Source organism: Arthrobacter agilis (assembly GCF_006494655.1).
GTDB classification, from domain to species: Bacteria; Actinomycetota; Actinomycetes; order Actinomycetales; family Micrococcaceae; genus Arthrobacter_D; species Arthrobacter_D agilis.
In genome coordinates this window covers 229,204-285,310 of sequence record NZ_VHIM01000005.1, presented here as the reverse complement: position 1 = coordinate 285,310, position 56,107 = coordinate 229,204, and the positions used below count along the sequence as shown (strand labels likewise).

At 70.4% G+C, this 56,107-nt stretch carries 55 protein-coding genes, 2 tRNA genes and 1 pseudogene (2 of these 58 running past the window's edge); 15 read left to right on the top strand and 43 right to left on the bottom strand.

Features of this window, described 5'->3' with window-relative positions; translation table 11 throughout:
• On the bottom strand, positions 1-1,148 hold the 5' portion of the coding sequence (locus FJV46_RS10120) for a sensor histidine kinase (protein ID WP_197715707.1). It extends 88 nt beyond the left edge of the window; the window shows 1,148 of its 1,236 coding nt (coding positions 1-1,148); its start codon is at positions 1,146-1,148; its stop codon lies off the left edge, out of view.
• A 170-nt stretch (positions 1,149-1,318) separates the two neighbouring features.
• On the opposite strand from FJV46_RS10120, the gene phoU reads away from it, so the two are divergent.
• Positions 1,319-1,978, top strand: a complete 660-nt coding sequence (gene phoU / locus FJV46_RS10115; RefSeq protein WP_087027995.1) for a phosphate signaling complex protein PhoU — start codon at positions 1,319-1,321, stop codon at positions 1,976-1,978.
• 73 nt (positions 1,979-2,051) lie between these two features.
• Here the strand turns inward: phoU and FJV46_RS10110 are convergent, their stop codons facing one another.
• A complete protein-coding gene (locus FJV46_RS10110; RefSeq protein WP_087027993.1) occupies positions 2,052-2,798 on the bottom strand; it encodes a phosphoglyceromutase in 747 nt (248 codons plus the stop codon).
• Positions 2,799-2,886: 88 nt separating this feature from the next.
• Here FJV46_RS10110 and FJV46_RS10105 point away from each other — a divergent pair, with 88 nt between their 5' ends.
• Positions 2,887-3,687, top strand: coding sequence for a class I SAM-dependent methyltransferase (locus FJV46_RS10105; RefSeq protein WP_087027991.1), 801 nt, complete (start codon positions 2,887-2,889; stop codon positions 3,685-3,687).
• Positions 3,688-3,717: 30 nt separating this feature from the next.
• Here the strand turns inward: FJV46_RS10105 and FJV46_RS10100 are convergent, their stop codons facing one another.
• Positions 3,718-4,047, bottom strand: coding sequence for a DUF2516 family protein (locus FJV46_RS10100; protein WP_087027989.1), 330 nt, complete (start codon positions 4,045-4,047; stop codon positions 3,718-3,720).
• 9 nt (positions 4,048-4,056) lie between these two features.
• Entirely contained in the window at positions 4,057-5,226 is a 1,170-nt protein-coding gene (locus tag FJV46_RS10095) for a trans-sulfuration enzyme family protein (RefSeq protein ID WP_087027987.1), read from the bottom strand.
• Positions 5,227-5,306: 80 nt separating this feature from the next.
• On the opposite strand from FJV46_RS10095, the gene tmk reads away from it, so the two are divergent.
• Genes tmk through FJV46_RS10080 form a run of 3 tightly spaced genes read left to right on the top strand, consistent with a single transcriptional unit; the run spans position 5,307 to position 8,736 of the window.
• Positions 5,307-5,954 (top strand): dTMP kinase, encoded by a 648-nt coding sequence (gene tmk, locus FJV46_RS10090; protein WP_087027985.1) that lies wholly within the window; start codon positions 5,307-5,309, stop codon positions 5,952-5,954.
• Entirely contained in the window at positions 5,951-7,144 is a 1,194-nt protein-coding gene (locus FJV46_RS10085) for a DNA polymerase III subunit delta' (RefSeq protein WP_087027984.1), read from the top strand. Before tmk ends, FJV46_RS10085 begins: the two co-directional genes overlap by 4 nt.
• On the top strand, positions 7,141-8,736 hold the full coding sequence (locus FJV46_RS10080; RefSeq protein WP_087027982.1) for an alpha/beta hydrolase: 1,596 nt from the start codon (positions 7,141-7,143) through the stop codon (positions 8,734-8,736). Before FJV46_RS10085 ends, FJV46_RS10080 begins: the two co-directional genes overlap by 4 nt.
• Before the next feature lie 124 nt (positions 8,737-8,860).
• On the opposite strand, the gene FJV46_RS10075 is transcribed toward FJV46_RS10080, so the two are convergent.
• The gene (locus FJV46_RS10075) at positions 8,861-9,595 is read right to left on the bottom strand and encodes an HAD family hydrolase (RefSeq protein WP_087027980.1); all 735 of its coding nucleotides are present in this window, start codon (positions 9,593-9,595) and stop codon (positions 8,861-8,863) included.
• Between the two features lie 216 nt (positions 9,596-9,811).
• On the opposite strand from FJV46_RS10075, the gene FJV46_RS10070 reads away from it, so the two are divergent.
• A tRNA-Thr gene (locus tag FJV46_RS10070) sits at positions 9,812-9,887 on the top strand.
• Between the two features lie 160 nt (positions 9,888-10,047).
• Here the strand turns inward: FJV46_RS10070 and FJV46_RS10065 are convergent.
• From FJV46_RS10065 to FJV46_RS09915, 30 genes and pseudogenes are all read right to left on the bottom strand, one after another.
• Entirely contained in the window at positions 10,048-10,290 is a 243-nt protein-coding gene (locus FJV46_RS10065) for an acyl carrier protein (protein WP_087027978.1), read from the bottom strand.
• A 113-nt stretch (positions 10,291-10,403) separates the two neighbouring features.
• The gene (csrA, locus tag FJV46_RS10060; protein WP_087027976.1) at positions 10,404-10,688 is read right to left on the bottom strand and encodes a carbon storage regulator CsrA; all 285 of its coding nucleotides are present in this window, start codon (positions 10,686-10,688) and stop codon (positions 10,404-10,406) included.
• Between the two features lie 4 nt (positions 10,689-10,692).
• Positions 10,693-12,117, bottom strand: a complete 1,425-nt coding sequence (locus tag FJV46_RS10055) for a hypothetical protein (RefSeq protein WP_087027974.1) — start codon at positions 12,115-12,117, stop codon at positions 10,693-10,695.
• A pseudogene (locus tag FJV46_RS10050) lies at positions 12,092-14,142 on the bottom strand (flagellar biosynthesis protein FlhA). The gene FJV46_RS10055 and the pseudogene FJV46_RS10050 overlap by 26 nt, the downstream one beginning before the upstream one ends.
• Before the next feature lie 3 nt (positions 14,143-14,145).
• Complete coding sequence (locus FJV46_RS10045) at positions 14,146-15,246, bottom strand: EscU/YscU/HrcU family type III secretion system export apparatus switch protein (protein ID WP_087027972.1); 1,101 nt, start codon at positions 15,244-15,246, stop codon at positions 14,146-14,148.
• A 1-nt stretch (position 15,247) separates the two neighbouring features.
• Positions 15,248-16,006, bottom strand: coding sequence for a flagellar biosynthetic protein FliR (locus tag FJV46_RS10040; RefSeq protein WP_087027970.1), 759 nt, complete (start codon positions 16,004-16,006; stop codon positions 15,248-15,250).
• A gap of 1 nt (position 16,007) precedes the next feature.
• Positions 16,008-16,283, bottom strand: coding sequence for a flagellar biosynthesis protein FliQ (gene fliQ, locus FJV46_RS10035; protein WP_087027968.1), 276 nt, complete (start codon positions 16,281-16,283; stop codon positions 16,008-16,010).
• 1 nt (position 16,284) lies between these two features.
• Complete coding sequence (gene fliP / locus FJV46_RS10030) at positions 16,285-17,163, bottom strand: flagellar type III secretion system pore protein FliP (protein ID WP_370684669.1); 879 nt, start codon at positions 17,161-17,163, stop codon at positions 16,285-16,287.
• A gap of 41 nt (positions 17,164-17,204) precedes the next feature.
• A complete protein-coding gene (locus tag FJV46_RS10025; protein WP_087027966.1) occupies positions 17,205-17,825 on the bottom strand; it encodes a FliO/MopB family protein in 621 nt (206 codons plus the stop codon).
• Positions 17,825-18,529, bottom strand: a complete 705-nt coding sequence (gene fliN, locus FJV46_RS10020) for a flagellar motor switch protein FliN (protein ID WP_087027964.1) — start codon at positions 18,527-18,529, stop codon at positions 17,825-17,827. The genes FJV46_RS10025 and fliN overlap by 1 nt, the downstream gene beginning before the upstream one ends.
• Complete coding sequence (locus FJV46_RS10015) at positions 18,526-19,368, bottom strand: flagellar motor switch protein FliM (protein WP_240046477.1); 843 nt, start codon at positions 19,366-19,368, stop codon at positions 18,526-18,528. Before FJV46_RS10015 ends, fliN begins: the two co-directional genes overlap by 4 nt.
• A gap of 109 nt (positions 19,369-19,477) precedes the next feature.
• Positions 19,478-20,455 carry an OmpA/MotB family protein gene (locus tag FJV46_RS15230; protein WP_087027960.1) on the bottom strand — a complete coding sequence of 326 codons (978 nt, stop codon included), beginning with the start codon at positions 20,453-20,455 and terminating at the stop codon, positions 19,478-19,480.
• Entirely contained in the window at positions 20,452-21,291 is an 840-nt protein-coding gene (locus tag FJV46_RS10005) for a motility protein A (protein WP_087027958.1), read from the bottom strand. Before FJV46_RS10005 ends, FJV46_RS15230 begins: the two co-directional genes overlap by 4 nt.
• The gene (locus tag FJV46_RS10000) at positions 21,291-21,629 is read right to left on the bottom strand and encodes a flagellar FlbD family protein (RefSeq protein WP_087027956.1); all 339 of its coding nucleotides are present in this window, start codon (positions 21,627-21,629) and stop codon (positions 21,291-21,293) included. Before FJV46_RS10000 ends, FJV46_RS10005 begins: the two co-directional genes overlap by 1 nt.
• A 124-nt stretch (positions 21,630-21,753) precedes the next feature.
• Positions 21,754-22,599: a flagellar hook-basal body complex protein gene (locus FJV46_RS09995; RefSeq protein ID WP_087027954.1), complete on the bottom strand. Its 846-nt coding sequence runs from the start codon at positions 22,597-22,599 to the stop codon at positions 21,754-21,756.
• 73 nt (positions 22,600-22,672) lie between these two features.
• Positions 22,673-23,104 (bottom strand): flagellar hook assembly protein FlgD, encoded by a 432-nt coding sequence (locus FJV46_RS09990; protein WP_087027952.1) that lies wholly within the window; start codon positions 23,102-23,104, stop codon positions 22,673-22,675.
• Between the two features lie 15 nt (positions 23,105-23,119).
• The gene (locus tag FJV46_RS09985) at positions 23,120-23,548 is read right to left on the bottom strand and encodes a flagellar hook-length control protein FliK (RefSeq protein ID WP_087027950.1); all 429 of its coding nucleotides are present in this window, start codon (positions 23,546-23,548) and stop codon (positions 23,120-23,122) included.
• A 1,183-nt stretch (positions 23,549-24,731) separates the two neighbouring features.
• Positions 24,732-25,502 carry a C40 family peptidase gene (locus FJV46_RS09975; protein ID WP_087027948.1) on the bottom strand — a complete coding sequence of 257 codons (771 nt, stop codon included), beginning with the start codon at positions 25,500-25,502 and terminating at the stop codon, positions 24,732-24,734.
• On the bottom strand, positions 25,499-25,933 hold the full coding sequence (locus tag FJV46_RS09970; protein ID WP_087027946.1) for a flagellar FliJ family protein: 435 nt from the start codon (positions 25,931-25,933) through the stop codon (positions 25,499-25,501). The genes FJV46_RS09975 and FJV46_RS09970 overlap by 4 nt, the downstream gene beginning before the upstream one ends.
• Positions 25,933-27,249 carry a FliI/YscN family ATPase gene (locus FJV46_RS09965; RefSeq protein WP_087027944.1) on the bottom strand — a complete coding sequence of 439 codons (1,317 nt, stop codon included), beginning with the start codon at positions 27,247-27,249 and terminating at the stop codon, positions 25,933-25,935. Before FJV46_RS09965 ends, FJV46_RS09970 begins: the two co-directional genes overlap by 1 nt.
• Positions 27,246-27,851 carry a FliH/SctL family protein gene (locus FJV46_RS09960; RefSeq protein ID WP_087027942.1) on the bottom strand — a complete coding sequence of 202 codons (606 nt, stop codon included), beginning with the start codon at positions 27,849-27,851 and terminating at the stop codon, positions 27,246-27,248. The genes FJV46_RS09965 and FJV46_RS09960 overlap by 4 nt, the downstream gene beginning before the upstream one ends.
• Entirely contained in the window at positions 27,841-28,854 is a 1,014-nt protein-coding gene (gene fliG, locus FJV46_RS09955) for a flagellar motor switch protein FliG (protein WP_370684668.1), read from the bottom strand. The genes FJV46_RS09960 and fliG overlap by 11 nt, the downstream gene beginning before the upstream one ends.
• A complete protein-coding gene (gene fliF / locus FJV46_RS09950; RefSeq protein ID WP_087027940.1) occupies positions 28,851-30,491 on the bottom strand; it encodes a flagellar basal-body MS-ring/collar protein FliF in 1,641 nt (546 codons plus the stop codon). The genes fliG and fliF overlap by 4 nt, the downstream gene beginning before the upstream one ends.
• Positions 30,491-30,802: a flagellar hook-basal body complex protein FliE gene (gene fliE / locus FJV46_RS09945; protein ID WP_232008570.1), complete on the bottom strand. Its 312-nt coding sequence runs from the start codon at positions 30,800-30,802 to the stop codon at positions 30,491-30,493. The genes fliF and fliE overlap by 1 nt, the downstream gene beginning before the upstream one ends.
• Entirely contained in the window at positions 30,802-31,194 is a 393-nt protein-coding gene (locus tag FJV46_RS09940) for a flagellar basal body rod protein FlgC (RefSeq protein WP_087027938.1), read from the bottom strand. The genes fliE and FJV46_RS09940 overlap by 1 nt, the downstream gene beginning before the upstream one ends.
• Complete coding sequence (locus FJV46_RS09935) at positions 31,194-31,535, bottom strand: flagellar basal body rod protein FlgB (RefSeq protein ID WP_087027937.1); 342 nt, start codon at positions 31,533-31,535, stop codon at positions 31,194-31,196. Before FJV46_RS09935 ends, FJV46_RS09940 begins: the two co-directional genes overlap by 1 nt.
• Positions 31,536-31,659: 124 nt before the next feature.
• The gene (locus FJV46_RS09930; RefSeq protein ID WP_104150508.1) at positions 31,660-31,983 is read right to left on the bottom strand and encodes a hypothetical protein; all 324 of its coding nucleotides are present in this window, start codon (positions 31,981-31,983) and stop codon (positions 31,660-31,662) included.
• Between the two features lie 22 nt (positions 31,984-32,005).
• A complete protein-coding gene (gene fliS, locus FJV46_RS09925; RefSeq protein WP_087027933.1) occupies positions 32,006-32,464 on the bottom strand; it encodes a flagellar export chaperone FliS in 459 nt (152 codons plus the stop codon).
• Positions 32,464-33,837 carry a flagellar filament capping protein FliD gene (gene fliD / locus FJV46_RS09920; RefSeq protein ID WP_087027931.1) on the bottom strand — a complete coding sequence of 458 codons (1,374 nt, stop codon included), beginning with the start codon at positions 33,835-33,837 and terminating at the stop codon, positions 32,464-32,466. Before fliD ends, fliS begins: the two co-directional genes overlap by 1 nt.
• A gap of 128 nt (positions 33,838-33,965) precedes the next feature.
• Positions 33,966-34,820 carry a flagellin N-terminal helical domain-containing protein gene (locus FJV46_RS09915; RefSeq protein ID WP_087027930.1) on the bottom strand — a complete coding sequence of 285 codons (855 nt, stop codon included), beginning with the start codon at positions 34,818-34,820 and terminating at the stop codon, positions 33,966-33,968.
• A gap of 263 nt (positions 34,821-35,083) precedes the next feature.
• Between FJV46_RS09915 and FJV46_RS09910 the strand changes: the two genes are divergently transcribed.
• The 5 genes from FJV46_RS09910 (at position 35,084) to FJV46_RS09890 (ending at position 40,584) form a co-directional block, all read left to right on the top strand.
• Complete coding sequence (locus tag FJV46_RS09910) at positions 35,084-37,336, top strand: putative bifunctional diguanylate cyclase/phosphodiesterase (RefSeq protein WP_126130551.1); 2,253 nt, start codon at positions 35,084-35,086, stop codon at positions 37,334-37,336.
• A 115-nt stretch (positions 37,337-37,451) separates the two neighbouring features.
• Complete coding sequence (locus FJV46_RS09905) at positions 37,452-37,937, top strand: flagellar protein FlgN (RefSeq protein ID WP_087027927.1); 486 nt, start codon at positions 37,452-37,454, stop codon at positions 37,935-37,937.
• 7 nt (positions 37,938-37,944) lie between these two features.
• Positions 37,945-39,330 carry a flagellar hook-associated protein FlgK gene (gene flgK / locus FJV46_RS09900; protein WP_087027925.1) on the top strand — a complete coding sequence of 462 codons (1,386 nt, stop codon included), beginning with the start codon at positions 37,945-37,947 and terminating at the stop codon, positions 39,328-39,330.
• A gap of 10 nt (positions 39,331-39,340) precedes the next feature.
• Positions 39,341-40,216, top strand: coding sequence for a flagellar hook-associated protein FlgL (flgL, locus tag FJV46_RS09895; RefSeq protein WP_087027923.1), 876 nt, complete (start codon positions 39,341-39,343; stop codon positions 40,214-40,216).
• An 11-nt stretch (positions 40,217-40,227) separates the two neighbouring features.
• Entirely contained in the window at positions 40,228-40,584 is a 357-nt protein-coding gene (locus FJV46_RS09890; RefSeq protein WP_158250119.1) for a flagellar assembly protein FliW, read from the top strand.
• A gap of 131 nt (positions 40,585-40,715) precedes the next feature.
• Here FJV46_RS09890 and FJV46_RS09885 read toward each other — a convergent pair whose 3' ends face one another.
• Complete coding sequence (locus FJV46_RS09885) at positions 40,716-41,555, bottom strand: aldo/keto reductase (protein ID WP_087027919.1); 840 nt, start codon at positions 41,553-41,555, stop codon at positions 40,716-40,718.
• Between the two features lie 109 nt (positions 41,556-41,664).
• Here FJV46_RS09885 and FJV46_RS09880 point away from each other — a divergent pair, with 109 nt between their 5' ends.
• Positions 41,665-43,371 carry a hypothetical protein gene (locus FJV46_RS09880; RefSeq protein ID WP_087027917.1) on the top strand — a complete coding sequence of 569 codons (1,707 nt, stop codon included), beginning with the start codon at positions 41,665-41,667 and terminating at the stop codon, positions 43,369-43,371.
• Positions 43,372-43,401: 30 nt separating this feature from the next.
• Here the strand turns inward: FJV46_RS09880 and FJV46_RS09875 are convergent, their stop codons facing one another.
• The 5 genes from FJV46_RS09875 to FJV46_RS09855 form a co-directional block, all read right to left on the bottom strand.
• Positions 43,402-43,857, bottom strand: coding sequence for a hypothetical protein (locus tag FJV46_RS09875; protein WP_087027915.1), 456 nt, complete (start codon positions 43,855-43,857; stop codon positions 43,402-43,404).
• Between the two features lie 5 nt (positions 43,858-43,862).
• Positions 43,863-44,474, bottom strand: a complete 612-nt coding sequence (locus FJV46_RS09870) for a bacterial proteasome activator family protein (RefSeq protein WP_087027913.1) — start codon at positions 44,472-44,474, stop codon at positions 43,863-43,865.
• A 103-nt stretch (positions 44,475-44,577) separates the two neighbouring features.
• A complete protein-coding gene (locus tag FJV46_RS09865; RefSeq protein WP_087028069.1) occupies positions 44,578-44,787 on the bottom strand; it encodes a YbdD/YjiX family protein in 210 nt (69 codons plus the stop codon).
• Positions 44,787-47,063, bottom strand: coding sequence for a carbon starvation CstA family protein (locus FJV46_RS09860; RefSeq protein ID WP_087027911.1), 2,277 nt, complete (start codon positions 47,061-47,063; stop codon positions 44,787-44,789). The genes FJV46_RS09865 and FJV46_RS09860 overlap by 1 nt, the downstream gene beginning before the upstream one ends.
• Positions 47,064-47,288: 225 nt before the next feature.
• Positions 47,289-47,519 (bottom strand): hypothetical protein, encoded by a 231-nt coding sequence (locus FJV46_RS09855; protein WP_087027910.1) that lies wholly within the window; start codon positions 47,517-47,519, stop codon positions 47,289-47,291.
• Between the two features lie 124 nt (positions 47,520-47,643).
• Here FJV46_RS09855 and FJV46_RS09850 point away from each other — a divergent pair, with 124 nt between their 5' ends.
• Positions 47,644-48,732: an FUSC family protein gene (locus tag FJV46_RS09850; RefSeq protein ID WP_232008569.1), complete on the top strand. Its 1,089-nt coding sequence runs from the start codon at positions 47,644-47,646 to the stop codon at positions 48,730-48,732.
• On the opposite strand, the gene FJV46_RS09845 is transcribed toward FJV46_RS09850, so the two are convergent.
• Positions 48,729-49,703: an NAD(P)H-quinone oxidoreductase gene (locus FJV46_RS09845; protein WP_087028067.1), complete on the bottom strand. Its 975-nt coding sequence runs from the start codon at positions 49,701-49,703 to the stop codon at positions 48,729-48,731. The genes FJV46_RS09850 and FJV46_RS09845 overlap by 4 nt on opposite strands.
• A 63-nt stretch (positions 49,704-49,766) precedes the next feature.
• Here FJV46_RS09845 and FJV46_RS09840 point away from each other — a divergent pair.
• Together FJV46_RS09840 and FJV46_RS09835 are read left to right on the top strand one after the other, a co-directional pair.
• Positions 49,767-49,854 (top strand) — tRNA-Ser (locus tag FJV46_RS09840).
• 328 nt (positions 49,855-50,182) lie between these two features.
• Positions 50,183-54,691 (top strand): ExeM/NucH family extracellular endonuclease, encoded by a 4,509-nt coding sequence (locus FJV46_RS09835; RefSeq protein WP_087027906.1) that lies wholly within the window; start codon positions 50,183-50,185, stop codon positions 54,689-54,691.
• Between the two features lie 179 nt (positions 54,692-54,870).
• Here the strand turns inward: FJV46_RS09835 and FJV46_RS09830 are convergent, their stop codons facing one another.
• Positions 54,871-56,107 carry the 3' portion of an FAD/NAD(P)-binding protein gene (locus FJV46_RS09830; RefSeq protein ID WP_087027904.1) on the bottom strand. It continues 731 nt past the right edge of the window, so the window shows 1,237 of its 1,968 coding nt (coding positions 732-1,968); its start codon lies beyond the right edge, outside the window — the gene reads right to left on this strand; the stop codon is at positions 54,871-54,873.

Genomic DNA, 56,107 nt, shown 5'->3' with positions numbered 1-56,107 from the left:
CCGACGGAATCGCCGTCGTCCTCGGTCAGCTCCATCTCCGGGAGGCGGACCGTGAACGTGCTGCCCTGGCCGGCCTGCGACCACACCGTCACCTCGCCGCCGTGGTTCGCCACCACGTGCTTGACGATGCTGAGGCCGAGTCCGGTCCCGCCGGTCTGCCGCGAGCGCGCCGCATCGATACGGTAGAAACGCTCGAAGATGCGCTCCTGCTCCTCGGGCGTGATCCCGGCGCCCTGGTCGGTGACGGACACCTGCACGAGGCCGTCGCGCGAGCGCACGCCCACGCCGACGCGCGTGCCCTCCGGCGAGTAGCGGATGGCGTTGTCGATGAGGTTGCGGAGCGCGGTCATCAGCAGGTCGCGGTCCCCGTACACGGGCCGCGGGGCCGACCCGCCGACCACGATCTCGATCTGCTTGCTCTCGGCCGGGAGCTTGTTGCGGTCCACGGCCTCGGCCACCACGGAATCGACGTCCACGGCCTTGCCGCGCCGCACCACGTCGGCGCCCTGGAGCCGCGACAGTTCGATGATGTCCTGGACCAGCGCGGAGAGCCGACCGGACTCCTTGTGCATGCGCTGGGCGAAGCGGCGCACGGCCACCTCGTCCTCCGCGGCGTCGTCGATCGCCTCGGCGAGGAGGGAGATTGCCCCGACCGGCGTCTTGAGCTCGTGGGACACGTTGGCGACGAAGTCGGTGCGGATCTCCTCGCTCCGGGTGATCTCGGTGCGGTCGTCGGCGAGGATCAGGATGTACTCGGCCCCCAGGGCGGCGACGCGCACCTGGACCACGATGGTGCCCTGGCCCAGCGGGCCCCGCGGGAGCTCGAGCTGCTCCTGTTCGATTACGCCGTCGCGCCGCACGCGCGCCGTGAGATCGAGCAGCTCGGAGTGCACCATCGTGTGTCCGCGGACGAGTCCGAAGGCGTAGGCCGCCGGACTGGCGCGGACGACGCCGTCGATCGCATCCACGATCACGTACGCCCGGCCGATGATGGACAGCACTTCCGCAGCGCCGTCGGGCAGCGAGGGCTCGTCCTCGTAGAGGAGCCGGAGGCGCTGGGCCTCGCTCGCACGGAAGGCCGCCATACCGCTCACACCGAGCGCCAGGCCGACCAGCCCGGCCACGAGCGTCAGGGAAAGGGGGTCCACGGGAACAGCTTATGCGGTGCCCCTCCCCGGGCCGTGCGATCCGGTGGCAATAGATAAGGGGTTCAACTAACGTTCACACAATGCGGAGAAACAGTTCACCGCTGGCTGGAATGCTCGTCGGCAGAACTGTGGACACGGTTGCATCGAAACTTCCAGGGAAGGACGCCTACGTGCGTAAGGTTTTTCAGGCCGAGCTACACCAGATTGGCGAGGAGCTGATCGAGATCTCGCAGCTGGTGTCCGAGGCCATCCAGAAGGCCAACAGCGCCTTCCAGGGAGCGGACACCGAGCTGGCACAGGAGGTCATCGCTGCCGACGCCCGGATCGATTTCCTGCAGAACGCCCTCGATGAGCGGGCCATCGACATCCTGGCGCTCCAGGGACCCGTGGCCTCAGACCTCCGCATGATCGTCGGGGCCCTGCGGATGAGCGCCTCCCTCGAACGCATGGGCGATCTCGCGCGCCACGTGGCCCAGCTGGCACGCCTGCGCTTCCCCGCGAATGTCATCCCCGAGAGCATCCGCGCCACCTTCGACGAACTCGCCGAGCTCGACGTGCAGATCGCGGCCAAGGTGACCGAGCTCCTGGAGACCCGCAACCTCGAGCTGAGCAACGAGATCAACGCGGCGAACTCCCGCGTCAACGAGCTGCACGCCGGGGTCTTCAGGGCCGTTGCCGCGGCGGACTGGAACGAGAGCGCGCCGACGACGGTCGACGTGACCCTCGCGAGCCGCTACTACGAGCGCTTCGCGGACCACGGCGTCTCGGTGGCACGCAAGGTGACCTACCTGGTCACGGGCGAGTGGCAGCCCAGCGCACCGCTGACCTGATCCGGACACACCCGGGAACGAACGACGGCGGCCCCGGAAGGGGCCGCCGTTCTCTTGTCCGTGACCGGTCGCGTCAGTGCTTGCCCTGGTTGGCGACGGCCTCGATGGCAGCTGCCGCCGCGTCCGCATCGAGGTAGGTGCCACCAGCCTTGACGGGCACGAGGTCCTCGTCGAGCTCGTAGACGAGCGGAATCCCCGTGGGGATGTTGAGTGCGGCGATGTCCTTGTCGCTGATGCCGTCGAGGTGCTTCACGAGGGCGCGGAGCGAATTGCCGTGCGCCGCGATGAGGACGGTCTTCCCCGCCCTGATGTCCACCGTGATGTCCGATTCCCAGTAGGGCAGGAAGCGGTCGAGGACGTCCTTGAGGCACTCGGTGCGGGGCACGTCGTCGCCGAGGTCGGCGTAGCGGGGATCGCCCACCTGCGAGTACTCGCTGGAGTCCTCGAGCGCGGGCGGCGGGGTGTCGTAGGACCGGCGCCATTCCATGAACTGCTCCTCGCCGAACTCCGCGAGGGTCTGGGCCTTGTCCTTGCCCTGCAGCGCACCGTAGTGGCGTTCGTTGAGGCGCCAGTTGCGCTTGACGTCGATCCAGCTGCGGTCGGCCGCCTCAAGCGCCAGGTTCGCGGTGATGATGGCCCGCTTCTGCCGCGACGTGTACACGATGTCGGGGAGGATGCCCGCCTCGGTGAGGAGATGGCCACCGCGCGTGGCTTCCTCGCGGCCCTTCTCGGTGAGGGCGACGTCCACCCACCCGGTGAAGAGGTTCTTCTCGTTCCATTCGCTCTGCCCGTGACGCAGCAGGATCAGTGTGTAGGTCATGGTCCCAGTCTGCCGCATCGGGCTCCGGCGGTCATGCCCGCGACCCCGACGTCCCGCCAGTGTGAAGCGCGTGGCCTAGCCTTGACGGGTGCCCCAGCGACAGCGCCCCCAGAAGCCGATCGGGACCATCACGCGCGGCACCACGAATCCGAACCGGTTGCGCCGCGTGGACCGCTGGCTCGCGGGACCGCAGGCCGCCCGGGTGCGTCGCGCCGTCGATCCGCTCGTCGTCGACCTCGGCTACGGGGCCGCACCCGTCACGGCGGTGGAACTCTTCGAGCGGCTGAGCGGCGTGCGCGACGACGTCGAGGTGATCGGGATCGAGATCGACCCGGCGCGCGTGGCGGCGGCGGAACCCCTGGCCCGGCCGGGCCTGAGCTTCCGGCAGGGCGGCTTCGAACTTCCCCTCGACGGCCGGCGCCCTGCCGTGGTGCGGGCCTTCAACGTGTTGCGGCAGTACGGCGAGGACGAGTACGCCGCGCACTGGGACCAGGTACGCGGACGGCTCGCGCCGGGCGGCATCTTCGTGGACGGCACGTGCGACGAGATAGGCCGACGCTCCACGTGGGCGACCCTCGACGCCGACGGACCCGTGTCCCTCAGCATCGCGCTGCGGTTCGGTGCCTTCGCCATACCCTCGGATGTCGCCGAGCGCCTGCCGAAGGCGCTCATCCACCGCAACGTCGACGGCGAGCGGGTGCACGCCTACCTGCGCGCCCTGGACAAGGCCTGGGTCGATGCCGCGGCCGTCGCATCCTTCGGCCGGGCCCAGCGGTGGCGGGCGATGTGCGGTGCGGTGAAGGCCGACGGCTGGCCGCTCCTGGATGGTCCGGCCCGTTGGCGACTCGGTGAGGTCACCGTGGCGTGGGACGCCGTCGCGCCGGGCTGATGCCCGGACGGGATCGGTGCGGGTGGAGGCCTACCAGGGGCCGTAGGGACCGTAGTTGCCGCCCCGGCCGGTGGTCTGGCTGACCGCGGGCTTCACATCGGCCAGGTAGACGCAGGCCGCGATGATTGCGACCAGCTGGAAGAGGTTGAAGCCGCCGTTGCTGCCCAGGGCGGACAGGAGCCCTACCACCACGGCACCGCCGGTCAGGGCGAGCCAGAAGCCCTTGGTGCGCTTGAAGGCGGCCTCGAACGCGGTCTTGGGCCGGCGCAGGCAATCGGACAGGGCCCAGACCTCGATGCCGAGGGCCACGAGGCCGAGCGCGAGGTACAGGTACAACTGGACTGCGAGTACGAGATCCACGGTTCCAGCTTAGCCGCCCGCAGCCACCCGCAGGGCCTGGTCGAGGTCCGCCCACAGATCCTCGGGGTTCTCGATGCCCACGGAGAGGCGCACGAGCGATGCGGGGACGGTCGCGGGCTCGGCGGGCTGGCGCCGCCGCCGCTCCACGAGGGATTCCACCCCACCGAGGGAGGTAGCGGGGATCCAGAGGCGTACGGCGGCCACCACGGCATCCGCGGTCGCGACGTCGTCGAGCTCGATGCTCACGATTCCGCCGAAGCCGTTGAACTGCGCGGCGGCGCGCTCGTGGCCCGGGTCGGAGGCGAGGCCCGGGTAGCGGACGCGGCGGACGGCGGGGTGGTCGACGAGTCGATGGGCGAGGAACGCGGCCGTCGCCTGGCTGCGCTCCATGCGCAGGGCGAGCGTCCGGAGTCCGCGGAGCGCGAGCCAGACCTCGAAGGGCCCCGCGATCGCGCCGTGCAGGGTGCGGTGGGTGAGGAGGGTGCCGCGCAGTGCCGGATCGGCGGTGACGAGCGCCCCGAGGACGACATCGGAGTGCCCCGCGAGCCACTTGGTGACGGAGTGCAGGACGACGTCCACGCCGGCCTCCAGTGGCCGGTGGACCATGGGGGTGTTGAAGGTGTTGTCGGCGACGACGACCGCGCCGAGGGCGTGCGCCGCAGCGGTCAGCACGGACAGCTCCGCGACCTCGAGCATCGGGTTGGTGGGGCTCTCGAGCCACAGCATCACCTGTCCGGCGTCGAACCGGGCAGCGAGACCGTGGAGTTCGGCGAGCACGGCCGCGGTGTCCGCGACGTCGACCGTCCGCAGCTCGAAGCGGCCCTGTGCCGCGAGATCGGCGGCGAGGGTGAGGGACCCGGCGTAGGCGTGCCGCGGCATGACGACGGCGCCGCCCGTGGGGACCAGCGAGAGCGCTGCGGCCGCTGCCCCGAGACCCGAGCCGAACACCAGCGCGGGAAGGGGGGCGCCCTCGAGGGCGCCGAGCGCCTCCTCGAACGGATCCCACGTGGGATTGGACCCGCGCGCGTAGATCCGGTCCCCGACCTCCGGGATGCGCGTCTCGTGATACGTGCTCGTGAGGACGATCGGTGCGTTGACGGGGGCATCATGCGCGCGGGGCGGACGTCCTGCCGCGACGGTGAGGGTGTCCGGTGCGAGATCGGCGTGCTCGAGGTCCATACCCTGAGCCTAGCGTCGGACCCACCGCCGCCCACGCCGTCGAGGGCGGGAACGTCCCCACCACTCGGTAGGCTTGACGCGTGACCACTCCCCTCCCGCACGGGTTTCCCGGCCTCTTCATCGCGCTCGAGGGTGGCGACGGCGCGGGCAAGTCCACGCAGGCCGCTCTCCTCGGCCAGGCCCTCGTCGCGGCAGGCCGCACCGTGGTCAGGACCCGCGAGCCGGGCGGCACGCCCATCGGGGAGAAGCTCCGCGCACTCGTGCTGGAGCACGGCCACGGGGACATCGATGCGAGGACCGAAGCGCTCATGTTCGCCGCCTCCCGCGCCGCCCACGTCCATCAGGTGATCGTGCCCGCCCTGCAGCGCGGCGACGTCGTGATCTGCGACCGGTACATGGACTCCTCGGTGGCCTACCAGGGCGAGGGCCGCGGGCTGGGGGCGCGCGCCGTCCTCGCCCTGAACCTCTGGGCCGCGGACGGCCTCCGCCCCGACCTGACGGTCCTGCTCGACGTCGAGCCGGCGGAGGGGCGCACCCGCCGCACGGCGGGAGCCGCCGCCGAGGACCGCCTCGAATCCGAACCCGACCGCTTCCACGCGGACATCCGCGCCGCGTTCCTCGCGCTGGCCGGCGCGGAACCCGAGCGCTACCTGGTCCTGTCGGCGTCGCGGTCCCCCGAGGACCTGCACACCGCCATCCGGGCCGCCCTCCCCCGGGTGTCGGCATGAGCACCGCTCTGCACGGTCTGCAGGCCACCGGTGTCTGGGCCGACCTGCGGGGGCAGGAGCAGGTGGTCGAGCAGCTCCGCCGATCGGCGGAGTCCGGTGCGCCGACCCACGCGTGGCTTTTCACCGGCCCTCCCGGCTCCGGGCGGTCCAATGCCGCCCGAGCCTTCGCGGCGGCGCTGCTCTGCGAGCGCGACGCCCTTCCTGAGCGCGGCTGCGGGACGTGCAAGGCGTGCCGCACCGTGTTGTCCGGGACCCATGCGGATCTCACCAATGTCACCACGGAGAAGGTGACCATCAGCATCGACGAGGCACGGGACCTCGTGCGCAAGGCACAGGACAAGCCCTCGACCGGCCGATGGCGCATCATCATCGTGGAGGACGCCGACCGCATGCAGGAGCGCAGCACCAATGTGCTGCTCAAGGCCATCGAGGAGCCGCCTCCGCGCACCATCTGGCTGCTGTGCGCACCCAGTCCGGGGGACGTCCTCGTGACCATCCGCTCGCGCTGCCGGTCCGTGGGCCTCCGGCTCCCGCCGGTCCAGGACGTCGCGAACCTGCTGGTGGACCGCGACGGGATCGACCCTGCGACGGCGGAGGCGGCGGCACGGGCGGCCCAGAGCCATGTGGGCGTCGCGAAGCGCCTCGCCACCGATGAGGGCGCGCGGGAACGGCGCAACCAGATCGTCCGCCTGCCCCTGACCCTGCGCTCGGTCTCCGGGGCCATGCGGGCCGCCGCCGATCTCGTGAAGCTGGCGGAGGCCGAAGCGCAGAGTTCCTTCGAGCAGCGCGATGCCGAGGAGAGGGCGTCCCTGCTCGCGACGCTCGGCGCACCGGAGACGGGCACCCTGCCGCCCTCCATGCGGGCACAGATCAAGCGCCTCGAGGAGGATCAGACCCGGCGGGCCAAGCGGTCGAAGAACGACTATTTCGACCGGGCCCTGACGGACCTCATCTCCTTCTACCGTGACGTGCTGATGCTTCAGGTCTCCGGCGGCCAGGCACTGGTCAACGAGCCGCTCCGCCCCGAGCTCGAGGAGTTCGCGCGGCGTGAGAACGCCGAGGACACGCTACTCCGCCTCGAGGCCATCAACGAGGTCCGTACGCGCCTCGTCAGCACCAACGTCTCCCCCCTCCTCGCCATCGAAGCCATGACGGTGAGTCTCCTGTCCCGGAAGGACCTCGACCGATGACCCTCGGGCTTCCCCTCGGCACCCGCCCGTCGCGCACCACCGCGCCCCGGCCGTGGAGACTCCCGCTGGTCGCCGGGACCGCGGCGATCGTCGTCGGGCTGACCGGCTGCACCCTCCTGGGCCCCGACGACGGCTCCGGCCAGGGCGGAACCGTCGTCGAGACCGCCGCCCCGGGCGCCATCGGCGAGGTGGACGCGGATCTCCGCAGCTTCTACGAGCAGGAGGTCAGCTGGAGCGACTGCGAGGAAGGGTTCAGCTGCGCGACCATCTCCGTGCCGCTGGACTACGGCGATCCGGGCCGGGCGGACATCGAGATCGCGGCCATCCGTGCGGAGGCGACCGGGGAAGCGCAGGGCACCGTCCTCGTCAACCCCGGAGGACCGGGTGGTTCGGGGTACAGCATCGTCAGGGACTCGCTCTCCTATGTGACGAGCGAGCGCCTGCGCGAACACTACGACGTCCTGGGGTTCGATCCCCGTGGAGTCAGCCGCTCCACCCCGGTGACGTGCTACACCGCCGAGGAACAGGACGAGGCACGCCAGGAGACGCTGCCCACAGGCATCCCCGAGGAGGAGCTGCTCGCCCTGCTGAGCTCCGACGCCAGGGAGTACGCGGACCTCTGCGCGGAGCGCACGGGCGAGCTCCTCGGCTTCGTGGACACCGAATCCGCGGCGCGCGACATGGATATCCTGCGGGCTGTCGTGAGCGACACGGAGCTCAACTACCTCGGCTTCTCCTACGGGACGCAGCTGGGTGCCACCTATGCGGACCTCTTCCCCGAGCGGGTGGGACGACTGGTGCTGGACGGCGCGATCGACCCGTCGCTGACCAACGAGGAGGTGACCCTCGGCCAGGCGAGCGGGTTCGAGAACGCGGTGCGCGCCTATGTCGAGGACTGCCTCCGGGGGCAGGAGTGCCCCTACACGGGGACCGTGGACGACGGCGTCCGGCAGATCCAGGAGCTGTTCGCCTCGGTGGAACGTGAGCCCCTGAGGGCGGCGGACGGCCGGCTGGTCCCCGTCTCCACGTTCGTGCAGGGCTTCATCCTGCCGCTGTACGACAACGGGAACTGGCCCACCCTGACGCAGGCCGTCTCCGACGCCCTGGGCGGCGACCCGTCGAGCATGCTGTACCTCGCGGACCTGTCCGCCGAGCGGCGACCGGACGGTACCTACGCCGGCAATTCGACGGCGGCGTTCCTCGCCGTCAACTGCCTCGACTACCCGATGACGAGCGATCCGGCCACGATGCTCGCCGACGAGCAGCAGCTGGTCGCGGCGTCACCCACCTTCGGGCGGTTCCTCGCCTTCGGCGGTATCACCTGCGCACCCTGGCCGTACCCGTCGGTCCTGGAACCGGCTGCACGGACGGCGGCCGGCGCGGCCCCGATCGTCGTCATCGGTACCACCGGGGACCCCGCCACGCCGTACGCGTGGTCGACGGCACTCGCCGAGCAGCTCGAATCCGGCGTGCACGTCACCTGGGAGGGCGAGGGCCACACCGCCTACGGCCGCTCCAACGACTGCGTCCTGGACCTCGTAAACGACTTCTTCGTCGATGGCACCGTCCCCGAGGACGGCGCACGCTGCTGAACTGGCGGTGTCAGCTGTCGCGTCCGGATTGTCGGGAGCACGCCTGGATCGCCCGGAGCGCGCCTGAATCATGTTTGATCCGCCCGGCGGACGACGTCGGGCCGTCGAGGTCCGTGCGTCGAGGTCAGTGGCGCGCTGCCGCTTCCGCGCCGATCTCCCCGCTCCCCGCGGGAGACCCGGAGTCCAGCCACTGCGGGAGGTGGCACATCGACGGCAGGACGACGTCCGCGCCGGCGAGCTGCAACTCGGCCTCGGAGTGCGCACCCGTCAGCACCCCGACGACGGCTCCGGCGCCCGCCCGCCGTCCCGCGAGCACGTCCGACGTCGTGTCCCCCGCGACGACGACCGACCGGACGTCCTCGATGTCGAGGGCCAGGACCGCCGTGAGGATGATGTCGGGGTAGGGACGTCCCCGTCCCGCATCGGAGGGACAGAGACTGAGATCCGCCAGCCCCATCCAGCCGAGCGATTCGAGGATCATGTTCTGGGTGTGGCGTCCGAAGCCGGTGGCGAGGCAGATCTTCAGGCCCCGCTCACGCAGGTCGAGGATGGCGGCCTCGGCCCCCGGGATGGGTTCTACCCCATGGCGTTCCAGCAGGCTGTCGTACGCCGCCTCGAACGTGCGGTTCGCGTCCGCCGCGGTCAGGGCATCACCGAACAGGTGCCGGAACACGAGTTCCTTGGAGGTCCCCATGGTCCGGCGTGCCTGCGCGGTCATCGCGGCGAAGGCATCCGTGCCCGCCAGGACACCATGGGCTGCCAGTGCGCGGGCGAAAGCCTGTTCCTGGAGGGCGCCCTCATTGACGGTGGTTCCCGCCATGTCGATGACGGCGAGCGAGAATGAGCGGTCCTGCGACATGCGGCGTCCCCTTTGCCGGCCGGGCCGGTCCGGTTCCTGCGGACGGGCTCACCTCACGCTTCCCCACGGCACCGACCCCGAGACTAACGGGACACGGCGGCGGAGTGAACTGCCGAAGAATTCGGTGCCGGATGCACCATTTTGACCCCGGGCGGAACCCTCCTATAAAGTTGTGGATTGTGGATCGGCCCGGGTGCGCCCCAGCCGGGAAGCATTGCCTCCTTAGCTCAGTCGGTAGAGCGTCTCACTCGTAATGAGAAGGTCGCCAGTTCGACTCTGGCAGGAGGCTCCACCCAGAACGTGAAGAAGCCCCGGACGGTTCGCCGCCGGGGCTTTCTTCTGCCCGGCGACCGGGCCGGGAAACAGCGACGGCGGGCGCCGGGGCACCCGCCATCGCTGCCGACCAGGTTCCGCCGGACCCGACCAGGTCCGGTCGGGCGTGTCGGGGACGATCAGCTCATGGCCGGCCCCGACTCGGAGGACGCGGTGAGGTCACCGAGGAACGCGTGGCATTTCTCGGCGCGCTCCGAGTCCTGCGCCATGACCTGCTCGAAGAACTCCGCGATGTCGTCCCGACCCGCGTTGCGGGCGTCCCGGACGTATTGGCCGTAGTCGTGACCGGCCTTGAGCGAGTGGTACTGCAGTGAGATGAGATCGAACGAGACGTCGTCGAATCCGGTTTCGCCAGTAGCCATGAGGCACCTCCATGCTTGGGATGAACAGGTGGTGTCAGGCTAGGTCGGCGTGCTCGCGGGCCACAACGCCCAGATGGGCGGCCCGGAGTGCTCGCCTCGGCGTCCGGAGTCTGTTAGGCCTCGTCCGCCGGGCGTTCGGCCGTCCCGGCATCCTCGACCGCAACGACGGCACCCGATTGCAGGAGGGCCTTCAGGGCATCGGCACCGGCAGTATCCGCCGCCGCAGCAGCCACGTTCGCCTCGATCACGGCGCGCAGGACCTCCTCGCGCTGGATCTTCACCCCGCGCGGGGCATCGATGCCGATGCGGATTCCGTCACCGCGGGAATCGAGCACCGTGATGACGATGTCGTCCCCGATCAGGATCTGCTCCCCGACCTTCCGTGTGAGTACAAGCACGGTTTCACCCTATCCCGGGATGCCCGGCGCGGCGTCGTCCGCGCGGGGCGTGGTGCGGCCGGTGACCCGGGGCGCGCTCGGCGGGGCGTCCGTCACTCCAGCCGACGGGCAGGCCCAGGGCTGTCACCGTGTCGGGCGTCGTGGTGGTCGACGAGCCGACGACGGCGAGCCCGGTCGGCGCGAGGCCCGCTCGCTCCATGCTCCGCGTCAGCCTTCCGACCCACGCGGCCGTATCGGCCTCCTTGCGTCCCGCATCGACGGCCAGCCAGATCTGGTCCGGACGCAACGCGAGCAGCAGGCTGCTGTCCGAGACGGCGTCCTCCGAGAACAACGCGAGGAAGACGGCGTGCCCACCATCGACTCCTGCGGCGCGGGCGACACCGGCGTCGAGCCTGTCCTGGACACGGCGGGCGTCAGGGCTGAACCATCCGCTCCGCCCCGCGCTGGCGACTGCGGCGGGCACTCCCCCGGCGAACGCCGCAGCCATGGACAGGGCGATCTCCCAGCCCGGCGCCGTCGCGCCGACCACGACCACGAGGTCACCGGGCGCGCGGAGGACGGCGGGCACCGTGTCCTCTACCTGCGACGGCGCCAGCACGGGCCCCGCGAGCTCGGGCAGCATCGAAGGATCGGCCGCATCCACGGCGAGGTACGGGATCCGGGGTGGCGCGGCGTCCTCCTCCCCGCCCTTGGGGCCATCGGGTGCGGTTCCGCGCGAGGTCTCGAACAGTATGGCCGCAGTGGCCGGTCTGGACGGTGTGGCCGCCCGGGTCGGAGCTGCCATCTGCGCCCCGATTGCCGGCGGCGGCACGGCCGAGAGAGCCGGCGCAATTTCGTGCCCCGACACAGCCGCGGGCACAGGCACAGCCGCGGGCAGGGGCAGGGGCACCGCCGTCGTCGGCGGCACCGTCCCGGGCACGGGCTGGTCCATCCGGGGCAGGCCAGTACCCGGGACGGGACCCAAGTCTCCGCTGGAACCGACGGATCCCGTCGCGAAGGTCAGATTGTCCATGAGCGCAGCGAACAGACCCGAGTCGGTGGACAGCTCGGGCGCGGCGGTCACACCTTCGTGCTGCGGCCTGTCCACCGGGCCGGCCGAGGCCCGGCGCCGGGCAGGGCGCGGTGCACCGTCGCCGCCCGCGAGGCGCACCTCGTCCAGCTCGGCCTGCTGGAGCAGGGCATCGAGGCCCACGGGCTGCGAGCCGGTGCTCCGCCGTCCCCGCGGACGACCGCCGGAGGCAGGTTCGTCGGCGCGTTCCGGCACCTCCACGACGATCTCGTAGTGCTTCCGGGCGAGGACGCCGCGGATGCCGCCCACGGTGACGACCTCCGCCGAGACGATGAGCGCCCGGGGCCCGTACAGGATCGATGCCCTGGACTTCAGGTCCTCGAGCGATGGTCCTTCAAGATGAAACAGCTGCGGAGCCACGCACTACTCCTATGGTCTCGATGGCGACATTGGCACTCGTGACTTCCTGGTAGGACAGGACCGGCAGGTTCGCCGCCTGCGGCCCGACGAGTCGACGGAGGGCCGGCCGCAGCGCGGGTGCGCACACCAGCACGGCTGTATGCCCCGCCGACTCGATGTCGGCCACCGTGGAGCGTACCGAGCCGAGCACGGCTTCCGTCCGGGCGGGGTCGAGGAGGATCTGCGTCCCCTGGTCCGACGGCCGCAGGCCTTCGAGCATGGACTGTTCGAGCAGCGGGTCGATCATGATGACGCGCAGCAGCGTGCCGTCGAGGTACTGCTGGGCGACGGCGGGACCGAGCCCCAGGCGGGCGGCCTCCACCAGCCCCTCAGGATCGGTCGAGGATTTCGCCTTAAGGGTCAGGGCCTCGAAGATGCGGGCGAGGTCGTTGATCGGCACCTGCTCCGTCAGCAAGCCCTGGAGCACGCGCTGCACCTCGGCGAGGGACAGCAGCCCCGGGACCAGCTCTCGACGGCGGAGGGGTTGACCTGCCGGACGCCGTCGGTGAGGACGCGGACGTCCTCCCGTGTGAGGAGGCGTGCGGCGTTCGCGGTGATGATCGCGGACAGGTGCGTGACGAGGACCGAGACGCGGTCGATCACCGTGGCCCCGGCCAGCTCCGCGTTGTAGCGCAGTTCCGACGGCACCCATTTCCCCGCGAGCCCGAACACGGGTTCGACGACGGCGGCACCCGGCAGGTGCGCCAGGTCGTCGCCGAGGGCGAGGACCTTCCCCCGCGGGGCCTCGCCCCGGCCCGCCTCGACACCGGCGATCTTGATGACGTAGGTGGCGGCCGGGAGATCGATGCTGTCCCGGGTGCGCACGGGTGGCACGACGACGCCGAGTTCGAGGGCGATCTTCCGTCGCAGTGCGCGGACCCGGCCGAGGAGGTCGTCGGGAGCGCCGGTGACCACGTCCACGAGATCCGGTGCGAGCAGTACCTCGAGGGCGTGGACCCGCATCTCCTCCAGCAGGTTGTCGGTGCTGTCGGCGGCGGGCGCGAGGGCGGCCTCCGCCTCGATCGCGGCGGCCGCGGCCGCGGCGTCGTCCTCTGTGCGCTTGAGCCGCTGGGCGGCCACGATCAGGCCGGCGCCCACCACGATGAACGGCAGCTTCGGCATGCCGGGGATGAGGGCCATGACGATCGCCGCGGCTCCCGCGATCCGCAGGGCGTTCTGCGACTGGCCGAGCTGCGTGGCCGCCGTCGAGCCCATGTCCGACTCCGCGTTGGAGCGCGTGACGATCATGCCCGTGGACACCGCCATCAGCAGGGCCGGGATCTGGCTGACCAGGCCGTCGCCGATGGTCAGCAGACCGTAGGTGTTGAGCGCATCCCCGACCGCGAGACCGCCCTGGGTCATGCCGATGGCGATGCCGCCCACGAGGTTGATGATGATGATGATGATGCCGGCGATCGCATCACCCTTCACGAACTTGGACGCGCCATCCATCGCCCCGTAGAAGTCCGCCTCGGCCGAGACCTCGGCGCGGCGCTCGCGGGCCTGGGTGTCGGTGATCAGGCCGGCATTGAGGTCGGCGTCGATCGCCATCTGCTTGCCGGGCATGGCGTCGAGGGTGAAGCGGGCACCCACCTCGGCGACGCGCTCGGCACCCTTGGTGACCACCACGAACTGGATGACCACGAGGATCAGGAACACCACGGCGCCGATGATGATCGAGCCGCCCACCGTCACCTGCCCGAACGCCGCGATGACCTCCCCGGCGAAGCCCTGGCCGAGCACGAGGCGCGTGGAGGCCACGTTGAGGCCCAGGCGGAACAGCGTGGCGACCAGCAGCAGGGAGGGGAACACCGAGAAGTCCAGCGGCTTCCGGATGAACATGGTGTTCAGCAGGATCACGAGTGCGAGCAGGATGTTGACGATGATCAGGGTGTCCAGCAGCACCGGGGGCACGGGCACCACGAGCAGCAGGAGGATACCCACCACACCGATGGGGACCATGAATTTCGGAAGGGATGAGCGCATGGTCTAGAAGCCTCCGGCTGCTGCGGGTCGGACCGGGAGGGTGTGCAGGCCGCGGGCCGCCCCCCGGGTCCTGAGGGACATGACGAACGCCAGGATGCGGGCCACCTGGTCGTAGTTCTCGAACGGGATCTCCTCGCCGAGCTCGCACGCTGCGTGCAGCGCCCGGGCCAGCGGGATGTCGGAGACCATCGGGACGTGCTTCTTCTCCGCCTCCTCGCGGATCCGGGCGGCGATGACGCCGGCGCCCTTGGCCACCACGCGGGGAGCGGAGCGGCCCGGCTCGTACTTCAGGGCCACCGCGACGTGCGTGGGGTTGACGAGGACGACGTCGGAGCCGCTGACGGCCGCGATCATGCGGTTCCGGCTCATCGCGAGCTGGCGGGAGCGCCGCTGCGCCTTGATCAGGGGGTCGCCTTCCGAGCTCTTGTTCTCGTCCTTGACCTCCTTCTTGGTCATGCGTGTCTTCTTCCGGTTGCGACGCATGACCACGAGGACGTCCACTGCCGCGAGGGCGAGCCCCGCGACGACAGCGGCCTGCAGCAGGGCGGCCGTGCCGTCGCCGGCGGTGTTCAGGAGCGAGGCGACCGAGAGACCGCCGGCCGCCATCAGCAGGGGCATGAGATTCCGCACGACGACGATGAGCACGAGGGCGACCACGGCCGTCTTCAGGAGCGCCTTGGCTCCCTGCCACAGCGCCTGCCCGCCGAGGATCCGCTTGAGCCCGTTCACCACGTTGAACTGCTCGAACTTGCCCTTGAACTTCTTGGGGTGGATGCCGCCCTGCACGGCGGCGGTGCCGAGCACCGCCACGAGCAGGATGCCCAGGAAGGGCCCCAGGATGACCCCGAGGGAGGTGCCGCCGTCGGCGAGCGCGTCCAGGGCCGTGTCGGGGTCCGGGCTCGCGATGGTGTCTGCCACGCGGGCGAGCTGCTCGGTGGCGGCGTCGGCCGCGCGTGAGATGACGGACGGCAGCATGAGCGCCGCCGCTCCCACTCCGATCCAGGCCGTGAAGTCCTCGGACTTGGACAGCTGGCCCTTGGACCGGACGTCCTTCATCCGTTTGTCGGTGGCTTGTTCGGTCTTCTCGCCGGAATCGTCCGCCATGTCAGCCCACCCCCATCAGCAGGCCGGCAGCCTTGTCGGCAAGGGTGGACACCACGCGCGGCAGTGCGATGAACACCACGCTGCCGAGGCTGAGCGTGATGAAGATCTTCAGCGGGAAGCCGAGTGCGAAGGCGTTCAGGGCGGGCGCCACGCGCGTGAGGAGCCCGAGCCCTACGTCGGCCAGGAACAGCACCACGATCAGGGGGCCGGCGATCTGTACGGCGGCGAGGAAGAGCCCGGTGACGGCGTTGGTCAGCGCTTCGGCGGGTTCCGCGAGATCCAGCCCGCCGCCGAGGGGCAGGGCGCTGAAGGTACGGATGAGACCGCCGATGATGAGCTGGTAGCCGTCGGAGGCGAAGAGCAGCGTGAGCGCGGTGAGCTGGAACAGGCGCGTGAACTGGGCGCCGTTGACCATGGACTGCGGGTCGAAGCCCTGGGCCAGGGAGAAGCCGCCGAAGAGGTCGATCAGGCTGCCCGCGGACTGGATGGCGGAGAAGACGACCAGCACGAGGAAGCCCAGGGCCGCCCCGACCACGAGTTCCAGGACCAGGGCGCCGATGTACTGCCCGGTGCCGCCGGTCTCGTACGCGTCGGTGACCTGGGGGGACACCGCGAGGGCAAGGCCGATGGCGAGCATCGCCTTGACGCGCGCCGGGATGCCCTTGTAGGAGAAGGGCGGGGCGATCACGAGGAACGCGACGATGCGTACCCCGGCGAGCATGGTGGCCTCGATCCGGGCCTGGTCCAGTTCGATCTCCATCTCAGCCGCCGCTCAGGAGCCCGGGGATGCGCTCGAACATCTCGTGCGTGAACGAGATCATCTCGGCGATCATCCAGTGCCCGCAGATCAGCAGGGCGAGGCAGACGGCGGTCGCCTTCGGCACGAAGGAGAGCGTGACCTCCTGGATCTGCGTGATGGACTGCAGCAGCGAGATGGCGAAGCCCACCACGAGGGCGGTCAGCAGGATGGGTGCGGACAGCTTGGCAGCGGCCCAGATCCCGGCGAGTCCGATGTCGAGGACGGCATTGGTGTTCACGTCAACCGCCCTGGTAGCTGTTGATGAGCGCCGTGATGATCAGGCCCCAGCCGTCCACGAGGACGAACAGCAGGATCTTGAACGGCAGCGAGATCATGACGGGCGGGAGCATCATCATGCCCATGGACATGAGCGCCGCGGAGACCACGAGGTCGATCACGAGGAACGGCACGAAGATCACGAAGCCGATGATGAACGCGGCCCGCAGCTCGGAGATCATGAACGCGGGGATCAGGGTGGTCAGCGGCACGCTCGCGGCGTCCTGGGGGTTCGGCTGCCCGGCGGCGCGTGTCATGAGCGCCAGGTCCTCCTCCCGCGTGTGGGCGAGCATGAAGGTCTGCAGCGGGGCCGCGCCGTCCTGCAGGGCCTCGGTGAACGTCGTCGCACCGTCGAGGTAGGGCTGCACGGCGAGGGTGTTGATCTCGGTCAGCACCGGCGCCATGATGAACAGCGACAGGAACAGGGCCAGGCCGGCCAGCACCTGGTTCGGCGGGATGGACGGCAGCGAGAGGGCGTTGCGGGTCATCGCGAGCACCACGAAGATCTTGGTGAAGGACGTCATCATCAGCAGTAGGGCCGGCGCCACGGACAGCAGGGTGATGCCGACGAGGGTCAGGACGGCGGTGCTCGGTTGACCGTTGACGCCGTTGATCTCGACCGACAGGCCGTCGTCGCTCCCCGGCGCGTCGGGGGCCGTGGGGTCCACCGGGGTGGTCGGCTGGACGGGCTCGGGGATGGCGGGGTCCAGCTCACCGGCATGACCGGCGGAGGCGCCGAGGAGGATCACGACCACTGCGAGCAGGATCGCGGCCGTGACGGCGAGCGCCCGCGCGACGAGCGGACGTGCAGGAGCAGCCGCCCGGACGGTGCGGGCGGGCACGAGGGTACCGGCCAGGCACCGTGACGGCAGGACGGCCGTCGTCACCCCGCCCGTCCCTGGCGGAGGAACGCAGCGGTCTGCTTCCAGGTGGTCGGCGACAGGATGGACCCCTGCAGGGGTGGGACACCCGACGCGGGGGGCGCGGGCCGTGCCGCCTGCGGGACCTCCGCGGTCTGCGCTGCACGCGCGGCCCGGCGGGTCGTGGGGGCGCCCGACGGGACGGGGACGGAGGGTACCGGTACCGGTGCCGCGGGGGTGCCCAGCGGGGCGGACGCCGCAGCGAGTCGCAGGGACGCCGCGAAACGCGCATCGGCGGGATCCGCCGTCGACCCCGCACCCAGGGTGGCCGTGGCCGGGTTCGGGTGGGCCGCCGGATCGCTGTCACCGGTCACGGGAACCGCCTGCAGTGCGCGGGGCGCTGCCGAGGAGTGGAGCACGGATACCGACTGCTCCGTGACGCCGAGGTAGAAGCGGGTGCCCTCGGCGTCGAGCACGACGACCGACGCCTTGGCGCCGATGCCCTGCCGGGCCACGACGGACACGAGCCCGGCGCCGGCGCGGTTCCCGTTGAGCTTCGACACCTTGCGGTGCAGGACGAAGAGCAGCGCGAGCACCACGCCGAGGGACAGCAGCACCCTCAGCGCGAGGACCACGACGTCCACTAGACGGCGCCGTCGGAGACGTCGAGGATCTGCGTGATGCGGACCGCGTAGTCCTGGTCGACGACAACGACCTCGCCGTGCGCGACCAGGCGGCCGTTGAGCAGCACGTCGGCGGGTGCGCCGGCCGAGCGGTCGAGTTCGATGACGGCACCGGGCTCGAGGTCGAGCACATCGCGGACGGACATGCGGGTGCGCCCGATCTCCACGGTCATCGCCATCTCGACGTTGCTGATGCGGCCGAGGTTCGCGGCTCCCGCGGAGGCGGCGGACCGGCGTGGTGCCGCCCCGGGACGGGCGCCGCGGAGGCGGAGGGCGAACCAGCCGACGACGCCGGTGGGCCCGGTCAGGCGAAACACCGACGTCTCGGCGTCGCGAAAGAGGGGCAGGGCGTCCTGCACCGCGGGTACGCCGAGGACGCCGTCGCCCAGCGCGGCCGACGCGGCGTCCAGCGCGGGGACGAGGACGTCCGCCGGGGAGACGAGCGGTGAGGACGTGCCGGCGGCGGCGGCGAGCGGCTGCCCGTCGACGAGCACCACGGCGAGGTCCGCGGAGGACGCCCCCACGAAGGATGCGACGATGGCGGCTGATGCGCCGCCCGAGGGCACTTCTGCGGCGTTGCAGGGCTCGGCCGTCAGGGGGCCGGGAAGCGGGAGCCGGGCCGCGAGGGACGCTGCAGCCTGGTGTTCGGCGGTGGTGGTGTTCATGGTGCGGGGTTCTCCTCGGTGGTCACTACTACGCAGGCGAGGCGGGAGCCGTTCTGGCCCAGGGCCGCCTCGCCGAGCCGCTGTCCGTTGATGGCGAGCTCGAAGGGCCGGTGCTGCGGGTGCGGCAGCTTCAGGACGTCCCCGACGGCGAGGTCGAGGATGCGCCCTGGCAGCACCGGCAGCGCTGTCAGCTGCACGGCGACGTCAACGGGTACATGGGCCACCTGCTGCTCGATCAACTCGCGCGCGTCGTCGCCCGTGGCCGTGGGGTTCGCGTCGCCGAGCTGCGCGGGGATGGCGACCGTCGCGGGGCAGGACCGCTCACCCACGCGGATCTCGAAGGTGCCGACGATCATCAGCTCGGTGGTCGACGCGGCCTGGGCGAACTGCGAGTTGTACTGGATGGAGTCGATCCCGAGCTGGTACGTCAGGACGGAGCCGAGCGAGTAGTGGAGCCCCTCGAGGGCGTCGTCCATGAGACGGCGGATGAGCGCCTGTTCGATCTGCGTGAACTTCCGCTCCCCCGAGGGGACGGTCCCGTGGCCGCCGAGCATCGAGTCCACCCAGAACAGTCCCGCAGAGGCAGGGAACTGGATGACGGCCTTGCTCGGGTGGTCGGGGATGGCGCAGAGGACCATCGCCGTCGTGGGGGGCAGGGACGCGGCGTACTCGTTGTACGTCTGCATGAGGACCTGCTCGCTGGTGACCTGCGAGATCACGCGGACCTTCGCCGTCAGCTGCGTGGCCCACTGGCGCGCGAACGTCTCGAAGGCGAGCTCGAGGACGCGCGAATGCTCGCGGGCGAGAGTGGTGGGCCGGCGGAAGTCATAGACATCCACCGCCCTGGGCGTTGCCGAGGGCACGCCAAAAGAGAGTTGTTGTTCCTGGACCGTCACATCAGCAACTATCGGACGCCGCTGCGTGGACGTTAGCGAACCTGGGGAACGGTTACTTCCCGCCGGCGATCTCGGGGATCAGGGCACGTACGCTCTCGGGTTCACCCGAGTGCACCACGATGTCCACGCGGCGGTTCAGCTCGAGCTCGGACTCGCTCGTCCCGGCCGCGAGGGGCCGCGACTCCCCGTACCCGACGGCCGAGAGCCTCGGCGCGGGAACCCCCCCGGTGTCGATGAGATTCCGGACCACGTTCACCGCGCGTGCTGTCGAGAGCTCCCAGTCGAGTGGCCGCGGCACGCTCTCCGGCAGGCGGGCGGTGTTGCCCTCGACGTCCACCTCGTTGGGGATCGACGCCAGGATGGGCCCCACGCTCTCCAGGACGCGGAGCGTCTGGTCGGTGAGCTGCGCGCTGTCGGGAAGGAAGAAGGTCTCCGAGCTGACGAGCCGGATGGTCAGGCCCCGCTCGTCGATGACGTAGCGGACGGTCTCCTGGAGGTCGCGCTCGCGCAGTCCGGCGTCGATCCTCTCCTGCAGCGCGCGCAGGTTCTCGACCTCCGCGAGCGCCCGCTCGCGGTCCGTGGTCGGCTCCGCGGCATCTCCGCCTGCGGAGGGAGAGGGCGACGGCGTGGGCGCGGTGGTCTCCGCGGCACCGCCCGCGGACGGCTCGGGCGACGGCGACGGCGCTTCGACGTCGGCGGTACCGGGCTGGTCCTTCTCCGTCTCGGGAGCGGTGTCAGCCACCGCCGCGCCTCCGGTGAAGGACTCGCCGTCGGCGTTGGCGAACTCCGCCGGGACCACCGTGCCCTCGGCGGTGTCGACGGTCGCCGTCTCGACCGCACCGAAACCCGTGGCGAGCGAGGCCCGCAACTGCTCGAACTTCTGCTGGTCCACCGACGACATCGCGTACAGGACGATGAACATGCACATCAGCACGGTGACCATGTCCATGTAGGAGGCCATCCAGCGCTCGTCCGGGTGGTCGTCGCCGTGCTCCTCGCCGCGCTTCCTGCGGTGCGGGCGTCGGCTCACGCGGCTGCCTTGCCCTGCGCGGTGATGGTCTCACCCGAGCCCTTGGCGCCCTTCGCCCCGTCCTTGCCGCCCTTGCCGGGCTTGCCCTGCTCGTGCTGCGGGACCATGGCCTTCAGCCGCTCACCGAGCAGGCGTGGCTGGCTACCGGCCTGGACCGCGAGGACCCCCTCCATGAGTAGCGTCATGCGTGCGGTCTCCATCTCGCCGAGCCGCTTGATGCGCGTGCCGATGGGCAGCCAGAGGAAGTTGGCCGACAGCAGCCCCCAGAGCGTCGCGACGAAGGCCGCGGCGATCATGGGACCGAGCTTGTCGGGACTGGAGAGGTTCTCGAGCACGTGGGTCAGCGACACCACGGTCCCGATGATGCCGACGGTCGGCGCGTAGCCGCCGAGACTCGCGAAGAACTTCGAGGCCGTGCGGTTCGTCTGGGACGCCGAATCGATCTCGTCCTCGAGCATCTCGCGCAGTTCCTCGCCGTCGGTACCGTCGGCGATGTTCTGCAGGGCACCGCGGAGGAACGGGTCCTTGACGGTGTTGGCTTCCTCCTCGAGGGCGAGCAGCCCCTCGCTGCGGGCCTTCTCGGCAATGACCACGACGCTGTCGATGGTGTCCTGCGGCGGCACGGTCTTGCCCTTCATCGCCGCCGGGACGGCCTTCACCGCCACCAGGAAGTCCTTCAGCGTGCCTCCGGCGATCCCGATGGCGAGCGTGGCGCCGAACACGAGGATCATGGGCGCCGGCAGCAGGAGCGCCTCGACGCTCGCGTGTTCCAGGGTGATCATGGCGTACAGCGCACCGAAGGCGATGAGAATGCCGACGATTGTTGCGGGATCCATTACGTGGTCCTTGGTCGGAGCGGGACGGGTGGGTCGGGGACATGCACATGGGCAGCCCCGCCGCCGCTGGTCGGATCGGCGTCGCGGACGAGACCCAGCGGGCGCGGCGTCCCCGGCTCCGTCGGGTCGACGGCCGGGGTCTGGACGAAGCGCGCGAGGGAGATGATGCGTGCCCGGTACGCGGCGATGAGGTCGATCACCTCGCCGAGCGATTCCGTCACGATGTACTTGGCGCCGTCCACCATCACCAGGGTCGTGTCGGGGCTTTCGTGGATGCGCTCGATGAGGTCGGGGTTCACCGCGAACTGGGTCGCGTTGAGCCTGGTGACGACGATCATCGGACATCCTGGAGTCGGGACACCCCGGCGGGGTCTCTGTCCCTCACTGTCGGCACCTGTGGGCCGTTCGTAAGCGTTGCGCCGGACCCCACGGTGGTCCTCGTGTGGGGTCCGGCGCACGTCACTAGCGCTTCAGGTTCGCGAGCTCCTGCAGCACCTCGTCCGACGTCGTGATGATGCGGGCGTTCGCCTGGAAGCCGCGCTGGGCGACGATCAGGTTCGTGAACTCCTGCGAGAGGTCGACGTTCGACATCTCGAGAAACCCAGCGTCGACCGTGCCGAGGCCGTCGGCACCGGGTGCACCGATTCCCGCGGCACCCGAGTTCGCCGTCGCCCGGTAGGACGAGCCGCCGGCCTTCTCGAGCCCTGCCGGATTGACGAAGCCCGCCAACGCGATCTGGCCGAGCGGCTGTCGGGTACCGTCGCTGAAAGCGCCCATCAGGGTGCCATCGGCGCCGAGGGTGAACGACTCGAGCGTGCCGTTGGCGGTGGCTTCGCCCAGCCTCGGCATCTGCAGGTCGCCGATCGCGCCCTGCTGGATCACACCGCCGACGGCAGGCCGGCCCTGGACGATCGAGCCGTCGGGCGTGACGAGCCGGCCCTGGGCGTCGGGTGTGAAAGCTCCGGACCGCGTGTAGAGGGTCTCGGTACCCGAACGGGTGACGAACAGTCCGTCGCCGTTGATCATCATGTCCGTCGCACGGCCCGTGGCCTGCGCGGAGCCCTGTGAGAAGTTCGTGACGATCCCTGCGACCTGCACGCCGAGGCCCACCTGTGCGGGGTTGGTGCCGCCGAGGGCTTCCTGCGGCGCGCCGGCACCCTGTGTCAGCTGGGAGAGCGTGTCCTGGAACTGCGTGGCGGATGCCTTGAAGCCCGTGGTGTTGACGTTGGCGATGTTGTTGCCGGTGACATCGAGCATGGTCTGGTGGGAGCGGAGCCCTGAGATACCGGAGTAGAGCGAGCGAAGCATGGTGGTGCCTTTCGGTGCGGGAGGGACGAGCGGGAGACGAGCGGGATAAAGGGTGGGAGGTGAGGTACCGGGGTCAGCTGATCGGGGAAGGCACGGCGCCCACACCGGAGACGAGGTCGAGGGCGATGCTCTTGCCGTCGATCGTGACGGTGGGCACGGGACCGCTGTAGGAGACGGCCGTCGCGAGGCCGCGGGCAGCAGTGCCGTCCGTCCCGGTGTAGGAGACCTCGTTGCCGATCAGCGCGGCCGCTGAGGAGCGCATCTGGAGGTGGAAGTTCTCCTCGCTGAGACCGGTCATCTGCGTGATCTTCTCCATCATGGCCAGCTGCGTGGTCTGGGAGATCATCTGGTTGGTGTCCATCGGCGCGCTCGGATCCTGGTTACGGAGCTGGCTGACGAGCAGGGACATGAACACCTCGGAGTCCATGGCCTGCTTCTTGGCGTTGGCGCCGGCGGCGGGTGTGGTGGGGGCGAAGGTCGCGGAGGCGACCGGATCGATGGGCATGGCTGTCCTTCCGGATCAGGCGAAGAGGTCGAGGGTCGAGGTGGCCGACGGCGGGCGGGGTGTCCACGGTGCGGCTGGTGCGGCGGAACGCCGGGGACCGGGTGGCTCGTCGAGAGCCTCGGGCCGGGGTTGCCGGCCGCTCCCGGGCTGCGCCGCGGCGTCGCGCTCGCCGGGAGTGCCTGTGCCGAGATCGAGCGATGCGGACAGACCTGCCGACGATGCCTCCCGGCGCAGATCGGGCAGCGCCAGCTTCAGTGCTTCGCGGCCGCCGTCCGTGGTGGAGAAGAACTCCAGCCGCGTCCCGTCCGCGGACATGCTGGCCCGGATGGTGATGGGTCCGAGATGGTCGGGCGCGACCGTGACCGTGATAGTACTCGTCCCGCCAGCGGATTCCGCCGCGGTCCGCGCGAGGGCGAACGCCGGCGCGCCGAGCTGCTGGGGCATCGGCGCGGGCACCGGGCGGGCCGGCGCCGGGACGTCGGCCGCGGCGGCCTGATTGGTCGGGCTGGTCGAGCTGGTCGGGCTGGTCGGGCTGGTCGGGCTGGTCGGATGTGCAGTATGCGTCGGGTGGGCGGGAACGGCCGCGTCGGTGTCCAGCTCGGGCGACGGCGTCGCCTCCCCCGGCGTCGTCCGCTCCGTGCGCTCGCCCTGCCGGCACCGCCCGCGAGTGCGACGAGAGACGCCGGCAGCTGGGCAGCACCGTCGGACGCAGGACCGGCGGCACCGGCGGCACCGGCGGCACCGGCGGCACCGGCGGCACCGGCGGCACCGGCGGCACCGGCGATGCTGCTCACGCCCGCTCCCCCGGAACCGACCGCGGCACCCACGGAGTCGGTCGCGGTGTCGGTCGGGGCGGTCGGGGCGGTCGGGGCGGAGCCGGTCATCGCCTGGACGGAAGCGACTGATACTGCCGCTGTCCCCGCGGCTGCGGGTGCAGCGATGGGTGTCTCTTCGGCCTGGGTCGCAGCAGGGGATGATTCCGCGGTCGGCTCCGCTCCGTGGTCGGCGGGGACGTCGTCGTGCCCTGCGCCGGCGGGTGCCTCCACGGGCCGTGCCGACGCTGCGGACGCTGTGCCTGTTGCGGATGCGGCGCTTACGGCGCTTGCGGTGGATGCTGTCACTGCTGCAGATGCTGCGATCGCTGACGGCCGCCCGGTGGACGTCGGCAGCGCCGTGTCCCCGGCCGAGTCGGCCGCGCTGGGTGAACCCGGTACCTCGGCGCCCGGCTGCGCCGTTCGGGTGGGAGGCGTCATCACGGGAAGCGGCGGCACACCGGCGTCCGCCTGCTGCCCGGGGAGGGCGGCCGTCCCGCTCGTTCCGAGCACCGGACCCGCGGCGGCATCGGTGTCGGCGGCGTCGGTGCCGGGTGACGAGAACGCACCGCCGGCGCGCGCAGTATCAGCGGGGGCTGAGGACGCAGTGGAGGTTGCGCCGGAGGAGGGAACGCCGGGCCGTGACGGCGCACTCCCGGTGGGACGTGCGCCCGGGTCTGCGGGGCGCTCCGCGTGCCGCCGGAACACCTCCCCGAAGGACGCCGTCGAGGGCGCACTGCGGGAGCCGGCCCCGGCGGGGGCCGTGCGGACCGTGTCGCGCGGCGCGAGGGCCGCCGTCGACACCAGGGCAGGACTCATCGGGCCATGCTCGCGAGGAAGGCTGCCTGAGCGGCATAGGCGTCATCGGCTGCCGGGGCCGCAGCGGCCGTCTCGGGCGGCAGGACGGAGGCTGCGCCCACCGGCGCGTCGGGCAGCACGCGGCGGATCGTGGTGATGTTCGCGTCGGTCTCCCACATGTCCCGCACCGCGACGGTCTGGCCCGGCTGCGGTGCGTCGATGGCCTTGCCGCCACCCAGGTACATGGAGACGTGGCCTCCGTCGTGGCTGAACAGCAGGTCGCCCGGCTGGGCCTCGGCGAGAGACGGTATCTGGACACCGGCGTTCATCTGGTCCCAGGTCACGCGCGGCAACTGGATGCCGATGTCCGCGTAGGCGCGCTGGACGAAGCCGGAGCAGTCGAGTCCCGTCGCCGGATCCGTCCCGCCCCAGACATAAGGCACGCCCTCGTAGGAGCGGGCGGCCTCGATGAGGCGCGCCGCATCACCCGATGCCGGGGCGGGCAGCGGTGCGGTCCCTGCCACCGGAGCGGCCGGGGCGGGTGCTGGCACGTCGGCGGGTGCCGGGACGACCTCCGCCAGCGCGTCGGCGAAGAGATCCGCCGGGGAGGCTGCGGGGGTCCCGGCGGTGCGGGATGCCTCCGCGGCTGCGGCCGTGCCGGTGGACGTCGCCGTCGTCCCGCTGCCGGCCGTTCCCGTGGCCGTCTGCTGTGCCCGGGCCGGTGCGGCGAGCATGGTGAGGGTCGACTGGATCTGCTGGACCCGGCCTACTGCGTCGGTGATGGTCATGTCCGGTCCTTTGCTGCGCTACGGGCCCAGCCCGTGGACGCGAGTTCGTCGAGGACGCGCTGCTCGGCGCCGAGCAGCGCTGTCGCCTCCGCGTCCTGGTGGCGGCCTTCGAGCTTCTCGAGGCCTACTGTCGCGGCACGTGCCGCCCGGTAGCGGTCCTGCGCGTGGCCCTGCTCGAGGGTGAGCTGGGACTCGAGCGCGTGCAGATCCGCGAGGGCGCTGCGTGCCGCGGCGCGCGCCGCAGCCACCGCGTACAGCGAGGCCGAACCGGCCGGGCTGATGTCGGTGCTGACGAGCGCGTCGCTCACGACGCCGACGCGGTCGCGCGAGGTGCGCAGCCGCTCGTTCGCTGCTGCGAGTGATCCCGCGGCCTCGTCCTCACGCAACTGCCTGAGGCGCAGGAGACCTGCGAGGGGGAACTGTCGTGCCATCAGGCGACTCCCATCGATCCGGTGAGGTGGGCGAGCCGGTTCCAGGCCTCGACGGACGGCGTCTGCTCGTCCATGCGCTGCTGCAGGAAGTCGTTGATCGCCGCTTCGTGGTCCAGTGCTGCGTCGACCAGCGGGTTGGTCCCGCGGTGGTAGGCGCCGACGTCGATCAGGTCCTGGGCCGCCTTGCGTGCGGCGAGCGCGCGGCGCAGCAGGGCAGCCGACCCGGCCTGCTCGCGCGTCGTCACGCGGGACGCGACCCGGGAGATCGAGGCGAGCGGATCGATGGACGGGAAGTGCCCTGCGACGGCGAGCTTGCGGTCGAGCACCACGTGGCCGTCGAGGATGGACCGGGCGGCGTCCGCCACGGGTTCGTTGTGGTCGTCGCCGTCCACGAGCACGGTGTACATGCCGGTCACCGAGCCCCGGGCACCCGTACCGGCGCGCTCGAGGAGCTGCGCGAGGAGCGAGAACGTGGACGGCGGGTAGCCCCGGGTCGCAGGGGGTTCCCCGACGCTGAGGCCGATCTCACGCTGCGCCATGGCGACCCGCGTCAGCGAGTCCATCATGAGCATGACGTCGGCCCCGCCGTCGCGGAACCCCTCGGCGATGCGCGTGGCCACGAACGCCGCGCGCAGGCGGAGGAGCGCGGGCTCGTCCGACGTCGAGACCACCACGATGGACCGGGCGAGGCCCTCGGGCCCGAGGTCGTCCTCGAGGAATTCGCGGACCTCGCGGCCGCGCTCCCCCACGAGGGCGATCACCGAGACGGCGGCGTCCGTGCCGCGGGCGATCATCGAGAGCAGGGAGGACTTCCCGACGCCGGAGCCCGCGAACAGGCCCATCCGCTGGCCGCGGCCCACGGCGGTCAGCGTGTCCAGCACACGGACACCGAGCTGCAGCGGTTCGGTGATGCGGGTGCGAGCCAGTGCCGGGGGCGGCGTGTTGTCGAGGGACACCCAGGCGACGTCCGTCAGCGGTCCGCGGCCGTCGATCGGCCGGCCGACGCCGTCGAGGACGCGGCCGAGCAGACCCGGGCCCATCGGTACGCGGAGGGCTGTGCCCTGGGCGCGGACGGGAGCTCCCGCCTGGATGCCGGAGAGGTGCGCGTAGGGCATGCACCGGAGGCCGGTCAGCGAGGCGGCGACCACCTCGGCATCCACGGGGGAGGTGTCGCCGATGGTCACGAGGTCGCCGATGGCACAGTCGAGTCCCGCGACGTCGACGCCGAGGCCGACGATGGAGGCGACCCGACCGACCCGCTGTGGCGCAGCGGCGGCGCGTGCGAGGTGCAGGGTCTCCTCGAGGGTCGGGCTCATGCGCCACCGCCGGCGGCGAGCGCCGTCCGGACCCGCGCCAGCGCGGAACCGAGACGGGCGTCGACGTGTCCGTCGGGGCACTCGGCCACGGCGTCGCCGCGGGCCAGGGAGGAGTCGGCCACGAGGTCGACACCGTCCGGGACGGTCACGGGCCCGAGCAGCGCCAGGTCGGCCGGGTGCAGCCGGACGGCGCGCACGTTCTCGCCGTCCGCCGCGCCGAGGGCCCGGGCGACGGCGGCACGCGCCGAGGCCGGTCCGTCCTCGAGGGCACGGCCGAGCAGTGCCTCCGCGATGTCGAGCGCGGCCTCGAGGATCCGATTCCGGGCGTTGTCCAGGACCGGCGCGGTCCGCGCCTCGAGGGCACGCGCAGCGGTGTCGAGCACCCTGAGGCGCTGGGCGAGCAAGGCGTCGGACTCCGCGCGGGCCGCGGCGTGCTCGGCCTCGAGCCGGGCGGCGTGCTGCGCGAGCTCGGCGCGGGCCAGCTCCAACCCGTCGGCGTAGCCCGCGGCGTGGCCCTGCGCGACGGCGGTCTCGTGCGCCGCGGATGCGGCGCCGCGACCGAGGCGCGGGAAGGCGATGGGCACGAGCGCGTCAGTCGACATACTCGTCCTCGCCCCCGCGCTGGATGGTGATGGTGCCCTGCGCCTCCAGATCGCGGATGGCACGCACCACCTCGGCACGGGCCTCCTCGACCTGCGACAGGCGGACGGACCCGACGGCCCGGAGCTCGTCGTCGAGGATCTCCCGGTTGCGCTCGGACACGTTCGCCCGGATGACGGTGACCACGGCCTCCGCAGCGCCCTTCATCGCGAGGGCGAGCACGGCCGAGTCGATGCCGCGCAGCACCTGCTGCACGTCACGGCGTTCCAGGTGGACGATGTCGGCGAAGGTGAGCATGCGGGCACGCACTTCCTCGGCGAGTGCCGGGTCGCGGTCCTCGAGGCCGTCGAGCAGCTCGCGCTCGGTGCTGATGTCGGCCCGGTTGATGATGTCCACGAGGGGCTGGATACCACCGATGGCGGTGATACCGCGGTGCGGTGCGGCGACGGCCCGGATCTTGATGGTGTCCGCGACGACGGACACCGCTTCCGGGGTGGCGGAGCCCATGGTCGCGATGCACTGGGCAACATCGGTGCGGCCCGCGGGATCCAGCGCGGCGAGCACCGTGGAGGCGCGCTCGGGCTTCAGGTGCGCGAGCACCAATGCGATGGTCTGCGGGAGCTCCCCCTCCAGCACGGTCTGGATCTGCCCGGGTTCCACGCTGTCCAGGAACTCGAAGGACTTCCCTGCCGCGGTCGAGGCGAGGCGTCCCACGACGCCCGCGGCGCGCTCGGCCCCGAAGGAGGACTCGAGGAGTCCGATTGCCACGTCCATGCCCCCGCGTGTCCGGCGTCGGCCGCTGGTGGTCAGCTCGTGGAACTCCGCGAGCGCTTCCTCGGCGGCCGCGGGCTCCACACGCCGCAGGCGCACGATCTCCGCGACGATCTCCTCGGCCTCGGCCTCGGACATCTGCTTGAGGACTTCCGCGGCGCGGCCCTGGTCGAGCTGCATGAGGACCATGGCCGCCTTCTGGGTGCCCGTCACCGTCTTCGCCAGGGCGCTCACACGCTCTGCCTGTCATCCATCATGCTGCGCAGGAACTCGGCCGTCTTCGCGGGATCCTGGGAAGCGAGGGCATCGATCTCCGCGCGCATCCGCTCCACCTCGTTCTCGGCCGCACCCGCCTGCAACGCCTGCTGCACGGCGGCGACGTCGATGGAGGTGGTGCTCGGCGACGGATCCGTGTCGCTGATGAGGGCGACGGCGGGATCGATGGCCGGGGTGCTCGGTGCCGGGATCGCGGGGTACACGCCCTGCAGCTCGCCGAGATCCAGCGGCTCGCGCCGCTGCCGGCGGGAGCGCCGGGCGTAGACGATCAGGGCGACGATGACGACGAACAGGACAGCGGCCACGATGGAGAGCATCCGGATGAGTTCGGCCCGCTGCAGTTCGGCCGCGGCGGCCTCCGCCTCGGCGAGCGCATCGGCAGCGGCGTTGGCGCCGTCGTTGTTGAACGGCAGTTCCTCCACGGTGACGATGTCACCGCGCGCCTCGTCGATCCCGGCGGCGCCGGAGACGAGCGCCGTCAGGGCGGCGACGTCCATGTTCGCCGTGGCCCCCCGGTTGACCGCGACGGACACGGTCTGGCGGTTGATGCCGCCCGCGGGGACGGTGGTGGACTCGGTGGTCTTGTTGACGGCGTTGTTCCGCGTGCTGGACTCGGAGTTGAAGGTGCCGTCGCCGTTCGTCTCGCCCTCGGGTACGGCGATGTTGTCCGGGCCGAGGATTCCTGCGTTGCCGCCCCCGGCACCCTCATAGGCCTCGGTGGTGGTGGACTCGTTCAGGGCGGGGGCGTCCTCCGGCGTCGTGAATGTCTCCTCGACGCGCTCCGCGCTCTCCCGCTTCATGTCCGCGGCAACGGCGACGGTCGCATTGCCGGCTCCGAGCACGCGGTCGAGCATCGTCTGCACGGACGCCTGGACGCGCTGCTCGTAGTCGGACGACTGCTGGTCCGCGCCGCCCACGGCTCCGACACCGACGGCGGAGAGTACCCGGCCCGTGGCGTCGATCACCGCGACGTCCGCGGCGTCCATGCGGTCGATCGAGGCCGAGGTCAGGTGGGTGATGGCCTGCACCTGGTCGCTGGAGAGGGTCTTCCCCGGGGTCGTCTGCACGAACACGGAGGCGGTCGGCTTGCCCTGCTCGGCCACGAACACCGTGTCCTCGGGGATGGCGAGGCGGACGGTGGCGGTCTTGACGCCGTCGATCGCGGAGACGGTCGCGGCCAACTCGCCCTCGAGGGCCCGCTTGTAGGTGGTGGACTGCTGGAACTCGGAGGAGGTCACCCCCATGTCGTCGAGCAGCGAGTACCCGCCGGTCGACGACGACGGCAGGCCGGCAGAGGCGGCCTTGATCCGCTGGTCATACACGCTGCCCTCCGGGACGAGGATGGTGCCGCCACCGTTCGTCAGTTCGTACGGCACGCCGTCCGTCTGCAGCTGGTCGACGATGGTGCTGGCATCCTCACCGCTCAGGCCCGAGAAGAGCGGGGTGAGCGAGGGCTTGGACAGCCACGAGGTGAGGGCGAAGGCGCCGAGCACCAGGACGGCGACGCCGATGATGGCGATGGTGCGCTGGGCGATGGTGAAGCTCTTGGCGGCATCGCCGAGGCGGGTCGCGGCGGTGGACAGTGGCGTGGGCATCAGGCCTGCATCCTCATGATCTCGTTGAAGGCGTCGACGCCCTTGTTGCGGACGGCGGCGACGAGCTCGAGCGTCACCTGGGCGCGCGTCGAGGCCAGTGTGGCGTTGTGGATGTCGGTCAGGTCACCCGTGACGGCCTGCACGGCGAGCCCGTTCGACGTCGACTGCAGCGACTGCACGTTGTCGACGGCCGAGGTGAGCGACGCGGCGAACCCCTGCCCGCCGGCGTCGGACGTTCGGTCGACGGACGGCAGGTAGGAGGAGGCGACGGGTTGGGTCGCCCCGATCGCGGGGATGGCGGGCATGGGCATCAGGAACGTCCGATCTGGAGAGCGGCCTCATAGGTGGCCTTGGCGCGGTCGACGACGGCTGCGTTGGCCTGGTAGCCGCGCTGCGCCATGATGAGCTGGCCCATCTGGGCGCTCATGTCGATGTCGGGGTAGCGGACGTAACCGTCCTCGTCCGCCAGGGGGTGGTCGGGTTCGTGGACCAGGCGGCCCTCGGCACTGCCGAACTCGGCGCCGGCGACATACGCGCCCTGGCCGTTCGAATCGGCTCGCGCCGTGATGTAGCGCTGCTGGAAGGCCGCACCATCCGTGGAGGTGACCGTGTTGGCGTTGGCCATGTTGTCGGCGACCGCATCGAGCCACTTGCGGTGCAGGGTGAGGCCGGTGCCGGAGATCCCGATGGCGTCGAAGGTCATCAGGAGGTCCTCAGGGCGGTGCGGATGCTGGTGAAGGGGCCCTCGACGGCACGGGCGGCGAACTGGAAGCGCAGCACCGTGTCGATGTTGGAGAGGGTCTCGGTGTCCAGGTTGACGTTGCTGCCGTTCAGCCGGGTGGGTTCGAGGGAGGTGTCCGTGGTGGCCTGCACGCTGCCGTCGCCCATCGACACCGAGCGGGCGAGGGCGTCCTCGAAGCTGACGCGCTGGGCGTGGAACCCGGGGGTGTTGACATTGGCGATGTTGTTCGCGGTGACGCGTTGGCGCAGGGCGAGCCCATCGAGGGCGCTTCGCATGGCGAGCGAGGACACGGAATCGAGCACGGCGGCAGAACCTCTTCTAGCAAGGCTGAGCGGCCGATCCATGGCCAGGAAGGTGAGCGATCCATGCTCACCGGCGACTATCGGACGCGGGGAGCCCGGCCGTTAGCTGCTGCGGGAAGAATTTTCAGCCCGTCACGTCGACGTAGACGGAGGACAGCGGCGGCGCGGTCGCGGCCTGCACGGTGCCCAGTGCGGAGCGGTGGCGACGCAGCATGCCGGCCTCTGCGGCGAGACCGGCGATCGCGGTGCGCTGGCGTTCACGGATGCCGCGGGCGCGCGCCACGAGGGCCGTGGGGATCGGGCCGTCCGTGCGTGGCGGCGTCCAGCTCCCCAGGGCCGCGGCCTGGTGCACGAGGGTCGAGGGGGTGAGCTCCCCCGCTTCTGCCTCGTCGACCGCAGCCTCGAGGGCGTCGAGCACGGAGCTCCACGCCATGAGGGCGGGGGTCACCGAGGAGTCGTGACGAGGTGGTTCAGCCGACACCGAGCACTCCCAGTGACCGCGGCGCGCCGGTCGCCGTGGCAGCCGCCATCGCGGGTGCGGCCGGCGCTCCCGTCCGGGCGGCCTCGTGCCACGCCAGGCGCAGCGGTTCCAGGATGTCCGCGCATTCGGCGGTCTTGGTGCGGTCCCGACCCACGTTCGCGCCCACCAGGGTCTGCCGCACGTAGGTGTAGATGGAAAGGAGCCCCGCGGCACCGTCCCAGACGTCCGTGCGCAGCGAGGACATGAGCTCCGCGACGATGTCCTGGGCGTGGAGCAGATTCTCGCTCGCCACCGCCCAGTCCGCGGACTCCTGCGCGGCGCCCGCCCGCGCGAGGTCCAGCAGCAGCCGGTCGTAGAGCATGGTGAGCAGGCCCGCCGGGGTCGCCGAGAGGACGGCGTCCTGCACGTACTGTGAGCGCTTGGCCTGATAGCCGTTCGGGTTCAGCATCAATTACTCCAGGATGGGATGTTCGAGAGTTGGGAGGACAGCCAGTCCCCCTGTGATTGGAGTTGTGAGAGTTGGACCTCGAGGGCGGAGTAGGTGCGCTCCAGCGTCGAGCGGCGCTTCTCCAGCCGTGTGTCCCACGCCGACGCCTGGTCGTTGAGGCTGCGGACCGCCGACTCCTGGCTCTGGATGCGGCGGGTGAGCTCGCCGTCATACTTGTCCGAGGCAACCTTGCCGGCCTCCGCGACGCGCGAGGAAAGCTGGGTGAGCGCGTCCTTCACGGTGTTCGGGTCCTTCGCGAGCGCGGCCGCGAACTTCTCGGCGTCGAACTCCACGGTCCCGGAGCGGGTCAGCGTGATACCGAATTCCGTCGTCGATCGACCATTGATCGGCGCCGTGGCTGCAGTGAGCATCGACTGGGTGACGCCGCGGACCGCACTGTCGCCCGTGAACTTGCCTGAGATCGGTGCTGCCCCGGCCGTGGCACCAGGCGCCACCTTGCTGTTCGTATCAACGAAGGACAAGACGCTCCGAAGAGCCTCCACGAGCTCCTTCGCCTTCGCGGTGGTGGCTTCGGCATCACGGGAGACCGTCACGGAGACCGGCTCGGTAGTGGTCTTGGCAACGATGACGGATACCCCGGGTAGGACATCGGTGAAGGTGTTCGAGGACGACGCCACGCTCTGCTCGGCCGCTGTGCCTCCCCAGAGGACGATCTCGGCATCCTGCGGGGTGCGGACCGTCGCCGCTCCGGGCTCGGAGAAGAGGTCGGTCGCAGTGCCGGCGGCCACATCGGCCGACGTTCCCCGGAAGACCGCGAAGGCGTGCTCGGCGCCGGTCTCCTGTGCGGTGAACTGAAGGCGGTACTGCTGGGCTCCGGCGGCGTCCGTCCCTGCACTGACCTTCGTGGCGGTGATACCGACTCCGGCCTTGTTCACGGAGGCGACGACGTCGTCGAGCGTTCCGGTGGTGGCGATCTCGGTGGTGGTGCCGTCCTTCGCCTGCACGGTGAGCGTCGAGGCCGCCGGCGAGAAGGATGTCATGGCGCCCGTGACGGAGGACTGCGACGAGGCGAGCTGCCTGACGGTGAAGTCGAGGGTCCCGGCGCCGGCCGACGGCGCCGCGGTGGCGGTGGCGGCGTCGGAGGTGCTGGCGACCGTGTAGAGGTCGAATGCCAAAGGCTTCGTGGTCTTGGTGGCGAGCTCGGTGAGGGAGTTCAACCGCGTGTTCAGCTGTTGCAGCGCGGTGACGAAGCCCTGCGTCGAAGCGGCCTTGGCCTTGAGAATCGTCTGGGGGCGGGCTTCCAGCTGCATGAGCTGGTTGATCATGTTCGTGGTGTCCAGCCCGCTGGCGATACCGTCGATCGAGAACGCCATGGTTTACCTCTCGGGCCGGGTGTACTGCGTGTTCATCAGGACTGTTGTGCGGCGAATGCACGGTGGCGGGACCTTTCGGTCCAGGATCAGTCCCGCCACCGTGCACCTTTCGCCTACATACTCACCGTCTAGCGGAGGAGCTGGAGGACACCCTGGTTCATCTGGTTGGCCTGCGAGAGCATCGCGGTACCGGCCTGCGAGAGGATGTTCGAGCGGGTGAAGTCCGCCATCTCCTTCGCCATGTCGGTGTCGGTGATGCGGGACTTGGCCGCCGAGAGGTTCTCCTGCGAGACGTTGATGCTGTTGATCGCGGACTCGACGCGGTTCTGCACGGCACCGAGGCTCGAACGAGCGGTCGAGACAGTCGTGATCGCGGTGTTGACGGTCGCGATCGAATCGGCCGCCGCGGTAGCGGAGGCGAAGCCGTCGGTGTCGATGATGGCAGTCTTCAGGCCGGCAGCCAGCGAGGAGATGTTGGCACCGGTCAGGTCGACCGTGATCTGGTTCGCCCCATCCTTGTTCGCCCCGACCTGGAAGGACATGACACCAGCCGTGCCGGCAGAGCCGTCAAGGAGCTTGGAGCCGTTGAAGTCGGTGACCTTGGACAGCCGGTCCAGCTCGTCGACCAGGGCTGTCGCCTCCTCCTTGATCGCGGTGCGTGAGTTCGCATCGTTGGAGTCGTTGCCCGCCTGGACCGAGAGGTCACGGACACGCTGGAGGATGCTGTGCACTTCGCTCAGCGCACCTTCAGCGGTCTGGACCACGCTGATGCCGTCCTGGGCGTTGCGGGCTGCAACTCCCAGGCCGCCGATCTGCGAGCGCAGGCCCTCGGAGATTGCCAGGCCGGCGGCGTCATCGGCTGCACGGTTGATGCGCAGGCCGCTGGACAGCTTCTCGAGGGACTTCGAGATGTCGTTCTGCGTGTTGGAGAGGTTGCGGTATGCGGTGTTGGCCGCGGTGTTGGTGTTGATCTGGAAACCCATGATGTATTCCTCCGTGAAAGGGCTGCGTGCACCGGCCCGTCCGTGGGCCAGTACCGAGAGCTATCGGTGGGGCAGCACGCGATGTAAGGGAATCGGAGAATCTTTTTTTCTTCTTCCACCAAGGGCACAGGTTGACGCAGCAGCATCACAGTTTTGCCTGTGGGTTGGACCGCGGCACCCCGTACCGGTCACCGGGCCTGCGCGGGAGGCATAGTCTCACTCGGTGATCAGGCTCCTGATCACAGGATGGAAGGAAGTATCCGGTGCGTGATGAAGCGCGTGGGATGACCGGGGAGAACCCGGTGCGGCCGGTGGTTCCACGGCGTGCGGTGATCGCGATGATGGCTCTCTCCGTGCTGTACCTGCTGGGACTGCTGCTCGGCGACCTGGTCCGGTTCGACGCCGTCGGCCCCTGGCTCGGCACCCTGGTGGAGCTGGCCGCCGTCGCCGTCTGCGCAACGGCGCTCCTGCGCACCGGACGTCAATGGCAGGTCCTGCTCGCCTCCGCCGCGGTGACCGTCTACACCGCCGGCGACGCCTACTACCTCATCGCGTTCACCGGGCAGCCGGCGCCTCCCGTCGTCTCGGGAGCGGATATCGCCTATCTCGCCTTCTACCCGCTGATGCTCGCTGCCCTCGCCGTGACCGTGCGGAAGCTGAAGGGTTCCACGTGGCCGTTGCTGCTGGACAGCGTGGTGGGGGCGCTGGCGGCGGCGTCGCTCATGGCCATGACCCTCGCACCGGTCCTACGGGCCGGGACAGCCGAGGGCACGACCTTCGACGTGGCGGTCGTCGTCAGCTACCCCCTGCTCGATCTCCTGCTCATCACGGCCGTCGGTGGCCTGCTGGCCTCCCGCGGGCTCGATCTCGGGCCGCGCTGGCCGCTGCTCGTCATCGGGCTGGTGCTCTTCGCGGCCGCGGACATCGCGTTCGCGCTCGGTACGCGGGCGGATCTCCCCGGTTCGATCACCGAGGCCGGCTGGATCCTGGGTGTCGCCGGTATCGCACTGTGGGTCGACAGCGTGGCGCGCGCCGGCGCGGCGTTCCGTCGTCGCGACCGCGGCCTGCCCGCTGCCACGCTCATGGTGTCCACGGCGTCCGCCGTCGCCGTCCTGCTCATCGGCTGCCAGGTGCCCGTTGCACCCCTCGCCCAGATCCTCGCTGCCCTCACGCTCCTGCTGGCCGCGGCGCCCCTCCTCTTCCGCAACCGCATGCTGGGAACGCTCGCGAGCACCGATGACCTGACCGGGCTGCCCAATCGCCGCGGATTCGCGACCGAGCTCCGGGGCCGCCTCGGCGGACGACGTTCCGGGGCCCTGTTCTTCTTGGACCTCGACCGCTTCAAGGACGTCAATGATGCGCTGGGCCACAGCGTGGGGGACGCCCTCCTCGTCCAGGTCGCCGAGCGGTTCGCCCGGCAGCTGACGTCGAACGATCTCCTGGCACGCTTCGGCGGCGACGAGTTCGCGGTGTTCCTCGAGGGAGGCTCCTCGGAGGACGCCCTGAAGGTGGCGCGGCGTCTGCAGGGCGCTCTCGCCGAACCGGTCCAGATCGACACGGCCTCCCTGAAGGCCGAAGTCAGCATCGGCATAGCCCTCACCCCGGAGAACGGCACCGACATCGATCTCCTGATGCGCAAGGCGGACATCGCCATGTTCCGGGCCAAGGCCGAGCGGAGCGGTCACCATCTCTACAGTTCGATGGACGACGACGGCGGCGCCCGCAAACTGAGGATGCTGCAGGAGCTCCGCACCGCGCTGGCCGAGGGACAGTTCGAACTGCACTATCAGCCCAAGGTGCAGCTCTCCGGCGATGCCGTGACGAGCGTCGAGGCCCTGATCAGGTGGAACCACCCCGTGCTCGGCCAGCTGCCGCCGACGTCGTTCCTGCCCCTGGCCGAGGAAGCCGGCCTGATGCCCGAGCTCTCGGCGATCGTGCTCGGGGCGGCAGCGGACCAGGCCTCGCACTGGCACACAGCGGGGCTGGGGATCAGCGTGGCGGTGAACCTCTCCGGCTCCCGGATCCAGCGCGGCCTGCCCCGACAGGTCCGCACGCTCCTCGAGGAGCGCAGCATCCCTGCGGGCTGTCTCATGCTCGAGATCACGGAGGACATGCTGATGGCCGATCCCGTCCACTCGGCGAAGATCCTCGCGCGGCTGCGCTCCGACGGCATCCAGGTCTCGATCGACGACTTCGGCACCGGGTACAGCTCCCTGGCCCATCTGCGTGATCTTCCCGCCGACGAGCTCAAACTGGACCGGTCGTTCATCTCCGCGATGCGCACCGATCGTCGGGCCACCGGCCTCGTGGGATCGATCATCGGCCTGGCGCACAGCCTCGACCTGCGCGTGGTCGCCGAAGGCGTGGACAACGAGGAGACCCTGCTGGAGCTCCGGACACTGGGGTGTGACCTCGCCCAGGGCTTCCACTTCGCCCGGCCGCTGCCCGCAGCAGAGGTTGCTCCCTGGATCACCAGGCACACGTCGGTGGCGGCGGGCGCAGCCCTCCTCGACTAGGGCTGCTGGTAGATTGTTCCCGACACGCCTGGTTCCCGTCCTTACATGGCACCGGGCCCTGCCGATAGTTCTTCCGGTTCCACCCGTCCGGTGGCACCGGAAAGGAGGTGGCACCGTGAGCGCCCAGGATCTCTCCGCCCTGCTCTGGCAGGAGCGTGAACTGCTCGAACTCCTCGCGTTCAAACTGGAGGAGGAACAACTCCTGCTCACCTCCGGCAAGACGCGGTGGCTCCATCACGCCACCCGCGAGGTCGAACAGGTTCTGCAGAAGCTGCGCGATACCGGTCTGGCGCGTGCCGTCCATGCCTCGGCGGTCGCCACCGAGTGGGGCATCGACGACGGCGCCTCCCTGCGGGAACTCACCGCCGCCGCCCCGGCGGGACCGTGGGGCGAGCTGCTCTCGGCGCATCTGCAGGCCATGACCGCCCTCGTCTCCCAGATCGCCGGCCTCCGGGACAGCAACCAGCAGTTCCTGAAGGCCGCGAGCCGCTCCACCCAGGAGACCCTCGCGGGAATCGGGACCGGCGCGGGAACCTACGCCTCCGACGGCGCCGCGTGGCACGGCACCGACCGACCGACCCTCCTCGACAAGGACCTGTAGCGCCACCATGAGCACTTTCAGCGGACTGAACACCGCCTACTCGGGCCTCGCCGCCGCGCGGGCCGGCCTGGACGTGACCGGGCAGAACATCGCCAACGCGACGACGCAGGGCTACACGCGGCAGCGTCTGGACACGACGGCCGCCGCGCCCCTCAGGCCGACGCTGTTCAGTGCCGGCACGCGGGCCGGGGAGGGTGTGCTCGCCCAGAACATCGCCCGGCTCGGCGACATGCACCTCGAAGCACGAGTCCGCACCACCGCCAGCGCCGCCGGATACACCGCCGTGCGCGCCCAGGCGTTCTCCGCTCTCGAGGACGGGCTGCGGGAGCCGGGAACCCTGGGCGTGTCAGCTTCCCTGCAGAGCTTCTGGGCCGGCTGGCAGGAACTCTCCAACCAGCCGGAGAAGGATGCACCCGCATCGGCCCTCCTCGCAGCAGCCGGTCAACTCACCGGGCGCATCGCCTCCGGCTACCGGGAGGTCGAGTCCCAGTGGGCGTCGGCCCGGTCCTCGGCCGCGGGTCTCGTCACGGAGGTCAACGACGCCGCAAGCCAGGTTGCCGACCTGAACCGGCAGATCCGCTCCGCCGTCGCCTCCGGCGCCTCCGCCAACGAGCTCGTGGACCGGCGCACCCTCCTCACGACAAATCTCGCCGGCCTGACCGGCGCCACCGTCCGCGACAACCCCGACGGAACAGCCGACGTCCTCCTCGCCGGCAACCCGCTGGTCGCGGGCACCACCGCCCAGGCGTTGCAGGTCACGGGGTCGGCGGGGCTCGGCGGCACCGAGCCGGTGCAGGTGGAGTGGACGCATCGCCCGGGAGCACCGGCCGGGGTGGAGAGCGGCGAACTCGCGGCGACGCTCTCGCTCCTGGCGCCCGCATCGGCCGGCGGCGCCCTTGCACAAGCCGCGGCCGGGTACGACACGTTCGCCGCCACACTAGCCGACCAGGTGAATGCCCTGCACACCGGTGCGGGCAAGGGCCCGTTCTTCGCCTTCGAGCCGGGCCGGGCCGCAGCGTCGCTCGCCGTCGTCCCGACCGGCCGTGAAGGCCTCGCCGCGGGCGACCCCACGGCAGGCGCCCTCGACGGCTCCGTCGCCGACGCCATCTCGCACCTCGGGACGGCCCGGAACTCCCCCGACGCCGTCTGGTCGGCTTTCGTCGCCGATCTCGGCTCCGCAGCCCGCGCAGAGCTGCAGGGCAACGCCCTCGCCGAGGTCTCCGCCACCGCGGCGCTGCAGCAGCACCTGGGAGCAACCTCGGTCAGCATGGACGAGGAACAGGTCAACCTGCTGGAGTACCAGCACGCCTATCAGGGCGCCGCGCGGGTGATGACGGCCGTCGACGAGATGCTCGACGTCCTCATCAACCGCATGGGAATCGTAGGACGCTAGGAAGGGCCAGATGATCACCCGCGTCACCAACCACACCATGATGCAGGGCGCGCAGCGCTCCCTGCAGGCCAACCTGGCGCGCCTCGCGGATCTCCAGGAGAAGGCCAGCAGCCAGAAGGCCATCAGCCGCCCGTCGGATGATCCGGCCGCCGCAGCCGACGCCCTCCGCGTCCGCGGCGAGATGCGCGCCAACGAGCAGTACGGCCGGAACATCGCCAACGGCGAAGGCTGGCTGGACCAGCTGGAGAACGCAATGACGACGTCGAAGCGGGCGCTCGATCGCGCGAACGACCTCACGCTGCAGGGCTCCAATTCGGTCCTGCCGCCTGCGGCCCGTGAGGCACTCGCGCTGGACATCGAGTCGCTGCGGAGCGAGCTCAAGGGCCAGGCGAATGCCACCTACGCGGGCCGGTTCCTCTTCGCGGGCAATGCCGATGCGTCCGCCGCCCTGCAGCCCGACCTGACCTTCGCAGCAGGCGGTACGGTGGAGCGCCGCATCGGTGCCGGCGAAACGGTCCGCGTGGACGCGGACGGCGCTGCGGTGTTCGGCAGCGGCAGCACCTCGGTCTTCGCCCTGCTGGACACGATCGCCGCCGATCTGCGGTCCGGCAAGGACGTGTCTGTGCACCTGGGACCCCTGCAGCAGCGGATCCAGGACCTCACCGCCCAGCACACCGAGATCGGCACGCGCCATGCCCGGCTCCTCGGCGCGAAGGACGCCGTCGCCGACGCATCGCTGGCCCTCGAAGGAGAACGCGCCACCGTGGAAGACATCGATCTCGCGTCCATCATCCTGGACCTCAAGGTGCAGGAGACCGCATACCAGAGTGCCCTGGCCGTGTCCGCCCGGGTCCTCCAGCCCTCGCTGGTGGACTTCCTCCGATGAGGGCCGCGTTCGTGACCCCTCCTCCGGGTCTGGCTCCCCTCGTCGAGTTCCGCTTCGAGCCGGTACCGGACGCGAACGGCCTGTTCACGCTCACGGCGGCCGACGAGCCCGGCGTACGCCTCTTCCTCCTCGACGCGGCCACCTACGTGCCCGAGTACAGTCCGCGGTTCTCCGCCGTCCAACGGGACGCGCTCGGGGCCGACGTACCGGAGGCGCACCTGTTCGTCGTCGCCAATCCGGGCCCCGACGGGACCACCGTCAACCTGGCCGCTCCGATCGTGCTGGACCCGGGGACGGGACGGTGCGCGCAACTGATCCTCGAGGGCCAGGACTATCCACTCCGGGCACCACTCGCCCCGGCTGCCTGAGCCCGGCCGTATGCACAGGAGGAGCCGCCCGGCACGTGCCGGGCGGCTCCTCCTGTTCTGCTTCCACCTGCAGCACTGCCCCTCAGGGACGCGCCCCACGGGGTGTCACCGGCGGGACTGCCGCGTCGCGGCTACGCGAAGTCGGACGTCGCGGGATCGGCGCCGATACGGCCCTCGGACCCCTTGTCGAGGCCGTTGATGGCCTCGATGTCCGCGTCCTCGAGCGTCACGCCGAGGGACTCCCAGTTCTCGATGATCCGCGACTCCGTGACGGACTTCGGAATGACCACGTTGCCGAGGGCCAGGTGCCAGGCGATGACGACCTGCGCCGGGGTGGCGCCGCGCTTCTGCGCGATGTCCTGCAGGACGGCGTCGTCCAGGAGTCCCTTGCCGGACCCGATCGGGGACCACGACTCGTGGAGGATTCCCTTGTCCGCCTCGAAGCGGCGAAGCTCGGCCTGGCTGAGGTAGGGGTGTGTCTCCACCTGGTTGATGACGGGGACCACTCCGGTGGCGTCGATGATCTCCTGCAGTGCCTCGACCGTGAAGTTGGAGACACCGATGCTCTTCACGCGGCCCTGCTTCTGCAGTTCCACGAAGGCCTTCCAGGTGTCCACGTATTTGCCCTGCTTGGGCTGCAGCCAGTGGATGAGGTACAGGTCGAGGTACTCGAGGCCGAGGCGCTCCATGGACTCGTCGAACGCCTTCAGGGTGCTCTCGTAGCCCTGGTCCGCGTTCCACAGCTTGGTGGTGATGAACATGTCCTCGCGGGCGACGCCGGACTTCGCGATGGCGCGTCCCACGCCTGCTTCGTTGCCGTAGATCATGGCCGTGTCGATGTGCCGGTAGCCTGCATCGAAGGCCTTGCCGACGACGTCCTCCGCCACGTTGTCCTCGACCTGCCACACTCCGTAGCCGAGCTGCGGGATCGTGTGGCCGTCATTGAACGTAAGATTTGGTGATGTAGTCATACAGGCGGGAACCAGCGATACAGCTCATTTATTTCTGTTCCCTCCGACAACTATCAGCCGTCGTTGTTTCTCACGGGCGAATCCGCGACGGCGGAGGTGGGACGGCGGCATGACGGAGGACGAAGCTCGCGCGGCTCTCCACGACGATGCCTACCGCTACGCCTACCGGCGCTCGCTCTCCGCACGGCTCGCTGCTGCTGCCGCCCTCGACGCCGTCGAAACGCTGGCGCCGGGTGATCAGGCGCAGGACGCACCCTCGACGACGAACGGCACCGGGACGACTCCGGCCGCGGACGGTGGTAACCTCCGCGTCCGCCTGCTCGCTGCGGCACGGGCGTCGGTCGAGGTGTTCCTGCCGCCGTCCCTCCCGCCGCGGACCGAGCGGCACCCCGCCCTGCAGTCCGCACTCGCGGCCCTCTCCCCGGAAGACCGGGAGTTCCTCCTCCTGCATCACTGGGACGGCCTGGGCAGGAACCTGGCAGCGCTCGCCTCCGGACAGGACCCGGCCCGCCTCGAGGTGATCGAGGCTCACCTGATCGGTGCACTGGCTGCGCCGGGCACGCTCCGGACGCCGGAGCGTGCCAGCGGACCGGGCCCGGACGGCGACCGCGAACCCAATTCGGACGGCGACAGCGAGCCGGGCTCGGACGGCGACCGGCCCGGGTACGAACCCGGCCCACCGTCGACGAGCCTGCACGCCATGCTCGCGGAGGCGGATCCGGCCCGACGCGTCACGGCCGACGATCTCGCGAGGAGCCGTCGAGCGCTCCTCCCCCGCGGCATCACTTCCCCCGAGGTCGCGCGGGGCCCGGGAGCCGCCACCCCACCCCTCCTGACGGTGAACGCGGCCGGGCAGGACCCTGGGCAGGATCCCGAGCCGGCCGGGCGGAGGCGCGGCGCGAAGGCCCAGGCCATCATCGGCGGTGTGGGGCTCGTCGTCGTCGCCGCCGCCCTGGCCGCGGTCTTCCACCCCGGGGCTCCCGCCGGCCCGTCGGGAGAGGTGGCCGGACTGTTCAGCCTCGCCGACGTGGTCGCGGTGGTGTCGACCACGTCGGTCGAGCCCACGCTGGTGCGTGGCAGGGTCAGGATCCACCAGCACGTGTCCGTGGTGCAGACCGTCAAGGGTGAGGAGCAGCAGAGCCCGCTCGCCATCGACGTGACCGGCCGCAGCACCCTCGAACGGCCGTACGGCCGGGACTTCTTCCCCAAGGACCAGATCGTGTTCCTCGTCCGGGGGGATCACGGAGCGCTGACCCCCATCGAGAGCGCCGGGGCCGTGCTCACCCTCGCCGACCGGCGAACACCAGCAGCAACAACGATCCCCGGGGATCCTGTGCCGCTTCCGGACGTGCTCCTGGATGCCATCGACGCCGTGCCCGACGACGAGCTCGCCGTCGCCACGAGCGGCGAGCCGCCCGGGTCGCTCGATCGACCCGAGGTCCTCGGTGTCCGGCCGACCGATGACCTCGGCATCCGGGACCCGTCGGAGGTCCGATCCGGGACCTTCCGCGGGGGCCGGGCAGGGGCCTTCGCCTGCCTGAGCTTCGAGTTCGAGGGACGCCGGGTCCTCCTCCGCTGGCCCCAGGGGTTCTCGGCCTACCTGCGCGAACACACCCTGACGTACCGGGACGGCAACGCCCCGGCCGGCGACCGGATCCTCACGGTCCTCAACGAACGGGGCTACCCCTACGTGGACGAGAACCGATCGGCGCCCTTCATCCTGGGCCGGCCCACCGGCGACCGCGGGATCTGCGAAGGCCGCGAGCTCGACGTCTGGGACATCGCCGTCGCCCCCGATTCCACCCTGCTGTTCTGAGCGGGGACGGACGTTCCTCCGGCGACAGCCCTACACGCCCTCGGGCATGGCGCGCTCCGCCTCCTCGACGTCGTCCGCCACGAGCTGGGCGCGGCGCCGCACGTTGTCCAGGCCCGAGGACGCGACACCCCAGCGCTCACCGTCCAGCCGGGCCATCGCCGCAGCCTCCGCCGTCGTTGCCAGCGTATTGCCGGCCCTCGAGAGGGCCCGGTGCACCTGCAGGAGCGCTCCCGGGATGTCCAGCCCCGTACTCGGCGACGAGGTCTGCGCGCGCACGCACACCTCGCGCACGCCCGGCAGCATCGCGCCGAGGTCGTTGGCGACGACCACCAGCTCGTTGTAGACGTCGTCGTCCTCGATCCCCTCGAGGATCTGGTGATACCGGTCCAGTCCGCGCCGGAAGCGATCGTGCGCCCGGCGCCAGACTCCCGTCCCCAGTTCGGCGTCGTCCTTCCGCCCCTGGCGGGCCGCCGCGAAGAATGCCACCCGCGCTACAGGTACTGGCCCGGCCCGTGGCTGTCCGCGGGGGCAGCCTGGGGCGGGCGGGGGGACGTCGTCGTGCGTCGTGGCTCGCCGTCCTCACCCACGACGACGCCGGGGGCCAGCACGGTGCCGGGCGGCAGCTGGCGGAGCTGGAGGCGCGCGGCCAGTTGCTGATTGGTCATCTGCTGCGCCGCGAGCGCGGTCTGGATCCCGTGGAAGAGCCCCTCGAGCCATCCGACGAGCTGGGCCTGCGCCACGCGCAGTTCCGCGTCCGTGGGCACGGATTCGTGATCGAAGGGCAGGTTGATGCGGTGCAGTTCCTCGACCAGCTCGGGAGCCAGCCCGTCCTCGAGTTCCTTCACCGACCGTTCGTGGATGGCGGCCAGGCGCGTGCGGCCGGCGTCGTCCAGCGGCGCGGAGCGCACCTCTTCGAGCAGTTGCTTCAGCATGGTGCCGATCCGCATCACCTTCGCGGGTTCGTCGACGAGTTCCGCGAGGGACGCCGTGCGCGGGTCCGGTGTCGCGGGCGAGGTGGGGAGCTCGGGCGTGCTGCTGGGGGACTGCTCCGGGCCTGGCCCCTGAGTGGGTTCGGAATCGGCGCCCGACTGCTGTTCCGTCATGACGCTATGCTCCCACAACGCATGCGGAGGACGCAGGTCGGTGACCCCTGGACACGACGAAGCCCGGCCCTCGCGGGAGGACCGGGCTTCGCGGCGGGCGTACCTAGCAGCAGCGCCCTTCCGGGTTCGCATCCTGACGGTCCGTCTTGTCACGCCAGAACTCGCGCTCCGTCATGGGCAGACCCCCGGTGTGGGATCGCTCGTGGTGGTCGAGATAGGCCTGGTACGCGTTCTCCCCCATGACGCCCCTGAACAGCCATGCCAGCTCGCGCGCGGTGTCGCGCGCGCGGTGGAGTACCGCCGGGACAGTCATCAGTGGCCCGTCCTCGCCGGACGCCTGCCGGGCTCGAGCGCGGCCCACTGGGCCTCGAGTTCCTTCTCGGCGGGCGTGGCCGCGAGGCCCGCGGGAGCGAAGATCCGGGATGCCACCGGGGCGTCCTCGGTCTCCGCCCCGCCGCCGTTCCGGTACGCCTTGACGGTCGCGATGATCGCCGTCGTGATGACGATGATGGACAGCACCACGAAGACGATGGACAGCGTGCCCTGGATGAAGGTGTTGCGCACCACCGCCTCCATGGCTGCGACGGACGTCGCTGTCCCGAAGCTCTGCTCACCCGCCTCGAGGGCGTTCTTGAAGGCAGTGTGCTGGGCCCAGTACCCGATCGCCGGCGTCGACGAGAAGATCTTCAGGAACGACGCCGTGATGGTCACCACCGAGGCGAAGGCCAGCGGCAGCGCAGGAATCCAGAGGAACCTGAAGAGCCCGCGCTTGGCGCAGATCGCCATGCAGACGGCGAGTGCGATCGCCGCGAGCAGCTGGTTCGCGATGCCGAACAGCGGGAAGAGCGTATTGATGCCGCCGAGCGGGTCGGTGACGCCCATGATCAGGATCGCCCCCCAGCCGGCCACCATGACGGCCGTGCAGATCCACGCGCCCACCCGCCAGGACGTGTCGCGGAAGCGGGGCACGAAGTTCCCGATGCTGTCCTGCAGCATGAACCGGGCCACGCGCGTTCCGGCGTCGACCGCCGTGAGGATGAAGAGCGCCTCGAACATGATGGCGAAGTGGTACCAGAACGCCATCATCCCGGCGCCGCCGAAAACGCCCTGCATGATCTGTGCGATACCGACGGCGAGGGTCGGGGCGCCACCTGTGCGGGAGACGATGGACTCCTCGCCCACGTTGGCGGCCAGGGTGCTCAGGGCGTCCTGGGTGAGGTTCACGCCCGTGAGCCCGAGACCGTTGACGAAGGTGACGGCACCCTCGATGGTGCCGCCGGTCGCGGCGCCCGAGGAGTTCATCGCGAAGTAGATCCCCCGGTCGATCGAGAGGGCGGCGACGAGCGCCATGATGGCAACGAAGGACTCCATGAGCATGCCGCCGTAGCCGATGAACCGGGTCTGGCGTTCCTTCTCGATCATCTTGGGGGTGGTGCCGGAGGCGATCAGCGCGTGGAAGCCCGAGAGCGCACCGCAGGCGATGGTCACGAAGAGGAACGGGAAGAGCGTTCCCGCGACGACGGGGCCGGCACCGGTGGTCGCGTAGTCGGTGACCGCGGGAACGCTGATCTCCGGACGCGTGATGACGATCGCGACGGCGAGCATGAGGATGGTGCCGATCTTCATGAACGTCGACAGGTAGTCGCGCGGGGCGAGCAGGAGCCACACGGGCAGGACGGCGGCGATGAAGCCGTAGATGATGATGCCCCAGGCGATGGTGATGCGGTCCAGCGTGAACATCTCCGCGCCCCAGGCCGTCTCGGAGATCCAGCCACCGCCGATGATGGCGAGCAGGAGCAGCGCGAATCCGATGAGGGACACCTCGGTGACCTTGCCGGGCCTCAGGTAGCGGAGGTAGACCCCCATGAACAGGGCGATCGGGATGGTCATCGAGACGGAGAAGACGCCCCAGGGGCTTTCGCCGAGGGCATTCACGACCACGAGAGCGAGGATCGCCACGATGATGATCATGATCGCCAGGGTGGCGATGAGCGCTGCCGTGCCACCGATGATCCCCAGTTCCTCACGGGCCATCTGGCCGAGCGACCGGCCGCCGCGGCGCATGGAGAAGAACATGACGAGGTAGTCCTGGACGGCGCCGGCGAAGATCACGCCGATGATGATCCACAGGGTGCCGGGCAGGTAGCCCATCTGGGCGGCCAGCACGGGCCCGACCAGGGGCCCGGCTCCCGCGATGGCGGCGAAGTGGTGCCCGAAGAGGACGCGGCGGTCGGTGGCCGCGTAGTCCTTTCCATCGGCCTTGTACTCCGCGGGCGTCGCACGGCGGTCGTCCGGCTTCAGGAGGTTGCGCTCGATGAACTTCGAGTAGAACCGGTAGGCGATGAGATAGGTGCAGACCGCCGCGAACACGAACCAGATGGCGTTCACGGTCTCGCCCCGCACGATGGCGAGGATGGTCCAGGAGACGCCGCCGAGGAGGGCGATGCCCACCCACAGCGCGATCTTCGCCGGTGTCCACCGACGTTCCTCTGCTTCGGCCTGCTGCGGGTCGACGGCGACCGCGGGCAGGTCCGGATCCGTCACCAGCACGTCGTCGTGCCGGTGGGACCCGCTCTGCTTCTTACTCATGATGCTCCTCGAGTGCGAGAGTGTGGTGCACACGAAGGTAGCAACGTAGTGAGGCCTGCGTCACAAGGCAAGCCTCCTGAGGGACGGGATGCGCCGAACACACGTACCGGTGCGCCGGACGGCCGGCTCGTCGGGCCGAGGCTGGCGGGCCTCTGACGAGGGCCGCAGGGCCGCCGCCCGATCAGTGCCGATTGAGGACCGGGCCGCCGCCCGACCAGGGCCGGGTCAGTGCCCGTCGTCCCGTACTGCGGGGGGCTCGTCGTCGTCGTTCGCGTTCAGGCCCTCGCTGATGCTGGAGTGCGTCCTCGTCCGTCCGTCGGCCGGCTCGTCCGCGTCATCCGTGGGCCCGTCGTCGATGCCGTCGGGCGCCTGGTCCCCGAGGTTCTCGGCGAAGATGTCGGCCGCCCGTTCCAGTCCGCCCTCGTGCTCGTCCTGCCCGTGATCGTTCGTACCCATGGCACTGCTCCTTTCCGTCGGTCGTCCTTCCACCCTCGCACAGCGCCGCGAGGATCGAAAGCACACTGATGATGCGCGGTCCGGCGCCCTCCGTGCCCTGACGGGGCAGGCGTAAAGTTAAGGGGTGGCTTCCCGCCACGCGATGCCAGCGGCGCCGTCGATCCCTCCCACCGGAAGCCCGCCCGCCGTGACACTCCTGCGCGATCTCGTGCGCATCGCCCCGCCCGCATCAGACCACCACCCCGCGCTCCGCTGCGCCCTCGGCGTCGGTCTGCCGCTCCTCGCAGTCCTGGTGATGGGCCGGCTCGACCTCGCGGTGTTCGCGACCTTCGGTGCCTTCGCCGGCATCTACGGCCGGAACGAACCGCACCGGCAGCGTCTCGCCACCCAGCTGCGCGGTGGCGGCCTCATGCTCACGGTGATCCTGGCGGCGGCACTGGCGGCACGCGCCGACCTCGGCCCCTGGGACCTGGTGTTCCTGACCAGCGCGGTCGCCGGAGCGGGGACGTTCCTGGCGGGCCTGTTCCGCCTCCGGCCCGGCGGATCACTGTTCCACATCTTCGCGTTCGCCACGATCGCGTCCGTCCCGAGCCAGCCGTCGCTCTGGGAGGGCATGCTGGCGGCGGTCGCCACGGTGGCCTTCGCTGCCGTTCTCGGACAGGCGGGCAACCTCTGGCCGACCCACCGCACGGGGTGGGAGCGGCAGCCCGCCGATCACCCCACGGCGCGGTACCTGGGGGCGCTGGGCCGGGAAGCAGCCCTCTACGTGGCAGCGGCGATGATCGCCGGCAGCGCTGCGACGGCGCTGGGAATCGGACACAGCTACTGGGCGATGGTCGCGGCGACCGTGCCACTGATCGGGCAGTCGGCGCGCGCCCGCGTCACCCGGGGGCTGCAGCGCATCCTGGGTACTGTTGCGGGGCTCGCCCTCACCGCGCTGATCCTCCTGCCCGAGCTGGACGCCTGGCACAAGGTGCTGGTGATCGCCGTCGCGCAGTTCGCCGCCGAGATGTTCATCCTGCGCCAGTACGCCCTCGCCCAGGCGTTCGTGACGCCGCTCGCCCTCGTCTCCGCGGAACTCGCGCACCCGACCGATCCATCGGCCCTGCTGGCCGACCGGGCCGTCGAGACCCTCGTCGGAGCATCGGTGGGCATCGCGCTGGTCGTGCTGCTCCACCTGCGCCAGCACATCCGGCCGGCCCGGTCCTCCTAAGGCAGCGTCAGCAGGACTTTCCCGGTGTGTTCGCCCGAGTCGAAGTAGGCGTGGGCGTCCGCCACGTCCGCGAGGGGGAACGTCCGGCGCACGAAGGGCTCGACCGCGCCCGAGGCGACGAGGGGCCACACGTTCTGCTGCACGGCGGCCATGATGGCGGCCTTCTCCGCCGTCGGCCTGGAACGCAGGGTGGTACCGGCCACACTCGCCCGCTTGCCCATGAGCGCGCCGAGGTCCAGCTCCGCTGTTGCGCCGCCCTGCAGGCCGATCACCACGAGCCGTCCGCCCGTGGCCAGCGCAGCGATGTTGCGGGCCAGGTACTTCGCACCGACGACGTCCAGGATCACGTCGGCGCCCCGGCCGGCCGTCGCGGTGCGGACCTCCTCGACGAAGTCCTGCTGCCGGTAGTCGATCAGCGTCCGCACGCCGAGTGACCTGGCGACGTCGAGCTTCGCGGGAGACCCGGCGGTCACGTGGGGGACGGCGCCGAGGGCGAGGCTCACCTGGACGGCCATGACGCCGATCCCGCCGGATGCGCCATGGATGAGGACGTCGTCGCCCTCTCCCATCCCGGCCTGCAGCACGAGGTTCGACCAGACCGTGGCGGCCGTCTCCGGCAGGCCGGCCGCCTCCACGAGATCCACCCCGTCCGGCGCCCGGACCACCTGGCCGGCGGGCACCGCCACCCGCTCCGCGTAGCCTCCGCCCGCGAGGAGCGCGACGACGGCCTCTCCCGCCCTGAAGTGCGAGCGCCCACCATCGATGATGTGCCCGGACACCTCGAGGCCCGGGATGGGGGACGCACCGGAGGGCGGCGGGTACAGGCCCTTCCGCTGCTGGACGTCGGCCCGGTTCAGCCCCGCGGCGACGACCTCGATCAGGACCTCGTCCCCGGTGGGTACGGGGTCCGCGACCTCCTGCACGGAGAGCACCTCCGGCCCTCCGGCACCCTCGATCACCACTGCCCGCATGTCCACCCCTCCTGTCCGTCGATGGTTGGGCGTCCCCTGCCCTTTCGTGAAACACTATCGGCGGGAAGGTTGTCCGAGCGGCCGAAGGAGCTGGTCTTGAAAACCAGTGGGCGGTTACCCCGTCTCAAGGGTTCGAATCCCTTACCTTCCGCTCCCGAGGAGGCCCCGCTGTGCGGGGCCTCCTTTCATGTTCGGCGCCTCAACGGGGACTACCCCGGCACATGCTGACCGGAACGCTCCAGGAAACCCGCCGAGAACGCTCTTTCGTCCACGATCGAGCACGAGTCGCGCCCGTTCTTCCGCATCCACTGGCTCTTTAGTAACCCATTGTTAACGATGTTCTGGTTGGCTTCTCCCGGGGATAGGAATGTCACCTGCGTCACATACGGTGCACTTGCCAATGCGCCCACCCATCGACGGGTAGGCGGGTTCCACTCGCGGCCGCTCTCGCGGCCATCGTCAAGGAGAAGAAAGAACGAATGACTAATTCGTCATGGAAGGGAGCGCTCGGTGCGGCGCTGTCACTGGGGCTACTCGCCTCGCCGATGATCGCACTGCCTGCCAACGCGGTGGATACACCACCGGGCACGGCGTCCGTCACAGGAGACGGCGTCATCATCAATGAAGCGTTCGTGACCGGGGGCTCCGCAGGAACCCCGTACACCAACAAGTTCGTGGAGCTCTACAACCCGACCGATGCGCCGGTCAGCCTCGAGGGCTGGTCGCTGCAGTACCGGGCACCCGGCTCCACGGCGAACCCGAGCGCCACCGCCCTCCGCGGGACCATCCCCGCCAAGGGCTACTTCCTGGTCCAGGGCGGCAGCAACGGCGCGGCCGGCGTGGCCCTGCCCACCCCCGACCTGGTGACCGGGTTCGGCCCGGGCGGTCCGGGCGGCGTCATCGTCCTGTCCGACCGGTCCAGCAGCGTCGGCGCGCTCCCCGTCGGGAACGCCGCGGGCACTCCCGGCGTCGTCGACCTCCTGGGCTACGGTACGGCGCTCGCGTTCGAGGGTTCCGCCGCCACCACACCTGGCGCCGGCAGCACGAAGTCGACGAACCGGACCAATTTCGCCGACACGGATGACAACGGGGCGGACTTCACGCTCCAGGACACGACACCCATGAACTCGACGTCGGGCGGCAGCACCCCTACGCCGACTCCGACACCCACGCCCACTCCCACCGCCCCGACACCTGGCACAGTCACTCCGATCCGTGACATCCAGGGCACCACCGACACCTCTCCCCTGGTGGGCTCGACCGTCACCACCCGCGGCAAGATCACCGCGGCCTACCCGAGCGGCGGCTTCCAGGGCTTCTTCCTCCAGACCGCGGGCACGTCCGCCGCTGCCGACCAGACGGCGTCGGACGCCCTCTTCGTCTACTCGCCCGCGACCGTCGGGTCCGTCGCGGTGGGCGACCACGTCCAGGTCACGGGTCTCGTCGGCGAGTTCAACGGCATGACCCAGCTCACCGTGGCCGCAGGCGGCACCGAGGAGCTCACCGAAGCAGCCGAGGAGCCGAAGGCCAGCGCCATCGCGCTGCCCGCCAGCGACGCCGCACGCGAGGCCGTCGAGGGCATGCTCTTCCAGCCCGAGGGTGACTTCACCGTCGCCGACAACTACACCGTCAACCAGTACGGCGAGGTGACCCTCGCCACCGGGACGGAACGGCTCCTGCAGCCGACCGACGTCGCCCGGCCCGGCACCCCCGAGTTCGCCGCCGTGGTTGCCGACAACGCCGCACGGGGCATCCGCCTCGACGACGGCGCGTCGACGAACTTCTTCGCCCAAGCCAATCGTGGCAAGGTGCTGCCGTACCTCACCCCGTCGGAGCCCGTCCGCGTGGGATCCACGGCGGAGTTCACGTCGCCTGTGATCCTCGACTACCGCAACAACGCCTGGAAGTTCCAGCCGCTCGCGGAACTCGACGGAGCGAGCCCCGAGGGTGTCCAGCCCGTCCGGTTCAGCGGGGAACGGCCCGCCGCTCCCCAGCAGGTGGGCGGCGACGTGAAGATCGCGTCGTTCAACGTGCTGAACTACTTCCCCACCACGGGCGACGACCTGTCCGGGTGCACCTACTACACGGACCGCGCCGGCAACCCGATCACCATCAACGGCGGCTGTGACGCCCGCGGAGCCGCGAACAAGGAGAACTTCGAGCGCCAGGAGGCGAAGATCGTCGCCGCCATCACGGCGCTCGACGCCGACGTCGTCACGCTGATGGAGATCGAGAACTCGGTCAAGTTCGGCAAGAACCGCGACGCCGCCCTGGCCACCCTCGTCGAGGCTTTGAACGAGAAGTCCCCAGGGACCTGGGACTACGTCCGCTCCCCCGCGGACGTTCCCGCGCCGGCGGACGAGGACGTCATCCGCACCGCGCTGATCTACAAGAAGGCGGTTGCGGAACCCGTCGGAGAGTCCGTGATCCTGAACGACACGGTGGCCTTCTCGAACGCCCGCAAGCCCCTCGCGCAGGCCTTCAAGCCCGTCGGCGGAACCGAGGACCAGACGTTCCTCGCGATCGTCAACCACTTCAAGTCCAAGGGCTCAGGGCCCAGCACCGGGCCGAACGCCGACACCGGCGACGGCCAGGGCGCCTGGAACGCCGCCCGCGTGACGCAGGCCAGGGCGCTCGCCGCCTTCGCCGACACGATGAAGACCGCGGCGAAGACCGACAGGGTCTTCCTCACCGGTGACTTCAACTCCTACACGCAGGAGGACCCCATGCAGGTCCTCTACGAGGCCGGGTACGTCAATCAGGGCGAAAAGGATGACAGCTACTCGTACGTCTTCTCGGGCCTGAGCGGATCACTCGACCACGTTCTCGCCTCGCCCGCGGTGGATGCCACCGTCACGGGCGTGGACACGTGGAACATCAACTCCGTCGAGTCCGTCGCCCTCGAGTACAGCCGGTACAACAACAACGTCACCGACTACTACGTGGCCGATCCCTACCGTGCCAGCGACCACGACCCCGTGATCGTCGGCTTCGACGTCGCCGCCCCGGACACGACCGCCGAGCTCAACCTGCTGAACATCAACGATTTCCACGGTCGGATCGACGCCAACACGGTGCGTTTCGCCGGGACCGTCGAGAAGCTGCGTGCCGAGTTCGGCGAGGACAAAACGGCCTTCCTCTCGGCCGGCGACAACATCGGTGCGTCCCTCTTCGCATCTGCCCTGCAGGACGACGAGCCGACGATCGACGTCCTCAACGCGCTCGAGCTCAAGGCGTCCGCCGTGGGCAACCACGAGTTCGACCGCGGTCTCGAGGACCTCACCGGTCGCGTCAGCGACAGCGCGGACTACCCGATCCTCGGTGCGAACGTCTACACCAAGGGCACGACCGACCCCGCGCTCGACGAGTACTCGATCATCACGGTCGACGGCGTCGACGTCGCGGTCATCGGCGTGGTCACCGAGGAGACGGCCAGCCTGGTCAGCCCCGGCGGCATCGCGACCATCGACTTCGGCGATCCCGTCGAGGCCGTCAACCGCGTCGCCGCCGAGATCGAGGAGCAGGACCTCGCCGACGTCATCGTGGCCGAGTACCACGACGGGGCCGGCGACGGCGTCGTCGAGGGTGCCACGATCGAGGAGGAGATCGCCGCGGGCGGTGCGTTCGCTCGCATCGTCACGGAGACCACGCCCCTGGTCGACGCGATCTTCACGGGACACACGCACAAGCAGTACGCGTGGGACGCTCCCGTCCCCGGTGCTGCCGGTCAGACGCGACCCGTCCTGCAGACGGGCTCCTACGGCGAGTTCATCGGCCAGATCACACTGACGGTGGACACCGCCACGGGCGACGTCGAGTCCTACACGGCCCGCAACGTCGCCCGTACCACGGACGCCGACGCAGGCCTCGTGAGCACCTACCCCCGCGTGGCCGCGGTCAAGACGATCGTGGACGCGGCGCTCGCCGAGGCAGCGGTCATCGGGAACCAGCCGGTGGGGTCGGTCACGCAGGACATCACGACCGCCTTCAACGGCACCACCCGCGATGACCGGACCAGCGAATCGACGCTGGGCAATCTCGTGGCGGACTCCCTCCGCGCGAGCCTGGCCCCCGCGGAACGCGGCGGAGCGCAGATCGGAGTCGTCAACCCGGGCGGCCTCCGCAACGAGCTCTACTACGCCCCCGACGGCGTGGTGACGTTCGCCGAGGCGAACGCCGTCCTGCCCTTCGTCAACGACCTGTGGACCACCACGCTGACCGGCGCGCAGTTCACGGCGATGCTCGAGCAGCAGTGGCAGCCCGAGGGGAGCTCGCGCTCCTTCCTGGCGCTCGGCCTGTCGGACAACGTGTCCGTCACCTACGATCCGGCGCTCGAGCGCGGTTCGCGGATCACCTCCGTCCTGGTCGACGGCGAACCGCTGGACCCCGCAAAGGATTACCGGATCGGGACGTTCAGCTTCCTGGCCCAGGGTGGCGACAACTTCACGGTCTTCCGTGAGGGCGCCGACACCCGCGAGTCCGGACTCGTGGACCGCGACGCGTGGATCGAGTACATCCGCGCGAACAGCCCGCTGTCGCCGTCGTTCGATCGTCGCAGCGTGCAGGTGCAGGGGGCCCCGACCGCGGTGAAGGCGGGTGACGCCGTGAGTTTCGCGGTCTCGAAGCTGGATCTCACGTCGCTCGGCAGCCCGGTCAACACCTCGGTGGCGGCCAGCTATGTCGCAGCGGACGGAACCGCCACGGATCTCGGAGCCTTCCCTGTCACTGCCGGCAGTGCGACCGTGACCGTGACCATCCCGGCGACTGCCGCTGGCGCGGGACGCCTCGTCCTGACGGCGGCTCCGAGCAGCACGACGGTCACCCTTCCGGTGACGGTGGAAGCCGTCCAGGAGCCCGAAGTCCCGGCCGAGCCGGGCAAGCCCGACAAGCCCGACAAGCCGGAAAAGCCCGGCAAGCCGGAAAAGCCCGGCAAGCCGGAAAAGCCCGGCAAGCCGGAGAAGCCCGAGAAGCCGGGTAAGCCCGCCTGATCAGGCCCGCATCACCCAGAAGGGGACTCCCACCGAATGGTCGGTGGGGGTCCCCTTCTGCTTGCCGGAGCGACGTCGCGACCGACGTACCGCGTCAGGCGTCCCCTGGTGCGACGTCCCGCGTCAGGCGTCAGGCGTCAGGCGAGCGACGTCCCGGCTCAGGCGTCCCGCGTCCTGGCTCACGCGTGGATGGCCGCCGGCGGACGCTGCTGCTCGGTGGTCGCCGTCGTGAGGATGCGGGTGGCGATGGCGTCGGCATCGAGCAGTGTCCGCCCGCCGGCCCCGAGCGGCGCCCCGGCCTCGGCGGCGATCGCCGTGCCCCACTGCACGGAGGCGAGTTGAAGGCCGATGACGAACAGCGAGTCCTGTACCCGACCGCTGCTGTGGACCGCACGATACGGCGGAGCGGTAACGTCGAGCCCGGCGGAGATCACCGGGACGCCGTCCTCGGCCATGACGGTCCGGGGGCGGACGAGCCCGCGCTCGAGGAGGTTCCGCATCAAGGGCGACAGGCTCGTCGCCACCCGGTTGGCGGGCATCATCGCCTCGACGAAGTACCGTGCGGTAAATGACTCCCCTGACACCCACGGGGACGCAGCGCGGAACAGTCCCTCGTCCGGATCGAACCCCAAGCTGGGACTGGGCCCCACGAAGCGGACGATCCCGGCCCGGACGAGCGCCGCGAGCTGGGCGATCCTGGCCGGGGGCGGCCCGCTCGCGAGGCCCTCGACGAGAGGCTCGAACCAACCGCGCAGCTCGGCGTCCCACGAGGCGTCCGAGATACCGCCGTCCGCCACCGCCTGCTTGATGACCGAGCGCCCGGCGTTCATCGCGCCGATGGCCATCTTCAGCGGATCCTCCTCGCCGCGCGCGGAGCCCGCCGCGTCCGCCTCGAGGTGGGCGAGGACCGCCTCGGTGAATTCGTCGCCGTCGGCGAAGCGCCGGCCGGCGAGGGGATGGGCAAGGCCCTCGACGTCGACGCGCGACGCGGCGGGGACGGCCGCACCGACGGCGGTTGCAGCTGCCGCCTCCCACTCAGGGCCCTCGAGGTCGAGGGCGGCACCGAGCTCGCGGAGAAACCTGTCGGGCTGCCGGGTCAGTGCGTGGGGCTCGTAGCGGCAGAGCGTCGAGTAGTAGGCCCACAGGGTGTCGCGGTGGAGGAGGGGCCATAGGTCGTGGTCGAACCCGGGCTGGACACCGGCCGCCCTGAACGCGAGGACGCGCTCGGACGTGCAGTACCGGAGCACCACGCTGCGGGGGATGTAGGACTCGAGCGAGGCCTTCGCCCGGTAGGGAACGCCTCGGCGTGATGCGGCCACCAGCCGGGGCTCCCGCCCGGAGGCGCGGTAGGCGAACCGCCCGTCCTCCTGGACGGCGAACCGGCCGCCGCGCCCCTCTGTCAGCTGGATCATGGCA

Coding starts and splice junctions, on each gene's coding strand:
- FJV46_RS09870 (WP_087027913.1), bottom strand. CDS start 44,474: ATGACGGAACAGCAGTCGGGCGCCGATTCCGAACCCACTCAGGGGCCA.
- fliF (WP_087027940.1), bottom strand. CDS start 30,491: ATGCCCACGCCACTGTCCACCGCCGCGACCCGCCTCGGCGATGCCGCC.
- FJV46_RS09965 (WP_087027944.1), bottom strand. CDS start 27,249: ATGAGCCCGACCCTCGAGGAGACCCTGCACCTCGCACGCGCCGCCGCT.
- FJV46_RS09985 (WP_087027950.1), bottom strand. CDS start 23,548: ATGCCCCAGCAGCTCGGCGCGCCGGCGTTCGCCCTCGCGCGGACCGCG.
- FJV46_RS09860 (WP_087027911.1), bottom strand. CDS start 47,063: ATGAGTAAGAAGCAGAGCGGGTCCCACCGGCACGACGACGTGCTGGTG.
- FJV46_RS09855 (WP_087027910.1), bottom strand. CDS start 47,519: ATGGGTACGAACGATCACGGGCAGGACGAGCACGAGGGCGGACTGGAA.
- FJV46_RS09970 (WP_087027946.1), bottom strand. CDS start 25,933: ATGGCACGACAGTTCCCCCTCGCAGGTCTCCTGCGCCTCAGGCAGTTG.
- FJV46_RS09915 (WP_087027930.1), bottom strand. CDS start 34,820: ATGGGTTTCCAGATCAACACCAACACCGCGGCCAACACCGCATACCGC.
- FJV46_RS10080 (WP_087027982.1), top strand. CDS start 7,141: ATGACCCTCGGGCTTCCCCTCGGCACCCGCCCGTCGCGCACCACCGCG.
- FJV46_RS10095 (WP_087027987.1), bottom strand. CDS start 5,226: ATGGACCTCGAGCACGCCGATCTCGCACCGGACACCCTCACCGTCGCG.
- FJV46_RS09835 (WP_087027906.1), top strand. CDS start 50,183: ATGACTAATTCGTCATGGAAGGGAGCGCTCGGTGCGGCGCTGTCACTG.
- FJV46_RS09880 (WP_087027917.1), top strand. CDS start 41,665: ATGACGGAGGACGAAGCTCGCGCGGCTCTCCACGACGATGCCTACCGC.
- FJV46_RS09990 (WP_087027952.1), bottom strand. CDS start 23,104: ATGCCCATCGATCCGGTCGCCTCCGCGACCTTCGCCCCCACCACACCC.
- fliN (WP_087027964.1), bottom strand. CDS start 18,529: ATGAACACCACCACCGCCGAACACCAGGCTGCAGCGTCCCTCGCGGCC.
- FJV46_RS10065 (WP_087027978.1), bottom strand. CDS start 10,290: ATGGCTACTGGCGAAACCGGATTCGACGACGTCTCGTTCGATCTCATC.
- flgL (WP_087027923.1), top strand. CDS start 39,341: ATGATCACCCGCGTCACCAACCACACCATGATGCAGGGCGCGCAGCGC.
- FJV46_RS10005 (WP_087027958.1), bottom strand. CDS start 21,291: ATGGATCCCGCAACAATCGTCGGCATTCTCATCGCCTTCGGTGCGCTG.
- FJV46_RS09940 (WP_087027938.1), bottom strand. CDS start 31,194: ATGACCTTCGACGCCATCGGGATCTCCGGCACCGGCCTCACCCTGCAC.
- FJV46_RS09975 (WP_087027948.1), bottom strand. CDS start 25,502: ATGACCATCACCGACGCAGTAGGCCGGGTCCAGCAGATCCAGTCGACC.
- FJV46_RS10000 (WP_087027956.1), bottom strand. CDS start 21,629: ATGATCGTCGTCACCAGGCTCAACGCGACCCAGTTCGCGGTGAACCCC.
- FJV46_RS09885 (WP_087027919.1), bottom strand. CDS start 41,555: ATGACTACATCACCAAATCTTACGTTCAATGACGGCCACACGATCCCG.
- FJV46_RS10110 (WP_087027993.1), bottom strand. CDS start 2,798: ATGACCTACACACTGATCCTGCTGCGTCACGGGCAGAGCGAATGGAAC.
- flgK (WP_087027925.1), top strand. CDS start 37,945: ATGAGCACTTTCAGCGGACTGAACACCGCCTACTCGGGCCTCGCCGCC.
- FJV46_RS09960 (WP_087027942.1), bottom strand. CDS start 27,851: ATGTCGACTGACGCGCTCGTGCCCATCGCCTTCCCGCGCCTCGGTCGC.
- FJV46_RS09845 (WP_087028067.1), bottom strand. CDS start 49,703: ATGCGGGCAGTGGTGATCGAGGGTGCCGGAGGGCCGGAGGTGCTCTCC.
- fliE (WP_232008570.1), bottom strand. CDS start 30,802: ATGCCCATGCCCGCCATCCCCGCGATCGGGGCGACCCAACCCGTCGCC.
- fliS (WP_087027933.1), bottom strand. CDS start 32,464: ATGCTGAACCCGAACGGCTATCAGGCCAAGCGCTCACAGTACGTGCAG.
- FJV46_RS10085 (WP_087027984.1), top strand. CDS start 5,951: ATGAGCACCGCTCTGCACGGTCTGCAGGCCACCGGTGTCTGGGCCGAC.
- FJV46_RS10040 (WP_087027970.1), bottom strand. CDS start 16,006: ATGGAGATCGAACTGGACCAGGCCCGGATCGAGGCCACCATGCTCGCC.
- FJV46_RS10045 (WP_087027972.1), bottom strand. CDS start 15,246: ATGGCGGACGATTCCGGCGAGAAGACCGAACAAGCCACCGACAAACGG.
- FJV46_RS09865 (WP_087028069.1), bottom strand. CDS start 44,787: ATGACTGTCCCGGCGGTACTCCACCGCGCGCGCGACACCGCGCGCGAG.
- FJV46_RS10075 (WP_087027980.1), bottom strand. CDS start 9,595: ATGTCGCAGGACCGCTCATTCTCGCTCGCCGTCATCGACATGGCGGGA.
- FJV46_RS09995 (WP_087027954.1), bottom strand. CDS start 22,599: ATGCTTCGCTCGCTCTACTCCGGTATCTCAGGGCTCCGCTCCCACCAG.
- fliD (WP_087027931.1), bottom strand. CDS start 33,837: ATGGCGTTCTCGATCGACGGTATCGCCAGCGGGCTGGACACCACGAAC.